The sequence below is a fragment of the Chitinophagales bacterium genome, assembly GCA_020636495.1.
Lineage (GTDB): Bacteria > Bacteroidota > Bacteroidia > Chitinophagales > Chitinophagaceae > UBA5543.
The window spans coordinates 922,743-980,413 of the sequence record JACJXQ010000008.1 but is presented as its reverse complement, the minus strand read 5'-3'; the positions used below and the strand labels follow the sequence as shown (position 1 = coordinate 980,413).

General features: G+C 44.3%; 45 protein-coding genes (2 of these 45 cut by a window edge). 15 read left to right on the top strand and 30 right to left on the bottom strand.

From position 1 onward, the window contains the following. Both H6550_04280 and rsmA read right to left on the bottom strand, forming a co-directional pair. A protein-coding gene (locus H6550_04280) for a hydroxyacid dehydrogenase (GenBank protein MCB9045342.1) crosses the window boundary here: on the bottom strand, nt 1-28 show its beginning. 908 nt of this gene lie to the left of the window's left edge; the window shows 28 of its 936 coding nt (coding positions 1-28); the start codon lies at nt 26-28; the stop codon falls past the left edge of the window. Further along, nucleotides 25-789 (bottom strand): ribosomal RNA small subunit methyltransferase A, encoded by a 765-nt coding sequence (rsmA, locus tag H6550_04275; GenBank protein ID MCB9045341.1) that lies wholly within the window; start codon nt 787-789, stop codon nt 25-27. Before rsmA ends, H6550_04280 begins: the two co-directional genes overlap by 4 nt. 124 nt (nt 790-913) lie before the next feature. On the opposite strand from rsmA, the gene H6550_04270 reads away from it, so the two are divergent. Further along, on the top strand, nt 914-2,344 hold the full coding sequence (locus tag H6550_04270) for a leucyl aminopeptidase (GenBank protein MCB9045340.1): 1,431 nt from the start codon (nt 914-916) through the stop codon (nt 2,342-2,344). A 24-nt stretch (nt 2,345-2,368) separates the two neighbouring features. Further along, nucleotides 2,369-3,451, top strand: coding sequence for a 4-hydroxythreonine-4-phosphate dehydrogenase PdxA (gene pdxA / locus H6550_04265; GenBank protein ID MCB9045339.1), 1,083 nt, complete (start codon nt 2,369-2,371; stop codon nt 3,449-3,451). 466 nt (nt 3,452-3,917) lie between these two features. Here pdxA and H6550_04260 read toward each other — a convergent pair whose 3' ends face one another. Next, nucleotides 3,918-9,452, bottom strand: coding sequence for a hypothetical protein (locus H6550_04260; protein ID MCB9045338.1), 5,535 nt, complete (start codon nt 9,450-9,452; stop codon nt 3,918-3,920). Nucleotides 9,453-9,802: 350 nt separating this feature from the next. Here H6550_04260 and H6550_04255 point away from each other — a divergent pair, with 350 nt between their 5' ends. The 3 genes from H6550_04255 to H6550_04245 are packed head-to-tail and all read left to right on the top strand — an operon-like array spanning nt 9,803 to nt 11,735. After that, nucleotides 9,803-10,678: a DUF1835 domain-containing protein gene (locus tag H6550_04255; GenBank protein ID MCB9045337.1), complete on the top strand. Its 876-nt coding sequence runs from the start codon at nt 9,803-9,805 to the stop codon at nt 10,676-10,678. Then, on the top strand, nt 10,675-11,040 hold the full coding sequence (locus tag H6550_04250; GenBank protein ID MCB9045336.1) for a hypothetical protein: 366 nt from the start codon (nt 10,675-10,677) through the stop codon (nt 11,038-11,040). Before H6550_04255 ends, H6550_04250 begins: the two co-directional genes overlap by 4 nt. A gap of 29 nt (nt 11,041-11,069) precedes the next feature. After that, complete coding sequence (locus H6550_04245) at nt 11,070-11,735, top strand: hypothetical protein (protein ID MCB9045335.1); 666 nt, start codon at nt 11,070-11,072, stop codon at nt 11,733-11,735. Here H6550_04245 and H6550_04240 read toward each other — a convergent pair whose 3' ends face one another. Both H6550_04240 and H6550_04235 read right to left on the bottom strand, forming a co-directional pair. After that, nucleotides 11,736-13,031, bottom strand: a complete 1,296-nt coding sequence (locus H6550_04240) for a TolC family protein (GenBank protein MCB9045334.1) — start codon at nt 13,029-13,031, stop codon at nt 11,736-11,738. Nucleotides 13,032-13,034: 3 nt separating this feature from the next. Continuing rightward, nucleotides 13,035-16,133: an efflux RND transporter permease subunit gene (locus H6550_04235; protein ID MCB9045333.1), complete on the bottom strand. Its 3,099-nt coding sequence runs from the start codon at nt 16,131-16,133 to the stop codon at nt 13,035-13,037. A gap of 205 nt (nt 16,134-16,338) precedes the next feature. Between H6550_04235 and H6550_04230 the strand changes: the two genes are divergently transcribed. The 3 genes from H6550_04230 (at nt 16,339) to H6550_04220 (ending at nt 18,586) form a co-directional block, all read left to right on the top strand. Further along, nucleotides 16,339-16,941, top strand: coding sequence for a superoxide dismutase (locus tag H6550_04230; GenBank protein MCB9045332.1), 603 nt, complete (start codon nt 16,339-16,341; stop codon nt 16,939-16,941). A gap of 110 nt (nt 16,942-17,051) precedes the next feature. Next, on the top strand, nt 17,052-17,777 hold the full coding sequence (locus H6550_04225; GenBank protein MCB9045331.1) for a hypothetical protein: 726 nt from the start codon (nt 17,052-17,054) through the stop codon (nt 17,775-17,777). A gap of 116 nt (nt 17,778-17,893) precedes the next feature. Continuing rightward, nucleotides 17,894-18,586: a hypothetical protein gene (locus H6550_04220; GenBank protein MCB9045330.1), complete on the top strand. Its 693-nt coding sequence runs from the start codon at nt 17,894-17,896 to the stop codon at nt 18,584-18,586. A 7-nt stretch (nt 18,587-18,593) separates the two neighbouring features. On the opposite strand, the gene H6550_04215 is transcribed toward H6550_04220, so the two are convergent. The 4 genes from H6550_04215 to H6550_04200 form a co-directional block, all read right to left on the bottom strand. Beyond that, complete coding sequence (locus H6550_04215; protein MCB9045329.1) at nt 18,594-19,193, bottom strand: hypothetical protein; 600 nt, start codon at nt 19,191-19,193, stop codon at nt 18,594-18,596. A 73-nt stretch (nt 19,194-19,266) separates the two neighbouring features. Continuing rightward, complete coding sequence (locus H6550_04210) at nt 19,267-19,845, bottom strand: hypothetical protein (protein ID MCB9045328.1); 579 nt, start codon at nt 19,843-19,845, stop codon at nt 19,267-19,269. A gap of 59 nt (nt 19,846-19,904) precedes the next feature. Beyond that, a complete protein-coding gene (locus H6550_04205; GenBank protein MCB9045327.1) occupies nt 19,905-21,845 on the bottom strand; it encodes a tetratricopeptide repeat protein in 1,941 nt (646 codons plus the stop codon). A 37-nt stretch (nt 21,846-21,882) separates the two neighbouring features. Next, on the bottom strand, nt 21,883-23,166 hold the full coding sequence (locus H6550_04200) for a tyrosine--tRNA ligase (GenBank protein ID MCB9045326.1): 1,284 nt from the start codon (nt 23,164-23,166) through the stop codon (nt 21,883-21,885). Between the two features lie 250 nt (nt 23,167-23,416). Here H6550_04200 and H6550_04195 point away from each other — a divergent pair, with 250 nt between their 5' ends. Beyond that, nucleotides 23,417-24,295 carry an outer membrane beta-barrel protein gene (locus H6550_04195; protein ID MCB9045325.1) on the top strand — a complete coding sequence of 293 codons (879 nt, stop codon included), beginning with the start codon at nt 23,417-23,419 and terminating at the stop codon, nt 24,293-24,295. A gap of 76 nt (nt 24,296-24,371) precedes the next feature. On the opposite strand, the gene H6550_04190 is transcribed toward H6550_04195, so the two are convergent. Continuing rightward, a complete protein-coding gene (locus H6550_04190) occupies nt 24,372-25,763 on the bottom strand; it encodes a histidine--tRNA ligase (protein MCB9045324.1) in 1,392 nt (463 codons plus the stop codon). A 7-nt stretch (nt 25,764-25,770) separates the two neighbouring features. Continuing rightward, nucleotides 25,771-26,214 (bottom strand): low molecular weight phosphotyrosine protein phosphatase, encoded by a 444-nt coding sequence (locus tag H6550_04185; protein MCB9045323.1) that lies wholly within the window; start codon nt 26,212-26,214, stop codon nt 25,771-25,773. 239 nt (nt 26,215-26,453) lie between these two features. On the opposite strand from H6550_04185, the gene H6550_04180 reads away from it, so the two are divergent. The 4 genes from H6550_04180 to H6550_04165 all read left to right on the top strand — a co-directional run bounded on the left by H6550_04180 (nt 26,454) and on the right by H6550_04165 (nt 32,185). Continuing rightward, entirely contained in the window at nt 26,454-28,535 is a 2,082-nt protein-coding gene (locus H6550_04180) for a choice-of-anchor D domain-containing protein (GenBank protein MCB9045322.1), read from the top strand. 98 nt (nt 28,536-28,633) lie between these two features. Further along, on the top strand, nt 28,634-30,559 hold the full coding sequence (locus H6550_04175) for a cytochrome C peroxidase (protein MCB9045321.1): 1,926 nt from the start codon (nt 28,634-28,636) through the stop codon (nt 30,557-30,559). A gap of 16 nt (nt 30,560-30,575) precedes the next feature. Further along, nucleotides 30,576-30,995, top strand: a complete 420-nt coding sequence (locus H6550_04170) for a hypothetical protein (protein ID MCB9045320.1) — start codon at nt 30,576-30,578, stop codon at nt 30,993-30,995. A gap of 50 nt (nt 30,996-31,045) precedes the next feature. Further along, nucleotides 31,046-32,185 carry a glycosyltransferase family 4 protein gene (locus H6550_04165; protein ID MCB9045319.1) on the top strand — a complete coding sequence of 380 codons (1,140 nt, stop codon included), beginning with the start codon at nt 31,046-31,048 and terminating at the stop codon, nt 32,183-32,185. Here H6550_04165 and H6550_04160 read toward each other — a convergent pair. From H6550_04160 to H6550_04145, 4 genes are all read right to left on the bottom strand, one after another. Further along, nucleotides 32,169-32,831, bottom strand: a complete 663-nt coding sequence (locus H6550_04160; GenBank protein ID MCB9045318.1) for a DUF4159 domain-containing protein — start codon at nt 32,829-32,831, stop codon at nt 32,169-32,171. The genes H6550_04165 and H6550_04160 overlap by 17 nt on opposite strands. Then, nucleotides 32,824-33,540: a 16S rRNA (uracil(1498)-N(3))-methyltransferase gene (locus H6550_04155; GenBank protein MCB9045317.1), complete on the bottom strand. Its 717-nt coding sequence runs from the start codon at nt 33,538-33,540 to the stop codon at nt 32,824-32,826. Before H6550_04155 ends, H6550_04160 begins: the two co-directional genes overlap by 8 nt. 29 nt (nt 33,541-33,569) lie before the next feature. Continuing rightward, nucleotides 33,570-34,157, bottom strand: a complete 588-nt coding sequence (locus tag H6550_04150) for a sigma-70 family RNA polymerase sigma factor (protein MCB9045316.1) — start codon at nt 34,155-34,157, stop codon at nt 33,570-33,572. 397 nt (nt 34,158-34,554) lie between these two features. Continuing rightward, the gene (locus H6550_04145; protein MCB9045315.1) at nt 34,555-35,634 is read right to left on the bottom strand and encodes a hypothetical protein; all 1,080 of its coding nucleotides are present in this window, start codon (nt 35,632-35,634) and stop codon (nt 34,555-34,557) included. Between the two features lie 757 nt (nt 35,635-36,391). Here H6550_04145 and H6550_04140 point away from each other — a divergent pair. Further along, nucleotides 36,392-36,733 (top strand): hypothetical protein, encoded by a 342-nt coding sequence (locus tag H6550_04140; protein MCB9045314.1) that lies wholly within the window; start codon nt 36,392-36,394, stop codon nt 36,731-36,733. Nucleotides 36,734-36,871: 138 nt separating this feature from the next. Then, nucleotides 36,872-38,302 carry a hypothetical protein gene (locus H6550_04135; protein MCB9045313.1) on the top strand — a complete coding sequence of 477 codons (1,431 nt, stop codon included), beginning with the start codon at nt 36,872-36,874 and terminating at the stop codon, nt 38,300-38,302. 254 nt (nt 38,303-38,556) lie between these two features. On the opposite strand, the gene H6550_04130 is transcribed toward H6550_04135, so the two are convergent. The 15 genes from H6550_04130 to rsmH form a co-directional block, all read right to left on the bottom strand. After that, nucleotides 38,557-39,420, bottom strand: coding sequence for a GNAT family N-acetyltransferase (locus H6550_04130; protein ID MCB9045312.1), 864 nt, complete (start codon nt 39,418-39,420; stop codon nt 38,557-38,559). 164 nt (nt 39,421-39,584) lie between these two features. After that, nucleotides 39,585-41,729 (bottom strand): T9SS type A sorting domain-containing protein, encoded by a 2,145-nt coding sequence (locus H6550_04125; protein ID MCB9045311.1) that lies wholly within the window; start codon nt 41,727-41,729, stop codon nt 39,585-39,587. A gap of 192 nt (nt 41,730-41,921) precedes the next feature. Then, a complete protein-coding gene (locus tag H6550_04120) occupies nt 41,922-42,248 on the bottom strand; it encodes a hypothetical protein (protein MCB9045310.1) in 327 nt (108 codons plus the stop codon). A gap of 133 nt (nt 42,249-42,381) precedes the next feature. Then, a complete protein-coding gene (ftsZ, locus tag H6550_04115) occupies nt 42,382-44,073 on the bottom strand; it encodes a cell division protein FtsZ (protein MCB9045309.1) in 1,692 nt (563 codons plus the stop codon). 76 nt (nt 44,074-44,149) lie between these two features. Continuing rightward, a complete protein-coding gene (gene ftsA / locus H6550_04110) occupies nt 44,150-45,523 on the bottom strand; it encodes a cell division protein FtsA (GenBank protein ID MCB9045308.1) in 1,374 nt (457 codons plus the stop codon). A 27-nt stretch (nt 45,524-45,550) separates the two neighbouring features. Continuing rightward, nucleotides 45,551-46,645, bottom strand: a complete 1,095-nt coding sequence (locus H6550_04105) for a hypothetical protein (GenBank protein MCB9045307.1) — start codon at nt 46,643-46,645, stop codon at nt 45,551-45,553. Beyond that, complete coding sequence (locus tag H6550_04100; protein MCB9045306.1) at nt 46,642-48,000, bottom strand: UDP-N-acetylmuramate--L-alanine ligase; 1,359 nt, start codon at nt 47,998-48,000, stop codon at nt 46,642-46,644. Before H6550_04100 ends, H6550_04105 begins: the two co-directional genes overlap by 4 nt. Before the next feature lie 2 nt (nt 48,001-48,002). Then, nucleotides 48,003-49,106 (bottom strand): undecaprenyldiphospho-muramoylpentapeptide beta-N-acetylglucosaminyltransferase, encoded by a 1,104-nt coding sequence (gene murG / locus H6550_04095; GenBank protein ID MCB9045305.1) that lies wholly within the window; start codon nt 49,104-49,106, stop codon nt 48,003-48,005. Between the two features lie 3 nt (nt 49,107-49,109). Then, nucleotides 49,110-50,321 carry an FtsW/RodA/SpoVE family cell cycle protein gene (locus H6550_04090; protein ID MCB9045304.1) on the bottom strand — a complete coding sequence of 404 codons (1,212 nt, stop codon included), beginning with the start codon at nt 50,319-50,321 and terminating at the stop codon, nt 49,110-49,112. Between the two features lie 22 nt (nt 50,322-50,343). After that, on the bottom strand, nt 50,344-51,702 hold the full coding sequence (gene murD / locus H6550_04085) for a UDP-N-acetylmuramoyl-L-alanine--D-glutamate ligase (GenBank protein MCB9045303.1): 1,359 nt from the start codon (nt 51,700-51,702) through the stop codon (nt 50,344-50,346). Beyond that, nucleotides 51,702-52,973: a phospho-N-acetylmuramoyl-pentapeptide-transferase gene (locus H6550_04080; GenBank protein ID MCB9045302.1), complete on the bottom strand. Its 1,272-nt coding sequence runs from the start codon at nt 52,971-52,973 to the stop codon at nt 51,702-51,704. Before H6550_04080 ends, murD begins: the two co-directional genes overlap by 1 nt. 21 nt (nt 52,974-52,994) lie before the next feature. Further along, nucleotides 52,995-54,461, bottom strand: a complete 1,467-nt coding sequence (locus H6550_04075) for a UDP-N-acetylmuramoyl-L-alanyl-D-glutamate--2,6-diaminopimelate ligase (GenBank protein ID MCB9045301.1) — start codon at nt 54,459-54,461, stop codon at nt 52,995-52,997. Further along, entirely contained in the window at nt 54,458-56,554 is a 2,097-nt protein-coding gene (locus H6550_04070; GenBank protein ID MCB9045300.1) for a transpeptidase family protein, read from the bottom strand. Before H6550_04070 ends, H6550_04075 begins: the two co-directional genes overlap by 4 nt. Then, complete coding sequence (locus H6550_04065; GenBank protein ID MCB9045299.1) at nt 56,555-56,941, bottom strand: hypothetical protein; 387 nt, start codon at nt 56,939-56,941, stop codon at nt 56,555-56,557. Continuing rightward, a protein-coding gene (rsmH, locus tag H6550_04060; protein MCB9045298.1) for a 16S rRNA (cytosine(1402)-N(4))-methyltransferase RsmH crosses the window boundary here: on the bottom strand, nt 56,942-57,671 show its 3' portion. 182 nt of this gene lie beyond the right edge of the window; the window shows 730 of its 912 coding nt (coding positions 183-912); its start codon lies off the right edge, out of view; its stop codon occupies nt 56,942-56,944.

Genomic DNA, 57,671 nt, shown 5'->3' with positions numbered 1-57,671 from the left:
GTGCTGCTATTAATACCTTTCCTCTCATGCATAATATGCTTTATATAGCCTTACGAAATCGGCAACTGATAATTGTTCAGCCCTTTTATCCATGATCGGGTCTTTCAGTGCTTCAGCACTTAACAGCGGTTTTAGTGCGTTGCGTAGCGTTTTACGTCTTTGTCCGAAAGCTGTTTTCACAAGCGTGATGAACTTTCGTTTGTTATCTATGCTATATGGATTATTAATATTTGTACACTTAAGTACCCCGCTCATTACTTTGGGAGGTGGCGTAAAGCATTTCTGGTGTACATCAAACAGGTATTCTACCTTGAAAAAGGCCTGCATCAATACACTTAAAATACCATATACTTTAGATCCTGGACCTGAGCTGACCCGCTGAGCCACCTCTTTCTGGAACATACCTATCACTTCGTCTACCAGTGGCTCCCACTCCAGTATCTTAAATAATATGGGCGATGATATATTATACGGGAAATTGCCTATAACGGTAAAATGCCCTTCATAGGGCACATCTGCTTTGAGTATATCCTGCTGTACGATCTTGCCTTGTAGGTCAGGGTATGTGGCCTGCAAATACTTCACCTTCTCCTCATCTACCTCAATAGCTTTATAGCTAATGTCTTGTTTCTGAATGATATATTTGGTTATAGCCCCACCACCGGGACCAATTTCCAATACCTGCATTCCTTTTTTTTCAGGCAACTGCTCCACTATTTTCATACAGATATTTTCATCCTGCAGAAAATGCTGCCCCAGGCTTTTCTTTAATGTATATGGTTGCTTCAATACGATATATTAATTAGCAATATATTTTTGACCCCTGCAATTTAGCAGGGCAAAGTTAGGTTTAAACTTGGCAACCTATTACCTTGTGAGCTAACTTTGCACAACATTTATTATTAATTCCGAGATGAAGTTCAGCATTTTACAGAAAGAGCCTAAGAAGCACCAGTTGTATATACTGGATACTATTAACGAACTGAAACAAGTAACAGTTCTGGATAAAGAAGAGGCAGAGTATGCCAAAAAAGCGCATAAGAATAAGGAAAGCCTTATACGCATCAACCAATACAACAGGTTTGTATTCATATATATATTAGAAGAACAACCAACAGAATCGCAGGTTTCGGAAGCTATACGTAATACAGGCGCTACACTGCAAACCATAGCTGTAAAACACAGTATGGATGAGTTGTGTATCATCAGCTTGTCAAAAGTGCGCAACGCAGCTTATGCGCTTGCAGAAGGCCTGGCACTGGCCAACTACCAATTCCTGAAATATAAGAGCAGCGCTACCGTAAACAGCCTGCAAACCATCACTTTTACCCAAAAATCAATAACAGTAAAAGAGGTGCAGCAACTGACTATAACGACAGAAGCTGTAATCCGTGCAAGAAACCTGGTGAATGAGCCACTGAATTACCTTTCGGCTGTACAACTGGCGAAAGAAATAGCCGCGCTGGGCAAGGAAGCCGGGTTTACTGTCACTACCTTACAGAAAGCCGCAATAGTAAAAGAGAAAATGGGAGGCATACTGGCCGTGAATATGGGTAGTAAGAACCCTCCTACGTTCACTGTAATGGAGTATAAACCCAAAAAGGCGCTGAACAAAAAGCCAATAGTGCTGGTGGGTAAGGGTGTAGTATATGATACAGGTGGAGTCTCTCTGAAACCCACTGCCAACAGCATGGACAGGATGAAAAGCGATATGAGTGGCTCTGCTGTGGTTACAGGCTCCATGTACGGCATAGCCAAAATGCAATTACCATTGCACGTGATAGCCCTTGTACCTGCAACCGACAACCGTCCCGGAGAGGACGCCTATGTGCCGGGAGATGTAATAACCATGTATAGTGGCACTACTGTTGAGGTATTGAATACTGATGCAGAAGGCCGCCTGCTGCTGGCAGACGCACTGCACTGGGCCAAACGCTATAGCCCTGAGTTAGTGCTGGATTTCGCTACACTGACGGGTGCCGCCTCGGTAGCTGTAGGCCCGCATGGCATAGTATGCATGGGTACAGCCGGCGAAGATGTGAAGAAGTCATTTCACGAAAGTGGTTACCGCCAATATGAGCGATTGGTAGAATACCCCTTATGGGACGAATATGGCAAAAAACTCAAGTCGGACATCGCTGATATGAAGAACATTGGCGATGGTAATGGCGGCGCTATATCTGCCGGTAAGTTCCTGGAGCATTTTACAGACTACCCATGGATGCACTTTGATATAGCGGGTGTATCATTCAATACTGCCAAAACAGGCTACCTGCCCGCAGGTGGTACAGGCTACGGTATACGCATGCTGCTGGACTTTTTACAGCATTACGGCAAGAACTAATTATTTAACCCAAAGGGCAAACAAATGCAGACCAACTCAGAAAAACCAATTATAGGTGTAACCATAGGCGACCTGAACGGTATAGGCCCCGAACTGATCATAAAGACCTTTTCGGACAACCGTATTATGGACCTCTGCACACCAGTCATTTTTTCATCCAACAAGGTGATCAACTACTATCGCAGGGCGGTAGAGGATCAGCATTTCAACTTTCACAGCACCAAAGACCTGAACAACCTGAACCTAAAACAGGTGAATGTGTTTAACTGCTGGGAAGAAGAGGTGCCCATACAACCCGGTGCGCTGACAGAGCAGGCCGGTAAATACGCAGTACGCTCGCTGATGGTGGCTACACAATGCCTGAAAGATGGCCAGTTGGATGCCCTGGTGACCGCACCTATACACAAAAGCAATACACAGATACCGGACTTTCCGCATACGGGGCACACGCCTTTTCTGAAAGAGAAATTCGGAGTGAAGGATGTGCTGATGCTGCTGTATCATAACAACCTGAGGGTAGCACTGGCTACAGAGCACATCCCGATATCCAAGGTAGCAGGGCAGATAACCAAAGATAACCTGACCTCAAAGCTCAACCTGCTGAAGGATACGCTGGTAAAGGACTTCGGTATCATGAAACCGAAGATAGCAGTGCTGGGACTGAATCCTCACGCCGGCGATAACGGCACTATTGGCGAAGAAGACAAGAACATCATCGCGCCACTGGTGGAAAGTATGCAGCAACAGGGCAACCTGGTGTACGGGCCATTTGCGGCAGATGCCTTCTTTGCACGCGGCAGCTATACCGAATTTGACGCCGTACTGGCCATGTATCACGACCAGGGGCTGGTAGGCTTCAAAACACTGGCACAGGGACAAGGTGTAAACTATACAGCCGGACTGCCTGTGGTGCGCACTTCGCCGGACCATGGTACCGCTTTTGACATAGCCGGTAAGAGTATAGCCGACGAGTCATCTTTCAGGGCGGCTGTATTCCAGGCTATAGACATATTGCGCCAGAGAGAAGAATATGCTACCAACACCGCCAACCCACTGGTAAGGACAGTAGAGACAAAGAGCGGCCGCAGGGAAGACAAAGTAGTATAACTACATTCACATATCATTCGCTGAATGCCGGTATGCCAGGGTGTACCGGCACTTTTTTTTCTGAACCAGGATTTACAAGATTCCCGGGATAAGCAGAATTTGTTGCGTCCTCCTAGCAATCGGGATGTTCAATTTTTCATTATCAGCCACAAGCTTTCACAAATCAATTGTTAAGTATTGTTAAGTGATCAGCGTGTTTTTTGCCTGAATGAGTACCCTGGTATTGTTGTTTTTTGTTGTAAAAAAGGCAACTTCATTCTCAATGCTCTGTAACCAGCTGATTATCAACAGTAATCAATTTCGAGAATGTTGTGACCAGAACCTCTTTTTCAAAGAACTTGACTTACATACAGGGAAGTACGTGACAATACAAATATACGTAAAATTGCTATAATAATTTTTATATTAACAAAACACAAGAGGGCCGCTGATCAGCGGCCCTCTTTATATTCTTTACTTGTTTGTATTACTTGTTGGATATGAACTTGAGCAGGTGTACCCTGCCTTCGGCAGTGATACGTACCATATGCAGGCCGTTGCTCGCCCTGTCTCCCAGTTCTATCCTTGTGTTCAGTTCGTGGTTACGTACCGGAACATCTTCCTTATAAATAAGTGCACCTACCGCATTGATCACTTCAACATACACATGCTCATCTGTCCTTCCCTGAGACAAGGTGCCTTTCAGTATAAATGTACCATTGTTCGGGTTCGGAGCAATAACCACATCTTCAAACAGCTCTGCCTGTTTTACCTCAGGTACACCCACGCCTACCGACAATACTACGATGTTACTCAGTGCAGTATCCGGTGTACGGCAACTGTCGGTTGTTGTAATGAACAGCGAGATAGTATCTCCATCCTGCGGGTCGAGGTCTGTATATACGATACCTGTAGCACCCGGAATGTCTACACCATTTTTGCGCCATTGGTAAGTAGCGTTAGGCGTATTTACAGAGCTGGTGAACCAAACGATATCACTGTTGGTTAATACCGTACCCGGATTGGCAGCAATACCTGCTGTTGGCGGCGCTGTCGGGTTAACTGTCATTGTTATGCTGTTGGTAGATGCTATCGATGGAGCATTGATACAATTATCGCTGCTGACAAACCTTGTGGTTATCACGTCCTGGTGGCCTACTGTATTCATCGTAAATATGTTACCTGTAACACCTGTCTGGTCAACACCATTCAGGCTCCACTGGTACACAGGCGAGTTGCCTACATTAACACCTGCAACCGAGAAAATAGCAGATTGATTATCACATATCGTATCGTTTGGCGATACAGAAATGCTGGCTGATGGCGTAACAATATTCATGGTCAGCGTGTTACTGATGGCGCTGTCAGGAGCAGGACAAACTGCCGTGATATCCATTCTGCAGCTGATCTTATCGCCAGATGCCAGTGAATTGGTTATGTATGAGATGCTATTTGCACCTGATATATCCGCACCATTCAGGCGCCATTGATATGATTGTGAAGTACCGCTGTTGAACGGCGTTGCTGTGAAGGTCACCTCGCCATTCACGCAGGCTGTTACACCCGTATTGGCGAGAACTACCACACCCGGAGTAGTCAGCGGGTTCACCGTCATGGCAATAGCATTACTTGTATCCATCGATTTTGTAACACACATAAGGCTGCTGGTCAATACGCAGGTAACGACATCGCCGTTGGCCAGGCTGTTGCTGCTATAACCGTTTGCGTTAATACCTACGTTGCTGCCATTGAGCTTCCACTGGTAAGTTGGCGCAGTACCCTCATTGGTTGGTGTCGCCAGGAATGAAACCAATGTTCCGGCGCAGACCGTATCATCCGGCGACACTGCGATCGTAACATCAGGTGTCACAATGGCATTAACTGTCATCGTTACAACATTGCTGGTATCATCAGGTTTAGTCAGGCACATCTCACTGCTGGTCATGATCACCCGTACGGCGTCGTTATTGGCCAGTGTACTGCTGGAGAACGTAGTACTGTTGGTACCTACGTTGCTACCATTGATCTGCCACTGGTAGGTTGGTGTTGTACCACCATCTGTTGGTGTGGCGGTAAAGGTCACATTCGTACCTGTACATATTGTATCGTTCGGGCTTTCAACAATGGTCACTACCGGTGTCAGGTACGGTTTAACCGTCATGGTAATACCATTGCTGGTATCTGCTGCTTTGGCCAGGCAAGTCTCGTTGCTGGTCATTACCACTGTTACCACATCGTTGTTGGCCAGTGAAGTAGTAGCAAATGTAGCACTATTGGTACCGGCATTTGTTCCGTTCACTTTCCACTGGTATGTTGGCGTAGTACCACCATTAACCGGTGTTGCTGTGAATGTAGTATTGGTACCTACACAAATAGTATCATCCGGGCTTACCGTGATGGTTACGTCAGCAACCAGGTTAGGATTAACCGTCATTGTTATTTCGTTGCTTGTATCTGCCGCTTTGCTCAGGCACATTTCGCTGCTGGTCATGATCACCCTTACCACGTCATTGTTAGCCAATGTAGTACTTGAGAACGAAGCGTTGTTGGTACCAACGTTACTACCGTTCACCTGCCACTGGTACGTAGGTGTTGTACCCTCATTTACTGGGGTAGCTATGAATGTTACATTCGTACCATCACAGATGGTATCATTCGGCAGTACTATAATAGTTACATCAGGTGTCAGTATTGGTTTCACATTCATAGTGATACCTGCACTGGTGTCTTTTGATTTGGTAACACATAGTTCGCTGCTGGTCATGATCACATCTACCACATCATTATTAGCCAGTGTAGTAGTAGAGAATGTAGCACTGTTAGCACCTGCATTTGTTCCGTTCACCCTCCATTGATATGATGGTGTCGTACCACCGTTGACCGGCGTAGCAGTGAAGGTAGTATTTGTACCTACGCATATAGTATCGTTTGGCGCTACTGTTGTTGTTACATCAGGTGTAACAATAGGCCTAACGTTCATTGTGATCACATTACTTGTGTCCTTGCTCTTGGTAACGCAGGTATCTCCTGTTGTCACGATACACCTGATCATATCACCATCTGCAAGTGATCCATTCATGTAGGTATTACTATTAGTGCCTACATCTGAACCATTTACCTGCCATTGGTAAGATGGAGTGTTGCTTGCATTTGTAGCAACCGCAGTGAAGGTTACACTGGTACCCTGGCAAATAGTATCGTTCGGGCTGGCTGTTATGGTCACATCAGGGGTAACTTTCGATTTTACGCCTATAGTAATTACATTACTTGTATCGGTCGGCTTGGTAAGGCACATGCTACTGCTGGTCATATAGCACCTTACCTTGTCACCATTGGCCAAAGTAGTAGAACTGTAGGTCAGGTTATTCAGGCCTACATTAGCACCATTTACCTGCCATTGATAAGTTGGCGTCAGACCACCATTTGCAGATGTAGCGGTGAAAGTTACATTCGTACCATCGCAAATTGTATCGGTGGGGAAGTGTGTGATCACTATCGCCGGAGTTAAATTCGGCATTACAGTCATGGTCACCGGATCGCTGGTATCCTTTGGTTTTGTCAGGCAGACACCATTGCTGGTCATGATACACCTGATAACATCCCCTGTACTGAAGGTAGTGCTTGAATATGTATTGCCTGTACCCGCATTCACACCATTAAGCTGCCACTGGTAGGTTGGCGAAGTACCACCGTTAACCGGATTAGCAGTAAACGTGGTCATGGTACCTGCGCAGATAGTATCATTCGGAGCAACACCCAGTGTTACATCAGGTGTAATGTTCGGGAACACTGTCATCTTGATACTGTTGCTGGCAGCAAGTGATGTGGTAACGCATGGTTCGCTGCTCGTCATTACACAAACAACCACATCGTTATTATTTAAACCACCTACATTAAATGTCGGACTGTTAGAACCTACATTAGTGCCGTTCACCTTCCATTGATAAGAAGGAGTAGTACCACCATTAACCGGAGTTGCTGTAAATGTTACAGGTGTACCGGCGCATATTGTATCCTTAGGACTAACCGTAATTGACACCGAAGGTGTCAGGTTAGCCTTTACGGTCATATTAATTGTGTTACTGGTATCTTTCGATTTAGAGATGCAAGCTTCGCTTGTAGTCAAAATACACCATACAGCATCGCCATTGGCAAGTGTACTGGTATTATATGAATTGCTGTTGGTACCCACATTGGCACCGTTCTTTTTCCACTGGTAAGATGGTGTTAAACCACCATTAGCCGTAGTAGCACTGAATGTTGTGCTGGCGCCTGCGCAAATAGTATCGTCAGGGCTGACAGATATAGTTATTACCGGTGTCAGTATAGGGTTCACCGTCATAGTTATAGCATTACTTGTTGCGGTAGCAGAAGTAACACACACTATACTACTGGTAAGTACACAGGTAACAACGTCTCCGTTGGCAAGTGTATTAGTAATAAAAGTAGCACTGTTGCTACCAACATTAGATCCGTTCACTTTCCACTGGTAAGCAGGAGTACCGCCACCATTTGTGCTGTTGGCAGTGAAAGTAACCTGTGTTCCCGCACATATAGTATCATTAGGTGTAAGTGTGATAGCTACTACAGGAGTAAGCTTGGCTGTTACCGTCATGGCAATACTGTTGCTGTTGGCAGGACCGTTCACGACACAAGCAGAACTGCTGGTCAGCACACAAGACACTACATCGCCGTTAGACAATGATGAAGTAGTGAATGTACTACTGTTGGCACCCGCATTTGCACCATTTACTTTCCACTGGTAAGATGGAGTTGTTCCGCCGTTAACAGGTGTAGCTGTAAAGGTTACGGTATCGCCTCCGCAAACAGATGAGCCTTTGTTTGAGGCAATGCTTACTGATGCGGTGGCACCGGTAGTCGCCATAGTCAGGCCTGCACTGTTTACAGTATCAGGGCTGACACAGGTAGCATTACTTGTCATCTTAACGCTCACTATATCACCATTATTAATAGTATTAGTAGTATATGTAGCACCAACAGCCATGATGGTACCATTTACCTTCCACTGGTAAACAGGTGTTGTACCACCGTTTACAGGTGTCGGGGTGAATGTAACAGTATCGTTTACACAGATACTTGTACCCTTATTGGAAGCAATAGTAACAGATGGTGTCAGCACCGGGTTCACCGTCATGGCAATTGAATTACTGTTTGCCGTTGTTGTGCTGATACATTGCGCATTACTTGTTAAAACGCAAGTGATGACATCTCCATTTGAAAGTGACGATGTAGAATAGATATTACTGTTGACACCAACATTAGCGCCATTTTTCTTCCACTGGAATGATGGTGAGGATCCACCATTGACCGGTGTTGCTGTAAAGTTAACCGACTGTCCTGCGCATATACTGGTGCCGCTGCCCGAAGCAATGGTAACCGATGGTGCAACAATAGGATTAACCGTTATGGTCATAGTATCACTATTGACAACTACCGGGCTGGCACATGCTTTATTTGAGGTCATCTCGCAATACACAACGTCGTTATTGGACAGCGTATTGGTATTAAAGTATTTACTGTTGATACCTGCGTTGGCACCATTTACTTTCCATTGATAGGTTGGACCTCCACCACCATTGGTATTGGTTGCGGTAAAATGCATAGTATCTCCGGCACAGATAGTTGTGAGGCCAGTAGATGTAGATAAAGATAATGTTGGCGTAACCACAGGGCTCACCACCATAAGAATTTTGTTACTCGTAACTGTGGTGGGGCTGGCACCGGGGTCGTTGCTGGTCAACACACAATACACCGTGTCATCATTTGCTAATGTTGTTGTAGAAAATGTACTGCTGTTGGTACCAACATTCACGCCATTTATCTTCCATTGGTAGGTAGGGGTAGTACCTCCATTAGTGATGTTGGAAGAAAAAATAACGTTTGCACCAGCACAGACGCTTATTCCCAAATTGGAATTGATGCTGATGGATGGCACCACTGCGCTTGCAGCCATCGGGATAGTAAATAGCGCAACAACCAGGTAGAATAAAAATTTCCTCATAAAGCTTTATTATTGACAATATAATTTTCCCGTCTTAAGTCCGGATATATAGATATACACATAGCTATACATATAGATATATGGTCAGGTATTTCTACCTTATTCACATCCGAATATTTAAAACTGATTATAAAAATAGTCTTTTAACATTCCTTTTACAAGCATAATTATTAATAAATGAATATGCATTAATAATTTTCAATATGCAATGTAGCTTTATAAAGACGAAACTGACGAATACTTAGTTAGACATATCAAAAAAATAGTTTTATACGACTCTTATATCAACTGTGGATACAAAATTTCTGCAAATCAAAATCCAGAACATTCTATCAACTATTTTTACGGCTATGATATACCATATTGTAGTAGGTGACATGGCAGCACCACCTTTGCTGGAGGCTATCAGTACAGAAGAATCTATGCAAGGCGAAGTAATAGTTCTGAAAGACATCCTGCATGTTGGCCCAATAAAAAAAGCCCCGGGACAGTCATTCAGCCAGCTACGCTCAGCATTCTGGAAAGACGTAGTAAATGATGAAAAGCAGGAAACAGAAGTACAAGACCTGGAACACCTGCTGGAAGTGACCACACAACTGAATAATAATCCCGAAGACGTAGTATGGTTATGGATGGCTCCATGGCCGGCGGATGTCTGTGCTTACTATTGGATGCTGAACTATATGGGCAAACACCTGGATCGGTTCTATGTGCTTAACCTGGCAGGCCTGCCTTTCCTGGATGCTGAGGGAAAAGTATACTACCCAAAGAACATGAGCGAGATATTACCCAAAGAATTGATAAAAGCCCGCAGGCTGGCCAGGCAGGTAACACCAGCAGAACTGGAAATAGACGGTGAAGAATGGCTGAACATGACCGCTGAGAATGCAGGCATGAGGCTGCTGGAGGGTGGTAAGAAGCTCTATACGCGCGATGAATCGTTTTATGACGAAAAATTACTGAGCTTCTGCTCGCAGCAATTCCAGAAGGCGCACCGTATTGTGAACCAGACCATCAGCAAACTAAGCGTACCTACCGGCAACCTGTACCTGGGCTGGCGGCTGCGTAAACTTATAGAGAATAGTACACTTGAAGTAATGGGCGATACGAATAAGACACTACGCGATTTCAGTGTAAAATTGCCAGGTGGCAGCAGCGAAGCGATTGCAGCAGAAGACGAAAGCACCGATAGCGATGCTGAAACCATCCAAAAAGAAACAGCATGATCAAGGTGACAGCCATTGTGCCCGCGGGTACAGACGAAAGGGGCTATACTGCCGAATTTGTTCAGCAACGAACGGGCACGCACCTGATCGTTTTCCGCAAAGCGGGTACAATCAGCGGCAGGCACTATCACAAGGGGCTATCATCTACTAAAGACCCGGAGATTCTCATCCTGCTGAACGGCACCTGTACCTTCAACTGGAAACATATAGATGATGCAGGAGTACAAACTGCGCAACACACAGGACCTATGCAGTTTGAGATACCACCATATATATGGCACGAGCTGATACCCGATACCGACTGCACTTTCATGGAACTGAATTCAATAGCAGAGCATGCGGCAGATACTTTCCGCCTGTAAAACATCAGGCAAACATTATTTTTGCATCTATGACATTTGATATACCACTGGCTGAACAAAGAGTGAAACCACACCAGGTAACAGCACTGCACCTGCTGTCAGGTTTTGCCATGCTGGCCTTTGGCGCTATATTGCTGATGCTGAATAACATAGTTATTCCTGAACCTGATGCTGCAATACCTGTTCCGGAAAAAAGTTTTGACATGACGGACATTACAGCGTCATTTGTGATACTCTCCAGCCTGGTCATAATCATCTCAGCACTGTTTCGCAACAAATGGCTGTTAAGAGCGATTAACAACAAAGCATTCAGGATAATAGAGCTGGTGTTATCCGCCGGTATTGCCACATACCTGCTATCTGCACAATTTTACACCCTCGCTTCTATCTTCGGCCTGCTATTTGCAACAATAATCTTCGCCATCTCGCAGGAGAACAGCAAAAGTGGAAATACTCCTCACGTTATCATCAACGATGAAGGTATTAAACCTCCATTTGCACTGAAAAGACGTTTCATTAATTGGGGAGAAGTAGAAAAAGTACTGTTGCGCCATGGCAACCTGACCATCAACTGCACAGACAACAGGTTGTACCAATGGACGACACAACAGCACGATACCGATACGGAAATAGTTGAAGCCTTTTGCGATGCACAAATAGCTGCAGCAAGAAAAAAAGGGAATAACAACTGGTAATTATTTTACCAAAGCACCTTCCAGTTCCAGCACTTTGGTTTCGTTCACTTTCAGGTTGTAAGCTGCTGTATAGTAGCGTACCAATGATTGAACATAGCTATTTTCCGCTTCGCGAGTTTCCAGCGTATTGGCTATACCTACCTTGAAACGCTCTTTTTGTATATACAGGTTCTCTTTGGCGTACTCAAGATTTTGCTTTTCCAGCTTATATGCGCTGACCGCTACTTTATAATTATTCCATGCTATGCGGTATGCCTTTCCCAGCTCAACCGTTTGTTTATCATATAACAATTGGTATTGCATAGACTGTAGAGAGGCTATACGAGCTTCCCTGCGAATGTTGCCTCCCCTGAATAAAGGCAGGCTTAACGTCAGTCCCCCGTTGGGGCCAAAGCTCTGGTTGAAGGTTGTAAAGCCTGACTGGCTCTGCGTATTATTATAACCATAGCCACCATTCAAAGCCAGTATAGGCATAAATGCTGTTTTCGCCATTTTGGCATTCAGTAGTGAAGCCTGTGCGTTATACTTTGCTATGCTCAACGATGGGTTCAACTGCTCAAGCAACTCCTTATTTTCAGGCAATAATTCGGTATCCAGGTCCAACTCATCCTGCACACGATAAGGGCGGTCAGCATCTTCACCCATCAATGCATTCAGCGATGCGAGTGATGCCCCAAGCGAAGCCTCCTGCTGTAAAGAATCTGATTGTCGACTGTTATAGTCTACCCTTGCCTGCAAGTAATCAACTTTAGCAGAAGAACCATTCTCAAACTTCAGCCTGGACAACTCCATTCTTGTTTTAGCCAACAAAAGCCCGGTATCTATCGCCACTCCCTGCTGCTGTTGCAGTACTGCTAAAGCATACGACTGTATCACTTGCGAAACAACCGATTGTACCTGCTCTTTCAATTGCGCCTCTCCTGCTTTTTCCAGTACATTCAATTGTTTCTTTTTCAGGAACATCTTACCACCATCAAACAATGTCCAGTTAAGATTAACAGAGCCGGTGTAATTGATAGATGCGGCATTATTTACCTGCTGGGTACGGCCGTCAATAAAGTTGATCTTTACATTCTGCGAACTGACATTTACGCCGCCAGTGGCATTGATATTAGGAGACATGCCTGCATTACCCATTGTATTATTCACCTCTGCCTGCATACCATCAGCTCGTGCCACCTGGATATCAAAGTTATTCTTCAGGGCTTGTTGAATAGCCATATCCAATGAAAGCAGCTCCTGTGCGTATGCGCAGGATTGCAGACAACATAACAATATGAATAAACGTTTCAACATACCCTATTCGTCCAGTTTTAATATTGCTGTTGAGGCCGGTGTTTTTCTCCTGGAAAGGAAAGTGTACATAACCGGCACGATAAACAATGACAGCAACAAAGAAAATAATATTCCGCCTACGATAACAATGCCCAATGGTATGCGGCTGGTTGATGCAGCGCCTAATGACAATGCCAGCGGTAATGCACCAAACATCATCGCAAAGCTCGTCATGAGTATCGGGCGCAGACGCATACCAGCTGCTTCAATAGCTGCTTTTGTTCTTGTGGCTCCCTGGTCTCTCAACCTGTTGGCATATTCTACTATCAGTATGCCATTCTTTGTCACCAATCCTATCAGCATGATCATGCCTATCTCAGAGAATATATTCAGTGTATGACCGAATAACCATAATGACAACAGCGCACCCGCTATGGCCAATGGCACAGTAAGCATAATAATAAAAGGATCTATAAAACTTTCAAACTGCGCAGACAGTACCAGGTAAATGAGTATCAATGCCAGGATAAATGCGAATGATGTATTGGATGAACTCTCTGCAAAGTCTTTGGAAGAACCTCCCAAAGAAGTGGTAAAGCTGTCATCTATCAGGCCTTCATCTTTCAGTTTGGCGTATATCTCATCCATAGCCTCCAATCCATCACCAATGGTATAGCCCGGTGCCAACCCTGCCGATATGGTAGCGGATTTGTAACGGTTGTAGTGATACATCTGCGCAGGGCTGGTAGTTTCTTCCAGTTGCACAAGATTATCTATTGAGACCATTTCTCCTGTATTGGTTCTTACATAGAACTGTTTGAGGTCGAGTGGTGCCTCCCTGCTCTCTCTGAGCACCTGTCCCAGTAGCTGGTATTGCTTACCATTCTTGGTAAAATATCCAAGTCTTTTATTACTCAAGGCAAATTGAAGGGTCTGTGCCACCTCCTCGATAGATATGCCCATGCGAGATGCTTTTTCCCTATCGATAGAAACCGTCAGTTCAGGCTTATTGAATTTCAGATCTGCATCCACACCTTGCAGTATGGGGTTGTTATTGGCTTCTTCAAGGAAGCGTGGTAATGCTTTGGAAAGTTTATCGAAATTGATGTTTTGTAAAATGTATACAATTGGATAATTACTGCCACCGCGTTGTACTGAAATGGTCTGCTCCTGCAAAGCGAACGCCTTACCATAATTAAATTTCCCAAGGCTACTATTGACCATTTGCACAATATCATTCTGGCTGCGTTCGCGTTCCGACGCATCAATCAATGGTACAAAACTGAAACCTGTATTCACAGCACCTGAACCTGTAAAGCCAGGTGCTGTAACGGAAAGTATCACACGTTTCTCAGGCACACTGTCTATTAGCATGTCCACTATATTATTCATATAGTTTTCCATAGCATCATATGATGTACCTTCGGGAGCAGATACGGCAAGACGGAAACGGTTCTTATCTTCCATAGGTGCCAGCTCAGTTTGTAGTGTGCGACCTATAAGTATGATGAGTGCGAAAGTAGCGACTATACCTGTGGTTGCTATCCATTTATGTTTCATGATCCACCTCAGCGCCATACTATAGCCATTTTCCATACCTGCAAAAAATGGTTCAGTCCTGATATAGAATTTTGATGGCTTGTGTACTTCTTTGGTCAGGAATACATTCAGAACAGGAGTAAGTGTCAGCGAAACGAATGCTGATATCAATACCGCACCCGCTACTACTACACCGAACTCTTTGAACAAGCTCCCGGTAAAACCCTGTAAGAATATGATAGGTATGAATACAATAGCCAGTGTGATGGAAGTAGCGATAATGGCAAAATATATCTCCTCGCTTCCCTCCTTCGCGGCACGGTGTTTCTCCATGCCCTTCTCCAGTTTTTTATAGATATTCTCGGTCACTACTATACCATCATCCACCACAAGACCGGTAGCCAGCACAACTGCCAGAAGGGTAAGTATATTAATGGTGAACCCCATCAGGTACATAATGAAGAAGGCACCTATCAGACTAACGGGTATATCCAGTAAGGGGCGTAATGCAATACGCCAATCGCGGAAGAACAGGTAGATGATAATAATAACAAGCGCGATGGCTACAAACAATGTCTCCTCAACCTCGCTGATAGATTTTTTAATGTACTGTGTATTGTCCAGGGCTACATTCAGCGTAAAATCTTCAGGTACATCTTTTTTTATTTCCTCGTAGCGCTTGTAAAATTCATCAGCAATGGCCACATAATTAGAACCCGGCTGCGGCGTAATGGCCAGGGCTATCATGGGCACGTTACTTTCTTTCAATATGGTCTCTTCATTTTCAGGCCCCAATGCCGCCTCTCCAATTTCACGGAAACGAACGTCTGTTCCGTTAACGTTTTTGATAATGAGGTTATTAAAATCCTCTTCGGTGTACAGCCTTCCAAAGGTGCGTACCGACAATTCTGTTTGTTGACCACTAAGCTTACCGGAAGGCAATTCAATATTCTGTTTATTCAATGCAACCTGTACATCAGAGAAAGTGATCCCGTAGCCTGCCATTTTAAGCGGGTCCAGCCACATACGCATAGCATAGCGTTTTTCGCCCCAGATACGTATGTAGCTTACACCGGGTATGGTCTGCAAACGTTCTACCAACACGTTCTCAGCATATTCGGTCAACTCCAGTTGGTTTTTGGTATGACTCTCAACGGTCATAGATATGATAGGCCCCGCGCTGGCATCGGACTTTGAAACCACGGGAGGCGCATCAATATCCTGCGGCAGATTGCGCACAGCCTGCGACACCTTATCCCGTACATCATTCGCGGCAGCTTCCAGATCTATCCTAAGGTCGAACTCTACAGATATGCTACTGTTACCCAAGGCACTGGTAGACGATATACTCTTAATACCAGCAATACCATTGATAGATTTCTCCAATGGTTCTGTTATCTGCGACTCAACAATATCAGGGTTGGCACCCGCATATGAGGTACGCACATTAATAATGGGTGGATCAATAGATGGGTAATCCCTCACTCCAAGGAAATCGAAGCCTATGACACCGAAGATCACGATGATGATATTCAGTACAAGAGCCATTACCGGGCGCTTTAACGATATGGAGGGTAAACTCATGAATTGCTAAAAAGTAGTCAAAGATAAGGATGTAGACGTTTCAGAAAATTATATTAATCTATCTGAACATAAAGAGAGCAAATGTGTTAAATAAACCAAACATTACCTTTAACTATCCTGATATAAGGTATCCGGATTTTTTATTCCATTGATGATAGGTTAACTTTGCATCATCTTAATTATTCATAATTTAAATTATCATACTATGGCACACAATCTTCCTGAATTGAAATATTCATTCGACGCACTGGAACCACATATTGATGCTATGACCATGGAAATACACCATGACAGGCACCATAACGCATATGTTACCAACCTTAATAAAGCTATTGAAGGTACAGACGCAGCCAACCTGTCGTTAGAAGACCTGATGGCTAACATATCAAAATACCCGATGGGCGTGCGCAACAATGGCGGCGGCCACTACAACCATACATTATTCTGGGAAATATTAGGCCCGGACGGTGGCGCTCCGTCAGGCAAACTGGCAGACGCTATTAACAGTGCATTCGGGTCGCTGGACGCACTGAAAGAGCAAATGAACAACGCCGGCGCTACCCGCTTTGGGAGTGGCTGGGCATGGCTTATTGTACAGGATGGCAAGTTAGCTGTATGCTCAACACCTAACCAGGATAACCCGCTTATGGATATAGCAGACGTAAAGGGAACTCCGGTATTAGGTATTGACGTATGGGAGCATGCCTACTACCTGAAATACCAGAACAAACGCCCTGACTACCTGGGTGCTATCTGGAACGTGATCAACTGGGATGCTGTAGCAGCCCGCTATGAGGCAGCGTTGTAACGGTATACCGATAATAATATTGCACAGCCTGCGGTAAATATTCCGCAGGCTTTTTTATGCAATATTTTTAACAAGGCGTACGTTCATATCCGGATCAAAAACCAAACGATATGAAAAACGTAATAGCATTCTTATTAATCGGCAGTATAAGTATATGCGCTACCGCACAGGAAACGACAGAAATAACTTCCAGGAGGCAACCCGGAAAGAATGAAATAGGTATCTTTCTTACACCGATATCCACCTATGGTAATAACAGCAATTATTGGGGCAACAGCGAATACAGCGGCAATGCCGGCTTGCAATATAAGCGCTGGGTGAAACCCAATATAGCCTATCGCATCATAGGCGCTTTGGGGAATTACAACCAGAACAACTTTTTCGAGAACAGCGAGAAACGTGGCGACACCCTGTATTTCAGGCAGGCTAACACCAATATACCTTTGTATTTTATAGGTGGCGGCCTTGAAGTGCAACGACAGTTTTACAAGAAGGTAACGCTGTATGCCGCAGTAGAAGTAAGAGCCGGTTACGGTACAGGGGAATATGAAGAATTTCTGACCAAAATGCTGGAATCGCAACAAATGAGTTTTAACCCTAACTCCTATTTTGGTGTAACCAGAGTGGCTAATAGCAGGGCATCCGCCTTTATCCTTGATGCTACTCCATTTATCGGAGGCAAGATCAACTTCAGGAGAATATGTATCGGTACTGAAGCATCAGTAGTAAAGGTCGGTATGGAGCAAGTACATTTTGACAACCTTCCGGATTACAGCATATTCAATGTTGCACTGGGCAGCTTCAGGCAACGGTTTTATATTAACTACCGGTTTTAGCCTCGCTTTATTTATGTTAAAGCAATCACAAAAACTACTTGCCCGTACGGGTAGTTTTTGTGATTGAACTATATATTCCGAAATTCATAATGATCATTTCTCAAAACCGGTACCTTATGAAATATATACTCTTCGCGCTTGCCCTGCCATTTGCATTAAGTGCAAATGCACAGAACGAAATGTCAGCGGAACAAACAGTACCTGTGCGTAAAAATGAAATAGGCCTGTTAGGAGACCCCGGCATCAGCGGTTACGATCCTCAATCATACAACTCAATTCAATATAAACGGTGGGTAAAACCCAACCATATGGCCTGGCGTGCGAATGTGGGATATGGTAAGTATTCGCAGTATAATCATGAGATCATCTTCCCCAGCCTGGGAGACACATCGGTAGTGCAACATTCTATCAGCGATATACCACAGGTGTATGCCGGAATAGGCGCAGAAATGCAACGCCATTTTTATAAAAAAGTATACATGTATGCGGCTGTAGATCTGTATGCTACTTATGGCAAAGGCAGTACAAAAGATGTACTTGACCTGGAAGTAACCGACAACAACAATGCGAGCATATTCCGCAATCAGAGCCTGGTAAGAGCATATGACGCCACCCGCTTCTCGATCGGGGTATTACCATTTGTTGGTGTAAAGCTGCAATTCAGCCGGATATCCTTCGGCACAGAACTGACCGGCATCAGGATGCAGTATAGTTCTGTCAACTATTCGGCTAAACCATCTGATGGTGGACTGGTAGATTTTGATATGGGCAATTTTACCCAAAGGGTATTTATCAATTTCAGATTTTAGGCAATAGTTATCGGCCGCCCAGGCCGAATGAAAACCCGAAACCCAATATCACCCCGCCGGGAGCTACCAGGTTCATAGCTGTTGTTCCGTCCGAGGTAAGTACATGGTTAGACGTAACCACATAAGGTGTGCTATTCATTCTTTGCGACCATCCTAACTGGAGATAGAACCGATGGCCACCCCTGCCGAGATTAAAAAAGCGATAGCCTGAGAACATAATATTAGCTACAGGCTGCCAATCCATAGTTACATCAGTTGTGCCAATAGTGGTTGGCATTTCCACTATCATATCCTGTAGTCCTGTATTATATGTAGCACCAAGTCCTAACGCCCAGCCACGATTGCATTCACTAAAATAGAACCTTGCTTCTCCGTAACTTTTATAGCCCCAGGAGCTCAAACCCAAGCCTGCGCCTAATGAAAAATACCCTGTGACCGGCACATCAAAATTAACACCTAATAGGCCGGACTCATTATTGATACCGGTACTTAAGCCTATGTAGAATTTAGAACACGAAGAATTATTACGTCCGCCTCCGTATGTACTTTTTGCAATAGATGTTGCAGTAATAAAACAAAGAGCGAGGGTAAGGATGAGCTTTTGCATAAGATCTATAAGTTTTGGTCAGGAAATAGAATAAATGTTGTTGTAAAGTAAAATATTTTCTGATATAGTTACATCAGAACCCAAAAGAAAAACCAAGGGCAAATATCACGCCACCAGGTTGTAATAATCTCATTACCGTTTCGCCTTCGCTTGTCAGCGTATATTTTGATTCAGCAGTATACAGATTATCATACAAACGATATGAATAACCTGTTTGTAAATAAAAACGGTGACTCCAGTCGTGCCCGATATTGAAGAAATAATAAACACTGGCAAAAGCATTCAATGAAGGTTTGCATACAAATTTTACTTCCGCGTCACCAACCGTTGTGGGCAATACGGTTGAATAGTTCTGTATACCCGTATTATAACTCATACCTGCTCCTACAGCCAGTTTCCTGTTGCACTCTCCCAGGTAACCCCGAGCTTCGGAATACATCTTCCACCCCCATGAACTACGCCCTACACCAAAGCCAAATGAAAGACGTTTAACCAGCGGGATGTCGAAATTCGGGCCTATCAGGCCAGACTGGTTATTAAAACCTGTACTCAGCCCAACATAAAACTTAGGGCAATCCATATTATGATACTGAGCTGATGCGGAAGTACAGATCATTATACAAAGCAGGGCCGGTAGTAGTTTTTTCAACATCTTGTATAGGTTTATGGCGCAAATATAATCAGGTTATGAAACTGTTGCAAAGTATATCATTATTGCAGATCCAGCAACATGGCTTTTGCCTGTTCATTGCCAGGATATTTTTTCAGCAGGTGCTCCAAAGTACGTTCGGCTTTATCGTCTTTATTATTCAAGTGATACCACACAGCTATGTTGATGAGTGCCTGCTTATTATCAGGTTCATATTGCACTGCTTTCAGTAAATGGTCATAAGCCATGGCATTATTTCCCTGTTGCAGAAACAGGTAGCCCAGGTTAGTATGTGCTGATGCGTATTGTGGATTTTCGCCGAGTATGAATTCAAATGTTCTTTGTGCATCTGCAGCATTATCAAGTGCCAGCAGGCAACTGCCGTATTTATTCTGAAAATCCAGGGCATAAGGCCAAATTTCTATAGCACGTTGATACCAATGTATTGCTTGTTCAGCTCTACCAGATAAGTAGTACGACTCACCAATACGGTATGCTGCCCATGCATCGGATAGTTGTTCCGGTTGTAGTTTCGCAGCTAGTTCAATAACTTTCGCATATTCTTCCAGTACGAAATATGCACGTATGTAATCCCTGTTCTGTTTTTCCTTTTCTTCTGTTGCCTTGTCTTTGTCCAGGTATTTTATAGCAGAATCTATCAAGCCTTTATTGGGATTATACCGCTCGTAAAACTCCATGAATCCCCGTGCCTTTGTAATGGCATCTACATGGTCATTGTTATAGCACTCCAATCCAAGAAAAGCCGTAATGTCGCTTTTTTCTTTTTCGGCAACAGGGCGCTTGCGTATGTAATGATCGGTAACGGCTACGTGCGGTATATCTATACTGCCATTCTTAGGCATATGACAAGTAATACAGTTATTGTTCTGTATCATTCGCACCTCCATACTTTCTGTACATTTATCATTTTTACCATGGCAATTATTACACGCATTAATGTATTGCTCGTCAGGTGTAAACTTCACACTCACATGTGGGTTGTGGCAAGTGATACAACTCATCTTCCCTGAGTTGACATAACAGTTGCTTTTCTTCATCCGCTCCACATGCGATGCCATGATCATCTTGTCCTGTCCGCCTTTATACTCGGGCATAAATACATTCATTACTTCAGACAAACGCATACCGGGGCGATGATCAAAAAAAGTTTTGCCATCATTCAGCACAGCTATACCCTGCAAATGGCAACGCTGGCATACATTATTCTGTAATTCTGTTGACAATCTGCGTGGATTTACTATCGTATAATCCGGCCCTTTTGAAGTATCCACTATATTACCAGACTCTTTCTGCTGTACGTGCAGACTGCCCGGTCCGTGACAACGTTCGCAATCGATGCCGTTCTTGATAGTTAGATATTTATTCTGACTATTGGGCACAAAATCAGGCAGGCCGTTATGGCAACTCATACACTCTAATTGTATCATCCTGCTGAAACGACTGTTGGCACCTTTTTCAAATCCAGGCGCCAGGTCCCACTGTCCTTTTTGAGTGTAGTAAGTTATTGGGGCCTGGTAGGCATATCCATTTACGGTAAAAATGTGCGAGTTGGTATGCTGGCCTGAGCCTACGATGTAATCTATTCTTTGCACCAGTTTATGCACAGTATCTTTCCCCTCCAACCTGTACTCCATGATGTACATACTATCGTTCTGCCAAAAAGGTTTATAGTAAAAGTCAAGGTTCTTATCATATACCAACGCATGTTCAGGAGCAAAGTCGGCAGATGATTTTTGCCTGGTTGCATGGTCCCAGCTTTTACCCATACCTGTTTCCTTAAAGGTCTGGTACACCGCTTCGTGACAGGTACGGCATTTATCCATACCAACGTAATGTACGGTAGTATCATACACGTTCTTCCAGACAGAGCTGTATAGTTCATTGTCTGGTCTACCCTTTTCAGGCGAACAAAAAAAGGCAGGCAGTGTTACCACTGCTACTGCCAGTATGATCAAAATGCTCTTAATATTACGGGACGACATTCCCTTCAAATTTAAGACAAACCTGCTGAAATTTGCCTTAGCTGAATATTGCTAATGTATAGTTTGATTTTCCCTTCTGCACCAACATGTATTTATCGTTCAGCAGATGTTCTGCTGTCAGCATCATTCCAACATCTTCTATTTTCTCCTTATTAATGCTCACTCCGCCGTTTTGTATCATCTTTTTAGCCTCTCCCTTAGATGCGAACAGGCCATTATCAGCCAGGAAGGTAAGAATATCAGTTGTTCCCAAAGCTGCCTTTTGCGCCTCTATTTTCGGCACTACTTCCATAGCCTCCAGTAGTTCTTTTTCGTTGAACGACTTCAAGGTCTCAACAGCCTTATCGCCTTTTGAGAAGAAAATATTCGTTGCCTCAAATGCACGGTCAAAAGCCTCACGGCTGTGTACCAGTACTGTCATTTCTTCTGCCAGTGCTTTTTGCAGCTTACGCATATGTGGCGCTTCCCTGTGCTCTGCTATCAGGGCTATTATTTCTTCAACAGGCTTGAAAGAGAACACTAATGATAGCTTTTCTGCCTCATCATCCGGCATGTTTATCCAGAACTGGTAGAAGGTGTATGGCGATGTACGTTCAGGATCCAGCCATACATTACCCCCTTCCGATTTACCGAACTTGCTACCATCGCTCTTTGTAATGAGTGGCCCGGTAAAGGCGAATGCTTCCTTACCCCCCTTACGACGTATCAACTCTGTACCTGTTACTATATTACCCCATTGATCAGCACCACCCATCTGCAACTTCACGCCCATGTGCTCATTCATATAGTAGAAGTCGTAGCCTTGTATCAACTGGTAAGAGAATTCAGTGAACGACAAACCCGTTTCCAGCCTCTTTTGTACAGAATCCTTCGACATCATGTAGCTCACGGTAATATGTTTACCCACATCGCGGATAAAATCAAGGAAATTAAAATCCTTGAACCAGTCATAATTATTCACCATCACTGCTGCATTGGGCTTGGCCGGGTCAAAATCCAGGAATTTTTCCAGTTGTTTCCTGATACCCGCACAGTTTTTATCCAATGTTTCCTTGTCCAGCAGGTTCCTTTCTGCAGATTTGCCCGAAGGATCGCCCACCATACCTGTGGCACCACCTACCAGCGCATATGGCTTGTGGCCTGCTTTCTGCAACCTCATCAGCAGTATAATAGGCATCATACTACCCACATGCAGGCTATCTGCAGTCGGGTCGAACCCCACATATCCGGCGGTCATTTCCTTATTAAGTTGCTCTTGCGTGCCGGGAATAATATCCTGCAGCTGGTTTCTCTCTTTAAGATCGGCTATCAGATCAGTCATTGTATTAAATTATTATAAGGCTCGCAAAAATAACATATTGCATCATACATGCCCTGCCTGAACGGGAAATAATGTATTTGCGCTGAAAACAGCTCTTATCATCATAAAACATGATATATAAAGGTCATACAAAGTAAAACAAATGTATATATAATTAATTGAAATAGGATTAGAGTTTTAACGTTGTATTTTGTTTTTGAAAAATTGTTTTTATCTTTCGGATTATCTAGTAATTAAAACTAAGACCGTCTTGAAACGTATTATACTCAGCTTAGCTTTGTTATTGCCGTTGTCGTCTTTTGCACAGCAGCATCATGAGTTCGGATTATCTGCGGGGATAAGCAGTTATTACGGTGATCTGCAACCCGATCTTTTCCCGGATAACAGCACCCACGCTATGGGAGGTATCATGTATAAATATTTCATGAATCCTCATGTAGGCTTACGTTTTGGCGTAGCTTATACCAAAATCGCCGCAGCCGACAGCTTGTCTGGCATCCCGGCAAGGGTAGAGCGTAACCTAAGTTTTGAATCTAACCTGCTGGAGTTTCACGGAGGTCTTGAATTCAACCTGCTACCGATAGAAAAGGATCGTGTAAAGTTCACTCCATATGCCTTTATGGGTATAGCTGTGTTCAGGTTCAACCCTTATACACGTGGCTCACAGGGCGAACAGATATACCTGCGCCCGTTAGGTACAGAAGGACAGAACATTCCACTGTATCCTGATCGCAAAGAGTACAAATTGGTTAACGTTTCATTCCCGATAGGCGGTGGTTTGAAATTCTTCCTGGGTAAAACTTTCATGATCACTCCGGAAATCGGCTTCCGCTACACTAATACTGACTATCTGGATGATGTAAGTAAGTCCTATGTAAATATGAATACGCTGAAAGAATATCGTGGCCAGCAAGCTGTTGACTATTCTTTCCGTACAGACGAACTGCCGGGTTGGGACAAAGAGAAATTCTATCCAGACTACAGGTATCAGCGTGGCGACAGTAAATCTAACGACCTGTACTGGTTCGGTAACCTGACAGTAACAGTTTATCTGAATGCGATCGGTAACCTGCACGATTACTGGCAAGCCAACTGCCCTGCTTTCCTGAAAAGCGGCAGAACCAAATAAGACATTAAACACACACACTATAAAAAAAAGACAACCGATCAGGTTGTCTTTTTTCGTTTCTGCAATATTTATTTTATTAGTTACTGAGTCTTTCTAAAGTTTCTGCTATACTCAATAACTGCTGTTCACCGCTCACAAAATCTTTCAGGCTTACTTTACTTGCAATACGTTCATCATCTCCGGGAATGATCACATATTTCATACCTCTTTTATTAGCATACTTCATTTGTTTATCAAACTTGGCAGCATCAGGATAAAGTTCAGCAGATATGCCTGCATCTCTTAATTGTTTCAAAACAGATAACGCATATGATTCATTCTCACCACCAAAATTCACCAACATCACTTTACTACCTGCAGCCAGTTCTTCCGGAAAAAGGTTCAGCTCTTCCAGTACATCATATATCCTGTCTATTCCAAATGATACACCTACCCCCGACATATTCTTCAGTCCGAACAGCCCGGTCAGGTCGTCATACCTGCCGCCACCACCAATGCTGCCCATCTTCACGGCATCAGTGGTCACCTCCATGATGACACCGGTGTAGTAGTTAAGTCCACGGGCCAGGCTTATATCTACAACCAGTTCAGACGACCATGCATCATCTTTTAGTTGCTGATGATAGGCTAGTGTGTTGCGCAACTCTTCTATACCTGCAAGGGCAGATGAACTTGAGGCCATACCAGTCTCCAGAGCCTTCAGTTTCTCAACATTATTTCCGTTTACATTTATTACCTCGGCTATTTTGTCGATGCCATTTTCATTTACTCCTCTTTCCACCAGTTCTTTGGTCACACCCTCCCAGCCTATTTTATCCAGCTTGTCTAACGCTATGGTGATGTCCATCATCTTTTCAGGAGCACCACACAACTCTGCCAACCCCGCCAGCAACTTTCTGCTGTTAATCTTAACGGCAACACCCGGAAGTTTCATCTGGTGAAATGCTTCCCTGTATATGCAAAGCAACTCGGCCTCGTTAATTAAAGAAGTACTGCCCACAACATCACAATCGCATTGCCAGAACTCACGGTATCTGCCTTTCTGAGGTCTGTCTGCTCGCCACACGGGTTGCATCTGGTAACGGCGAAAAGGGAAGGCAATATCATTCTGTCTCATTACCACAAAACGGGCAAAAGGTATGGTCAGGTCATAACGCAAAGCACGTTCTGTTATTACCGGCGTTGAATATGGCTTAGACAACAGCTTCTGCCACTCTTCATTCAGTTTTTGCTTGTCAGCATCCTTCTTCTCGTGCAAACCATTATTGAGTATCTTAAATATCAACCTGTCACCTTCCTCTCCATACTTACCTGTCAGGGTCACCAGGTTTTCCATGGCAGGAGTCTCCAATGGCTGGTAACCATATTTTTCGAATATGGTCTTGAGCGTATTTAATATATACTGGCGTTTTCGCACCTCTTCAGGTGAAAAATCCCTTGTCCCTTGCGGAATAGATGGTTTTGACATAACTACTTTACTTATACTTTTCTACTATGGCTTCACATGCGCGGTCTATCAGGTCATATACTAACGTATATCCTTCAGCTCCACCGTAATACGGGTCAGGTACAGACTCATTCTCACCCGGATCAAGCTCATTCAGCAAAAGATCTACTTTCGACATATCTGCCGTTGATCCACCAGCCTCCCGTATCTCCTCATACACATCCTGTGCCAACGCATATATTTTATCATAGCGCTCAAAGTCCTTAATATTGAACTGTCTTGCACGCTGTGTACTGATGTCTATGCCATTTCTGTAACATATTTCCTGCGAGTACCTATGTGGTGCCGAACCTATATGATATGATTCAGTGCCTGCCGAATCTACATGCCAATTCAACCCGGACTCCTCAATTTTATGCTGCATCAGCCCCTCAGCAATGGGTGATCGGCAAATATTACCTAAACAGACCATCAGTATTCTCATAGTAAACTATCCAGCCTGCAAAATTATCTTTTTTAGCCCCCATTTTCAAATAAGGGGTATAGAGAAACACAATAATAAAATAAATCAGACCCTCCAATAGACATAACAATTTGATTAGGGAAAATTAACCTGGGTAACAATTAGGTAAAATTTCGGTAACCCCGCTAATACAATAGCTTAACACTACCACTGGAATTTTGCACCATAAAACCATCAATACAATTTTTATGAAAAAGTTTTTACTAACAAGCAGTTGTGTGGCCGTGGCAGCATTGGCCAACGCACAAACTACTGGGCCAAGTTCATCGGAGACCCCATACCTGGTACCTGTAGCAAATGGCGTTAAGATCACATCTATCCTGACGGTAGGTGATGAAGTTAATGGTTACAAGATGGCAGGTACGCCTGACGGTATGGGAGCCTTCGACAATGGTGACGGTACTTTCACATTATTGATGAACCACGAGTTCGGTAATACCGCAGGTACCGTACGTGCACACGGTAGTACTGGTTCTTTCGTTTCTAAATGGATCATCAAAAAAGATGTAAACGATCTGAAAGTACTAAACGGTAGTGACCTGATGCAAAGGGTTAAACTGTGGGAGTCTAACAAGTACAACACTTACTATTCTTCTAACCCTTCTACAAATGCAGCATTCGCTCGTTTTTGTTCTGCTGACCTGGCTGCTGTTTCCGCCTATTACAATAGCAAAACCGGCAAAGGGACTATGGATCGCATCTTTACAGATGGTGAAGAGAGTGGCACTGAAGGCCGTCCAATGGGTCACATTGTTACAGGCTCCGAAGCAGGCACTTCTTACGAATTGACTTACCTGGCTAAAATGGCCTATGAGAACGTTGTAGCTTGTCCTTACGAGCAAGACAAAACAATCGTTGGTTTAACTGATGATGGAACAGGCGGCCAGGTATACTTTTATATCGGAGAAAAAAAATCTTCAGGCAACACAATCGAAAAAGCCGGGTTGACAGGTGGTAAAGTATATGGTGTAGCAGTATCGGGATATGCATCTGAAAGCAATGGTAACCTTCCTGTAAGTGATACTACATTCACACTGGTAGACATGGGTACCACAGTAGGCATCAATGGTAGTGCATTCAACACAAGCAGCGTTAATGCCGGTGTTACATCATTTCTGCGTCCTGAGGATGGTTGCTGGGATCCACGCAATCCTAACATATTCTACTTTGTAACTACCAACTCATTCAGCAGCCCGAGCCGCTTATGGAAATTGGAATTTTCTGACATTACAGATCCGGCCAAAGGAGGAAAGATCAACGCTGTAATGGACGGAACAGAAGGTCAGAAAATGATGGATAATATCACTATCGACAACTGGGGCCATTTACTGATAGTTGAGGACGTAGGTAATAACGCTCACATAGGCAGGATATTACAATATAGCATAGCAGGAGATTCAATGAATGTATTGGCTGAACATGATAATACAAGATTTTTATCAGGCGGTGCTAACTACTTGACCCAGGATGAAGAATGTTCTGGTATATTTGATGCGCAACACATTTTAGGCTCAGGTTGGTTTCTGGCTGTTGACCAGGCGCACTACAGTAAGGGAGGTGAACTGGTAGAAGGTGGCCAGTTGATCGCTGTTTTCAACCCTGCTTCTGCCAATGCAAACCCTGAGATCAGCATCGAAGGTAACAGTACCAATATACCTGCCGGCGCTAATAATCCTCAGACATCTGACAATACAGACTTCGGAACTACCGCTACAGGTACAACTGTTACAAAAACTTTTGAGCTCAAAAATGCCGGTCCTGCTGACCTGATGATAGACACGATAATGGTTGCAGGCGCCAATGCAAATGAGTTCGCTGCCAGCGGTATCACATTCCCTGCTACCATTGCTGCTAACAGCTCTAAAACACTGACCGTTAAATTTGCTCCTACGGCTGTTGGCCTGCGCAAAGCTGACATCACAGTATCAAGCAACGACTTTGACGAAAGCAAATTCAACTTCGCAGTTCAAGGTGTTGGCCTGAACCCTGCAGATGTTGAAAACACTTCACTGTCTCAGTTTGTAAAACTGTATCCTAACCCAACAAGGGATATGGCTACTGTTGCTATCAACCTGAACGAACCTAAAACAGTTTCTGTAACAGTTGTAAGCATGAATGGCAAGCTGGTTGCAGCACCAATACAACAACAATTGGGAGCCGGTGAGCAAAAAGTAAACGTAAGCACTGCTGACCTGCCAAACGGTAACTACTTCGTAGTGATCTCTGCAGGTGAAGAGATCACAAAAATACAACTGGTAGTTGCACACTAAGCTGATAAATAAGGATAAATAATACCTGGATGGGGTGCACTTAATTGTGCTCCCCATTTCAGGTTATAATAAGTACATGAAAAAGTGTGGAGGACATTATGAATAAAAAAATTACGCTTGTCTTTTTACTGGCCTTAATCACCCTAATATCATTTTCATTCGATCAGAAAACAACACCGGACAGGTATAACAACCTGTACTTTGAGAAACTCCACAAGCTGGAAGAAGCACAGGTAGCTTTATTGAATACGATAGAGCAAAGCAACCTGGAAAACACTGCGGATGTAGAACACATTTTATCCGCTATCAGCAAAGCTCGTTCCCGGTTAAAAGCCCTTGACTTCTGGGCACGCTATATGGAACCTGTTGCCTACAGGCGAATGAACGGCCCCTTACCGGTAGAATGGGAAACTGAGGTTTTTGAAAAGTTTGAACCGCCTTACAAACGAGAAGGTACAGGGCTGACACAAGCTGCTTTGTACCTTGGCGAAGAGCATATCACTAAAGGCCATCTTGTATACCTGGTAAGGTCATCTATAGACGCCGCAAAAACATACCAGGCAGACTCCATTACCCGACTACTCAATACGCCGGACCATTTCTTTTTATGTAACAGGCTCTATATACTCAACCTGGCTGCTATATACACTACAGGCTTTGAATGCCCTGACACTTCACTCATCATACCGGAACTATTATCTATGATGAACGAGGTAAACACCATTTATAATGCGTTTAATGAGAGCAATAGCAAAACATCTTTGCCGCGGGATTATATAGACTTGTATAATAAAGCTATTGACTTTGTACAGGCACAATCTACTGACTATTCCATCTTCGATCATTTTACTTTTATAAAAGACTATATCAACCCGCTATACATAAAGAACCAACAACTACTGAATAACTACAAAGTATTCAGCCGCAGTATGGTAGACTATACACTGAACAAAAAAGTGGTACCTATATTCAGCAAAGACATTTATTCCGGGCAAAGCACAAAAGGTATATACCTGAGAGTAGAAGATGAAGAAGTACTAAAGGAAATAGACCGTATAGGCAAGCTACTCTTCTACGACCCTATCCTGTCTGGCAATAACCAACGCAGTTGTGCATCCTGCCATAAACCAACAGAATTTTTTACTGACACAACAACGGCGACCGCATTACAATTGAACGGTAAAGATGTTCTTCCGAGAAACACACCTTCTCTTATCAATGTACAATATAACCACCTGGCTATGATGGACGGCAAACACATCAGCCTGCAGAACCAAACCAAAGACGTGATGACCAACCCCGTAGAAATGGGTAGTAATTATAACGAGATAGTAGATAGGGTAATGAGCTGTAACGAATACAATAAAGCATTTAAAAAATTCCTGAAATATACTCCAACAGAAACTGAAGTAACACTCGAACATATCTCATCAGCTATTACCTGCTACTATGGTAAGTTTGGCAAGGGCTATGCACCTTTTGACAATGCCATGAACAACAATACTACACTTCATAGCGCAGCAAAGCAGGGCTTCAACTTATTTATGAGCAAGGCACAATGTGCCACTTGTCATTTCGTACCTCAATTCAATGGTGTTAAGCCCCCTTTCATAGGTTCTGAATTTGAAGTGTTGGGTGTGCCGGAAGACACTGCATATTCTGCCCTTAGCAAAGATATAGGCAGGTATGGTGTTCATAAGGCTGATGAAATGAAGAATGCGTTCCGCACTGGTTCTATCAGGAATATACAATACACAAAACCTTATATGCACAATGGCGTTTTCAATACGCTGGAAGAAGTAGTGGAATTTTACAATGCAGGCGGTGGTGCCGGCAGAGGTTTAACAGTAAGCAACCAGACATTATCTGAAGATTCATTAGGCTTATCTGTCAATGAGAAGCAAATGCTGGTGCAGTTTATGTTATCACTCAACGAAAAGGTACCTTTTGAAGAGGCACCCAAAGCATTACCTGTTTCAAAAATAAGATCATTGAACACCCGCAAAGTTGGCGGAGTGTATTAATAAAATAACGTAGAAGATGAAGTCGAAGTTGACATTAGTACTTACAGGTGCCATATTATTATCAGCCTGTTTTACACAAAAACAACAAAAGGTAACGCCGGTATTTCCCGACGCAATGCTGCCCCATGTAAAAGAGAGCTACGCAGAGATGTGGGAAAAAGGCAGGATACTGTATGACATAAATTGTGCAAAATGCCACAACACGGTAGAGAAACGAAAAGTAAAACTACCCGAATTTACTGAAGAAATGCTGGCTTCTTACGAAGTGAGAATAGCAGACCCAAAACACGAAATGAGCGTTTCTGAAGCGAGGGTTAATGCCGAAGAATTAAACTTAATAACCATATTCCTGACTTACAGGCAACATGACTCAGCAGCTCTGAAAAAAGTAATTGAAAGCCGCAAAGACCATACCCACGAGTCTACTGCCTTATAGTTGTAGAAGGCTTTCAGAATGAGTTATTATTAGTATTTTTAGCGGGTTCAATGACTGCACAGGATATTAGTATACTCAGTATTGCCCCATACCCTTTTTTACCGCTGCGCAATGGCGGGCATCAGGCCATTGCCAAATTGCACCACTATTTGGGCTCCGTCTGCAACGACCATGTTGTCAGCACGGACGATAACGGGGACAATACATTTTCGTTTACCATGCATGGTATTTTTCCTGACAGACCGCTAAGGTACTTTCCTGGCTATGGTGTGAACAGTATGCTGGAAATAGCTGAGCAAAACAACAGCAGGTACATCATTTGCGAACACCCGTATATGGCTCTGTCAGCCATGACCTTAGCGCATAAACTGCATATCCCGTGGTTCATTCGTTCACACAATATCGAGTCTGAACGTTTCCGGTCTTTAGGTAAAGTATGGTGGCCAATACTCAGAAAATATGAGCGATACGCTATGCATAAGTCTGATGGCGTATTCTTTATTACGCAAGAAGATGCGACATGGGCAGAACAACATTTTAAACTACCGCAAAGTAAATGTCATGTAATACCTTTCGGTACTGACCTGCAGAGTACTCCCCGGAGTCATAATGGATCAAAAGCTCAAATGGCACTTACTTCAGGGCTGAACAAAGATCTGCCATGGCTGTACTTTCTAGGGGCATTGGACTACAAGCCAAATGAAGACGCTGTCAGCTACATCCTGGACGAGATACATCCACGCTTCATAAAAGCAGGTATCCACTGTGAGATACTGATCGCCGGCAAAGGACTGGATGAAGAACTGTCAAACCGTATCGGGCAAACAGAATATGTACATCACATGGGCTTTGTAGATGACCTTGATATTTTTCTGGAGGCATGCGATATAATGCTGAACCCGGTTATGACTGGTGGCGGCATTAAAACCAAGGCTGTAGAAGCACTAGGTTATAACAAAACTGTTGTCAGCTCAAGCATTGGCGCTGCAGGCCTCATTCCTGATGTTTGCGGGCAAAAACTGCTCATCAGCGAAGATTATGATTGGGATGCCTTTGTTGATAACACGGAAAAGGCTATCAATGATCATTCAGACATTCCGCCCGCTTTTTATGATACTTATTACCATGGCAATATCGCGGCTAACGTAATTTCAATACTGCAATCAACCACTATCAGCCACCACCAGTAAGGGCATACTGCACAATATTGGCGCCCATTTCCAATGCCTGTTTATGTGCATCTGGCGTGTCATTGTGTACCTCGATATCTTCCCATCCATCACCAAGATCGGTTTCAGTAGTATAATATACTACCAACCTGCCATTAAGGAATAACCCATAACCTTTAGGGGATTTATTATCGTGCTCGTGTATTTTGGGAAGTCCTTTATTAAAATTGAACACCTGGTGATATATAGGATGCGAGAAAGGCACTTCTACCAATTCAAGGTTAGGGAATATCTTTTTCAGGGCAGGGCGTACATACTCATCCAGCCCATAGTTGTCATCAATATGCAGGAAACCACCGGCTGATAGATATGCCCTGAGATTACCTGCCTCCTCTTCATTCACAGTCCAACGGCCGTGGCCTGTCATGTGCACAAAAGGGTAATTAAATATATCAGGGCTAGCGGCAGCTACCTGCGCCTCCTGTCCGTCAAAGTTGGTATGCAGGCGTTGATTACAGAATGTTGCAAGATTCTTAAGAGAAGTAGGATTGGCATACCAGTCGCCGCCGCCGCCATACACCAACAGCGCCAGCTTCATGTTCTGCGCACCGGCATGCAGTACCGTCGACAGGAGCAAACTGAATATGAGCAATATCTTTCTAATCATAGTTCATCATATTGAAGAGTGCACAAGCAGTTACGGCAGCGGTTTCTGTACGCAAACGGTTGATACCCATAGACACTCCCGCAAATCCATCCGAAGATAACTCTTTTACTTCCTCATCGGTAAAATCACCCTCCGGCCCTATCAACAATAACGTTTCTTTACCTTTTTCAATAGCCTCTCTCAGCGGGATTCTTTCCATGCCATCCATACAATGCGCTACGATCTTCACCGGCAGGTCCTTCATCTCATCGCAGAGCTCAGTAAGCGGGGTCAATGGCCTGAGGTCGGGGAGCCAGTATTGTTGCGATTGCAGTATGGCTGACACCAATATATTGTTCCATCGATCGAAACGGAATTTTTCGCGAACGCTACGGGAGGCCTGCAGGGGAATGATGGTCGCGACACCGAGTTCTGTCACTTTTTCCAATATCCACTCATTACGGCTGCTGTTTTTGGTAAACGCCACTCCTAAATGAAGCTGAACTGCCGGCCGCTCATAAAAGGTTACCTCGTCAACAGAAACGGTACAACTGCGTTTATTGGCCTGTTCTATCGTACACTCTGCCCGGTATCCCCTTCCGTTGGTGAGTGCCAGCTTGTTGCCGGGCTGCATGCGCAATACCTGCACCACGTGCTTTGCGGTATCGTCCTGTAAAACAAGCCCCGCCTGAACCTTCAGATCTCCCTCATGGAGAAACAATGCTACCATGGCAGGCAAGATAATTAAAAAACACGGCCTTAACGCAGCACGAGTTTTTTCTCTTCTATCATCTTGCGCAGGTTGATGAGCCCATAACGCATTCTGCCGAGGGCGGTGTTGATACTTACCGATGTCATGTCTGATATCTCTTTGAAGCTCATATCGCCGTAGATGCGGAGGATGATCACCTCGCGCTGCTCTTCGGGCAACATTTCTATCAGTTTGCGGATGGAATCGTGCGCCTGGCGTTTTTCTATTGCCGCAGAGGCTATATCGTCGCTGCTACCGAGTATCTCAGAAAGGTCGGTGCCGTCTGACAATGTAATGTTGACCTGCTGACGAACTTTTCGGAAATGATCCATACACAGGTTGTGCGCTACGCGCATGGCCCATGGCAGGAATTTGCCCTGCTCTGAATACCGGCCGGCCCTTATGGTACGGATGATCTTCATAAAGGTATCCTGGAAGATATCTTCGGCGGTGTACTGGTCTTTTACCAGCATAAAAATGCCCGTGTATATCTTATCCTTATACCTGTGGATCAGTGTTTCTAATGCCGCAGCCTGTCCTTCTTTGAAGGATTGCACCAGTTGTGCGTCAGTTTGTTGTTGATGGAGTGTTTGCATATTCTTCTACCTGTTAGGGTACACATCATTACATTTTCGGTAAATGTTATTTAATGTAGAAGTCTATGCTATAGTGCGTCCTTTTGAAGTTATTTAACTAATAATTGGGGATTTTATTGCCCAAATGTGAAAATTGTTTAACACAAATACAGTGCCAAAATAGTAAGTTTTTCGTTTTTACCCCAAAAAACTTATTTATTTCCAGGTACTGTATATGCTTAGACGTCAAATATAGCATAAACGTTTGGTTAATGTTGGCATAATGAGATTAGTGTGACAATTGGTGGTGTTAAGTGATCAATGTCTTTTTCTGTTGTCTTAACGAGTTCTCTAGTTCAGTTGTTAAGTATTGTTAAGTTAACGATGATTTTTATTTTGTCTTAACGAGTTCGCAAGCTCAGTTGTTAAGTGAATGATTTTTATTTTGCCTTAACGAGTTCGCGAGCTCAGTTGTTAAGTGCTGTTCCGGCGCAAGTGGTTCCCGTGCGAGTGAACCCACCCTTGCACCTCCCGCCGTGGCGGGACAGGCACTCCCGAGAGGGGAATCTTCCGACACGTGTTGTTCCGGCGCGGGTGGTTGGCCTGGCAGCAAAGGTGCGGAGGCGTTAAAATCTGGTGGTGTGTTTTCCTGCTCGAGTGGACCCGCCCCTTCACCTCCTGCCGTGGCGGGACAGGCACTCCCAAGAGGGGAATTATTCTTCACGGGTGCGTGTCCCCCTATCCCCCTCCCGCTGAAGCGGGATGTTATTCCGGGGAGATGTGGAATGTGGTTTTCTTTCGCGAGTGCTCCACCCCCGTCCGACGCTTGTCGGACACCCCCGCCAGCGGGGGACAGTTTGTGTGGTGTGTTTTCCTGCGCGAGTGGACCCACCCCTTCACCTCCTGCGGCGGCGGGACAGGTACTCCCAAGAGGGGAATTTTCCTGCGCGGGTGTACGTATTTCCTGTATGGTTTCTTTTTCTTCCTGTTTTTCGGTGGTTTGGGCTATGAGTATGTTGACCTGCTGCTGGAGGGTGGGGGTATTGACGTACTGATTGTGGGTCTTGCGCCAGGTGTGGGGGTTGATGAGGTAGTTGTAAAAATTCTCGAGGCGGGTATCCATGTCTATGGCGCGGAGTACGGCGTAAACGGGCAGGTCGTCCTCAACCACGGTGTAGCCGTATTTTGTTTTTACGTTGCGCCTGCGTTTGGTTTGCCCTGTAATGATCTTTGTGAGGACGGCGCGTTTCTGGTTGATGGTCATGAGGTCTTTTTTCAGTACTTCTCCCTGCTCTTCTTCTATCTGTTTTAATACACGCCGGTGCATGCTGCGCTCTGTTTCTTCTATCCATGCCGATACGTCGGGCCGGGCCATGAGGCGCGATGCGGCTGCATAAACCGATTTTGGGCTTACTTTGGGGTAGGTCATTTTGTAGGCTACGCCGGGGTCGTGTGTCTGCAGGTAGTTGAGGCAGAACTGGAGATGTTTTGTTGTCATGGTAAAGGAAATTAAACCCCTCCGACTCCCCTAAAGGGGAGAGTTGTTATAGGGTTGGTTAACAATTATCCCTGTTTTAGAGAGGGATATAATAATAACAAAATTACGTAAATTATTAAACATTTACAAATTTTAATTGTCAGAATCAGTCCCGATAGCTATCGGGATGCAGGATTTTGGGATTATCGGGATTCGTTTTGTGTGTTGGAGATGTCAATCGGGGGATGGGCGACTGTGAGGACGTAGTCGGGGGTAATTGTCTGAATCAGGATTTGCAGGATTTTGGGATTGACAGGATTCGTTTTCCGCAGTGGATATGTCAATCGGGGGATGGACGGCCGTGAGGTCGTAGTCGGGGGGTAATTGTCTGAATCAGGATTTGCAGGATTTTGGGATTGACAGGATTCGTTTTCCGCAGTGGATATGTCAATCGGGGGATGGACGGCCGTGAGGACGTAGTCGGGGGGTACGACCAACAGCTGTATCAGAGGGGGCGTTGCTAACGCTGTTCCGTTTAGTCCTCGTTTCAAACAAATACCAGGGATGGATATATACGAAAAATAGACGAATGGTGTACCCTCAAAATGATCACAAAAGTATTAACTAATTAATATAAAAATATGCACTTTTTGAGGGTATCTGATGTTATAAGCTTCAATACTTTCGTTTTGCAAGCACTTATAAGTACCGGTTCACTTTCGAAACTTGTACGTGTAATCCGAAAAGCGGAGAAAAAGAGTAGGAAAATTTAAACAACATGAAAAGTCCAAAATTTTTAGCTTTTGCAGCAATGTTTCTAATTACTTGTATTGAGGCAAATGCCAATTCAACATTAGTTAGTACTAATTCTGTACCCGGGCGCAGATACATTAGAATTAATGACGATGCAAGACGTCCTGAAGCAGAAGCAAATAAATGCGTGATAAGAATATATGTAGATAATGCGGTTTTTTTTCATGGTACAATAGGTGGAGATATAGTACTCCCTGATCCGAAAGAAACTGAAGTAACAAATCCTGGTTATGTCGATGCAACGTCGTTAGAAGATTATATGACTACTACATTGGAAAATGACGGTAGTTTACCTATTGCGCCATAATTACTACTATTGACTTGAAACTGGTAAGTTTTACAATTGTAGTCTTACCAGTTTCATTACTTTCATGTTCTTTTACACGAAGACTTTCTTAATTACCAATGCACCGTTACTGTTGTAGTACGACAATTGATCTACATTATGAAAAAAACATTTTCTGTATTAGCACTTATTTTATTCTGTAATAACCTGTTTGCCCAATATATGCTTTTAGACCTCAAACAAAATGATTGTGTGTCTTGTAGGAGTAACCTTTTTTTCTTAAATAAATTATCTAGCGAAATACCTGTATTTGCCATTTTTAGTGAACGTCAAAGGGCTGACTCTTTTGATTTGGAATACAAATTTACTCTAAATGATTTTGGCATAAAATGTATTTTCAATGATAATTTATATCAAAAACTACATAAACAAAATGAGATATCAAATTGGTATATTTTTGATCAAAATGAAAAAATCGTATTAGAAGGCGGACTAAAAACGATTAATGAAACTGAAATAATGGACTTTATTCATAATAACACTTTGTTACTCCCTACCACCAAACATGCTAATTATAATTTTACGGAAAATAAAGTTGTTTTTATCAATATCGACTTAGATAAAATACAGGTTTGGCAAAAAAGCAACCCAAATGAAGTTATTAATATTAGCCCGAGTAATTTTGATTATCAATTTATACAAACAAGCCTAAAAGGTATTGATAGCATTGGGTTTGCAGAGAAGGGAGAATACATAAATAAACATTCAAAAGGGTTCAGACCAGGATTTAAATGGTTTGGTATTAATACCAAAGGTGAGATATATGCTCTCCTGGAATACCTACAAACTCACGTACAAAATGACACTATAACATTTAATATACATAGCTGTATCGTAATGTATGATTCATTAGTTCAAATAAAACAAGTCTATCCCTTTAACCTTGATAGCGTTCAAAATTATGATAACTATAGTGCCAGATTTACCTTAAAAAATGACAACTCATTTATTGCAATTACACATGAAAAATTGAATTGGTTTGACACTCAACTTGAAGCAAACCCAGAAAAAATAATAAAGTTCATTACTGAATTTACTCTTGACACTATAGATCGAACAGCTAAACCTATCAAAATGTATTCTGTTGACTTACCACTTATTTATAGAAAAAAATACTTTGAAAATTTTCTAAGTCCTGAGCTATGCTCCTTCCCATATATTACATTTACATATTCAAATAAAATAATTGATCTAAATACGCTAAAAACAATTAATGTAATTGATACCCTTACTTATAATGCAAATGTTGACCTCATTGGAACTGATTTAGGGAAAGAGAAATATAAAGTTCTATCTCTCAAATATATTCCTAAAACTCGTGAATTACTCGTTGTTTACAGAATCAGAAAAAATATTTATATAAAAGGTTTCAAAGATTTTGAAGAAACAAGACAAGCATGCATAGGCGAAATACTAAATGGCAATACAGTTCACAATTGTTTTATTGATCCGTATTCAGAACAAATCTATTTTAACTTCGAGAATGAAGCTGCTGCTATTGTTTTACCTCTAATGCTATATGGATTTTAAACGAACAATTCAACTCAGTGTTGATACCCAAAAGATATTTACAATTACAATCTAACTATCAGCACCCACAACGGTGAAAACACTCTATTTCTACTACCTAATATTCCACAATAGCGCTTATATAATAAGCGTTAATTATCGCACGTGAGGAGAAGATCACCACGTCATTATTTGACGAGGCAAATACTTCCTCTTGATGACGGTTAGAAGGGTTGCTTCATACTTCACAATGACGGGAGGAAAACTCTCCACATTTACCCTAACTCAAAACTGGTGATGCCGAATATCTTTTCGACAGGCAGTGCGGGTGGCGTGCCGTAGTACATACGGGCGCATTCAAATACGTAGGTGGCGTTGTATTTCTGTACCAGTTGCACGGCGGCGGTATTAGCTACGGGGATGTCTAAATATACCTGTTCGCCGGGCACTTCGTTCAGGCAGGCTTTATACAGCTCTTCGGCAATATTTGCATTGTCGGCAAACAGGGGGCCTATCTTGTAGCCGGTATCAGCTTTGCGCAATACCGCTACGCCCCGGATATTTCCTTCATCCATATATTTGAAGGCTTTACTTTCGGGCATGTTGAGCCACCGGTCCATGAACTGCAGGCGGGGGACGCCGAAACACAATGTATCATAATCCAGCACGGCGGGTATATCATTGCCTGAAACGGGTGTAACGTTATGGTGCACGGCAAACTCCGTACCTGTACGTTCGTAACGCTCGTCGCGGAAGGCAATGGAGAAGCCGCCATCCTCGTAAAATGGCTGTATGGCCAGTACTCCGTCCATACCAATAGCGGCACCGGGCTGCAGGCGGGACAACAGCATATCTCTGCGCTGATACCATAGCTTGCGGCCAATACCCACGGAACGATATTCAGGCTTAACGATGAAGAAGCCCATAAAACCGAACAGCCCGTTGTAAGCAACAACAGAGCCTCCGCCTATGAGTTCGTCATTATGGTAATACCCGACAAATCCTTCAGGGTCTGTAGCCCAGAACACATCAGCGTCGTATGGGCCGGGGTTCCACCCTTCGGCCTTAGCCCAGCTAACAAGGGTATCGAGTCCTTGCCTGTCCAGTTGCTGTATTTGTAATTGGGTTGTGTTGAGCATGATGTAAAGTAAAAGTAAAAATTCAAAAAAAGTGTTTGTTCCCCGCGAGCGTACTCACCCCTACACCTCCCGCCGTGGCGGGACAGGCACTCCCAAGAGGGGAATTATATAAAAAAAGCCCCGTGCATGTGCACAGGGCTTATGATGATCATAACAGAGTGTAATTATTGTACTATTACTTTTTCAACAGAGAAACCATTTGCTTTCAGGAAATAAACACCTGAAGCAAGGTTGGTTGTACTGATGCTATTTGCATTGCTGAATGAAGCTACAGCACGGCCATTCATATCAACAATTGTACCCGTAACGGTAGTGCTGAAGTATAACTGTCCTTTAATAACAGGATTAGGATAAACATTAAGCTTAGGCAGCTTGTTTGCTACATCCTGTACGCTTACAGGCGCAACTTTTACTTCAAAAACAGCAACTGTACCGCTTACTTCGTTGGCCGTGATGAGGTAGTATTTACCGTGGCTGTTGTGCGCAGCATCCAGGAATATCAGCCCTTCAGGGCCATTGTCGCCACCGTATGCATTTGTATCGCGCGTGTTGATATAATCAACGAACACAGGGGCTGCCGGAGTAGTAACATCATACACCATTACACCACCTATACGCTCGCAACCAATGAAAGCATAAGTAGTATCGTGTATGGTACCCATAGTAACACCTTCGGGCTCAGGGCCTTTGTTATCGCTCCTGTCTTTCAGGTCGTTGTTATCGTTACTTGCGTTGAATATCTTACCTACTTTAGGGTCTACAGCGAGAATATGCTCAAACTGGTCGCCGCTCTGGTATACCAATGACCTTGCAGCCGTGTTGAATATTGCGAAACCACGTGTACCGTATGAATACAGCTCGTCGTAGTCACCATCATTATCCGTATCGCCCAGGCTGGTGGTGATGTTCAGACGTCCCATACAGAAGTCTTTTTTCATCAGGCTACCTGCAGGGAATTTAGTAGCATCCAGTTTCAGGCTCTTATCTTTTATTCTCAATTCTTCAGAATATCCGCCATAGTCTCTTGAGTCACCTTCGTTGGCAACTACTATATACGTTTTGCCACCTACTTCGTAGCTACCTAATGCGTCAGGCAGCATCAAACCACGTACCGGCCAGTTGGCTATCAGGGGCTCATCGGTTTTATCAGAAGCATCCAGTGCATTACCGGCAGCACTATGATCAACATAACCCAGTGGCATGATGTCTACAATAGTAGCAGATGGTATGTGTACGATAGCTACTGCGTTGTTTTCCTGCAGTGTTACATAGGCAGTATCCGAAGTACTGTTGAAGGCGATATATTCAGGCTCCATATCCTGTGCAACGGTAGGATTGTTAGCACCGAATATCCTGATCCCTTTCGCTTTCAGGGCAGCTGCACTAGCATTGAATGATGTGAACGTAGCGTGCTTAACCGTAGCGCTGTTCAAACCATTGCTGATATCTATCACTGTAACAGAACCTTCAGGGTCAATAGAATATGCGTCATTAGGTTCGCCTTCGTTAGCCGTTAATACGTATTTACCATCGTGTGTAAAATCAACGTTATCGGGCAGGAAACCTGTTTTGAACTGTTTCAATACAGTTCCGTCTTTATCCATGAACACAACAGAACCGCTGTCCGTTTTAGGGTTACCCTGAACCGCAACGGCTACCATACCATTATATACATCTACCGACTGGATACCACCACCATAAGAAGACATATCAACGGAGTCAACTTTTGTCAGAGCAGCGGGATTGGAAAAGTCCAGTATCTGCAATACACTCTTCAGTGAGTTTACTACGAACAACCTGTTTGAAGCGCTGTCGTATGCTAATATCTCAGCAGAAGAACCTGCCGCAGGCATAGTGTAACGACCCAGGAAATCGAGCGAAATATTCTTCCTGGCAACAGGAGGTGTGTAGTCGTTGTCTTTTATATATACCACAGTAACATCGTCGCCAATGCTACCGTTTACAGCATTTGAAATTTGAAGCGCGAAATACTCAGCCGCTTCGGCCGTCATATCGTTTGCCACAGTTACATTGATATATTGTGTATCCGGATCGGGACTTGTAGCGGCAAAGGTCAGTTTTGTGGTAGTAAGCGTGATGTCGCTGTTATCGGTAGTACCGAAGTTGCTCATCAATGCCACATCAACCGTAGTAGCAGATGCATTCTTGTTTTTAACGATAACACCGATCTTAGCGGTACCTGTTGCTTCATCAAATGTCAGCACTTCGTCCATCATGTCTATGTCCTGCGCCTGTGCAAAACTTACGCATGAAAACAGTGCCGTAAAAAGGAGTACAAATTTTCTCATAACTGTAATTTTTTGCAAAACAACAGAATGATATTCTCGTATGTACCCCGTTTACCTATTCTTCATAATAGGTTATCATTCCGGTAACAGTTCGTTCAGGTATTATTAATATCCAGGTAACAAAAATTAAAAAAGGAGGCGCGAAGCCTCCTTTTCTTAAATCAAAAACACCCACTATACTACTACGTTACTTTACCTGTATACTCTTGTCCTGTTATTATGTTTCTTATTATAGATACTCCTGTTGGCATGCATCTGAGCATGTTGTATCATCCTGCGTTCGTTATGGGTCACCCGTCCGTCTGCCATTGCCATTTGCTTATAGTTTCTTACCCTTGCCTGCTGCATACGCAGTGCGCCGGCTTCTCTTCGTGTCAGTTGTCCTGTACGTACACCATGCTGAATGCGTTTGTGTTGGTAATACTGATGTTTATTTACATTCCTTTTATACGGATGCGCTTCTGCCGGTTGTACCGCGAACATGAATATCGCTGCTAATACTGCTGTTATTGCTTTCATATCTTATTCATTTGGTTCTGTATTATAGACCCAGCATTAAAAGAGATGTTTAAATACCAAGTGTTAAATAAAACAAAAAAGCCCGCGCAGATATTGCGGGGGCTTTAAACACACTGGCTATAACAGAAATGTTTTAGTCAGGCTTTTTACCTTCGAGGAAGGTGTTAATGCTCTGAATATCGGCATTGCCTTCTTTGTCCTTATCATTCACGCCAACGGAGTAACCGCTGTAGAATGTATCAGACGAAGCAACGGTATCGTCTATCCTGATATTTTTACGTACGTATGCAGGCACATTCTCCATATCGTCCGTACTTTCATTTGCTTTTACATCGAAACTCATACGGCGCAAACGCTCTGCCCTTTCTTCCAACGCTCTTTTCTGTTCTTCGAAGATGCGTTTCTCTTCCAGTTCAGCAGCGCTCATTTCACGGCCTGCATACTTAGGCTGTTCAGCTACTACCTGCTGAGGTTCAGGTTTTGCAGGAGTGGGTTCGGGTTGTTCGTTCTTCATGAACAACTGTAGTGTACTTTCCGCTACGGGTTCGTCTGTTTCCGGTTCATTTTCAGATGCATTTTCATCCTTTACTTCACCTGGCATAAGCAACTGCATGGTCTCCTTTGGTTTCTCCTCAACCGGGAAATGCGGTTTCGCATCTATCACAACCGGGTTAGTGTTAGCCGCAGGTATATCAGCTACCAGCTTAGGCGCCATCGGGTCTTCTTTGGGAACTTCCGGTGCGGCAGGCTTTGTCTCAGCCGTTGTGTTGATGGCAGAAGGAGCAGCCTGGGGCTCGCCCAGCTTTACGATTATCTTTTCAGGTTCGTTCTTCCTTTCCGGGATCTCGGAACTGATATCGTGATGCGTGAAACCCGTGGCAATAACGGTAACTGAAATACCATCCTCCAGGTTCGGGTCATGACCCATACCCAGTATTACATCACAGTCTTCGCCCGCCATGTGCTGTACATAAGCCTGTATTGCTTCCGCTTCGTCCATGGTATGTTCAAACTCACCTGCGGCAGATGTTATATTCAGCAGTATCCATTTAGCACCGGTTATGTCGTTGTCGTTCAGCAACGGAGAGCTTAATGCTTCTTCAACAGCACGTTCAGCGCGTTGTTCGCCAGAAGCTACAGCGCTACCTAATATTGCTACACCGCCGTTCTTCATTACCGTACACACATCAGCAAAGTCAACGTTTATCTGGCCGGTTGTATTGATCACGTCTGTGATACACTTAGCAGCAGTCGCCAGTACGTTATCGGCCTGTGCAAACGCTTTTGTGAACGGCAGGTTGCCATACTGCTGACGCAGTTTGTCGTTGGATATGATGAGTATGGTATCCACATGCTCACGCATACGGTCTATACCATCCTGCGCCTGTTTCATACGTTTACGTCCTTCGTAAGAGAAAGGCGTGGTAACGATACCTACGGTCAGTATATCGAGGTCTTTACATACTTTGGCTACTACAGGCGCACCACCTGTACCTGTACCACCACCCATACCGGCAGTGATAAAAGCCATACGTGTGTTCACCTCCAATATCTTGGAGATGTCTTCCATACTCTCTTCGCTTGCCTGCTTACCGATCTCAGGGTTTGCACCTGCGCCCAGACCTTGCGTGAGGTGTGGCCCCAGTTGTATCTTGTTGTGAACAGGGCTTAACGTCAGTGCCTGTGAGTCCGTGTTACAAACAACAAAGTCCACACCCTCGATACCGAGGCTATGCATGTAATTGACGGCATTGCTACCGCCACCACCAACACCGATCACCTTGATGATGGACGATTGGTTTTTGGGGATCTCAAAATGTATCATACGATTTCAGTTTTTGTTGGGTTAGTAATTGTGAAACAGTCCTTTTGTTAGTATATAATTGTGTTAATGAGTTTTATTATTCCATTTCCTGGTCTTCCACCTCTTCAAACAGGCTCATGAATTTTCCTTTCAGCCCGTCGAAAAGTTTTTTCATTTTCTCCGTACGTTTTGCCTGTTTTTCGTCTTTTATTTCTTCTTCCAGTCCTTCTTCTATTTCCATTTCCTGCTCGTCTGTTACCTGTGCAGATATGAAGTTGCCGCCTTCGCCCGCAAAGCGCATTTTACCATTTTCAAAATCATGATAGCCACGCAGTATCAAACCTATACAGGTGGAGTACATGGGGTTCATGAGTTGATCAGCATAGCCACCCGCCAGGTGTTCGTTAGGGTATCCGATACGTGCTCCCAGGCCTGTAGTATATTCAGTCAGCTGAATGATGTGTTTCAATTGCGCACCACCACCTGTAAGGATGATACCACCATACAGGCGCTTATCCAGTCCTATCTGCTTCAGGTGGAACAGTACGTAGTCCAGTATCTCCTGCGTACGTGCCTGTATGATATGTGCCAGGTTCTTAACAGATATCTCCTTGGCAGGCAAACCACGCAAACCGGGGATAGTGATATACGCGTTATCATTAGCTTCGGCAGCCAACGCAGTGCCAAACTGCACCTTCATCTGCTCTGCCTGTGCTCGCAATACGCCCAAACCACTACGTATGTCATTGGTGATATTCACACCGGCGTATGGTATCACGGCGGTGTGTTTTAAGATACCGTCGTAGAACACCGCCATGTCGGTAGTACCACCACCTATATCCACTATGGCAACACCGGCCTCCATATCTTCATCGTTCATCACCGCCGCGGCAGATGCCAAGGGTTGCAGCACCAGGTCGCGCGTGGTGAGGTTTGCTTTGTCAACACAACGTTTGATATTACGTATCGCGTTCTTATCACCGGTGATGACATGGAAGTTGGCACCAATCTTCACGCCATTCATACCAATTGGCTCCAGTACATTCGGCGTACTGTCTATGGTAAACTCCTGCGGAACGATATCTATGATCTGGTCACCGGCAGGAATGTATGTTTTATACTGGTCGCGCACCAGCAGATCGATATCTTCTTTGCTGATGACATCATCCGAATTAGTACGCACCCTGTCACCGCGTGTCTGCAGGCTTTTTATATGCTGGCCCGCAATACCCACATACACCTCGTTGATATCCAGCTCAGGGTTCGACTCCAGGCATTTGACCACCGCCTGCTCAATAGAGCGTATACACTGATCTATGTTCATAACGACACCATGCTGGACACCCGCCGACTCTACACGCCCGAAAGCGAGTATCTCCAGTTTGCCAAACTCATTTTTCCTTCCTGCAATTGCAGCCACTTTAGTGGTTCCTATGTCAAGGCCTACAATGATGGGTTGCTTTTTACTCATACTATGAACATTTATTACTTTTTATTTTTAACCTCCGTTATATATATACTTCGGTTTTTTATCCTCTTGTTGTTTTTCTTTTTCAATAACAGGCTGTTTAGGTTCCGCCTGTTTCTTCACGGGCCCTTCCACAGGTTTGACCTGCTCTGTTTTCTTTGGTTCAGGTTGCTTTGGTGTTTCCACCTGCTGTGCCTGCACCGGCGCTATTGCCAGTGTGTCAGGTTTAGCTGCAGGTGGCGGAGTTGCGGCAACCGTTCTGTTCACCACAGGTGGTTTAGCATTTTCGCCCAGTATACTGTTCACCCAGTTGATGCGATTGATCACCTTATCAACAGGCATCTTCCAGTTGATAGCCGGAGATGCCACCAGTTGCCCTTTAAAGCTCAGGTCCAGCACCTGATATTTATCCCAGCCTACTTCGTTGAGCACTTTGTTATAAAAGGCAAACAGGTTATCAAACTTCAGTTTCATATCCGTAGTGTCACCTATTATCACCTGTTGTTCGCCCAACACTGGTACTATTTCAAAACCAAGGTCATCTCTTACTATCACCTGCGATACCTGTGCATTCCAGAACGTATCCTGCCTGATGAATTTCACCAGCGACATGATCCTGTTCTTCAAAGCATCACCAGCGCTGTCGTTTTTTAACTCAGGCACATTTGTCACCACCATGGTATAATAATTATACTGGGTTGACAATGGCAGTTGCTCCTGTTTACTATCCAGGTAATAACTATTACCTTCTTTTTCAAAGATCCTAACAACGGGCACACGCTGTGTTACCAATGCGTGCAGCTTTTGTTTGTTGTCTATATACACCTGTGCATCTTCTACCCAAGGGTTAGCAGTGATCACACGCTCCATTTGCTGTACGTTCAGCTGCGATAACTTTGTACTTTCCTCTTTTATCTCACCATCGCGCAACAGCATAGCCCTCACCTGCTCCCTGGTCACAAAACCGTGCTCGTCATTCTTTATCTGTATATCAACATCTTTCAGCGTCCTGCTCCTGTACAGTTTGGTCGCACTCATTACCGCCGTGATACACACACCTGTGAACACCAGTGTCAACAGTGCCTGTATTATTTTACGAACCGATATTTTGCGCTTTACGCTCATTTAGCCGTTAATATCTCTTTTACCGGGTTAACCAATTTATCTATATCACCCGCCCCTGCTGTTATCAATAATTCAACCGGGGCAGCTTTTACATATTCCAGCAGACCTTCTTTACTCAACAAGTGTTTGTTCGGGTTACCTATCCTGTCCAGTATCATCTGCGATGTCACACCTTCTATAGGCTCTTCCCTTGCCGGGTATATATCCAGCAGTATCACTTCGTCGGCCATGTTCAGGCTCTCCGCAAAACCATCCGCAAAATCTCTTGTGCGGCTGAACAAGTGCGGCTGAAATACGACCACGCATTTCTTATCATGAAACAGCAGCTTGGCGCTTTTTATCAATGCCGCCAGCTCTTCGGGATGATGTGCATAGTCGTCTATATACACCACGTTATCATTCTTCACTACATATTCAAACCTTCTCTTTACACCCCTGAACCCTGCCAACGCTTCTTTTACTTTACCGGCATCTACTGCTATCAGTTGCGATACAGTTATGGCAGCTACAGCGTTCTCTACATTGTGCATGCCACCCATATTCAGCCTGAAGCCTTCTATCTTTTCTCCCTTATAGTTAATATTAAACTCATACCCACCATCACTCATCATAATGTTATCCGCATATACATCAGCAGCATCGTTCTGCAGACTGTAGGTCATTACATTTGTTGCTTTCAGTTCGCCCATCCTTTTCAGCCCGTGCTTCATCAGCAACGTACCGTTGTGCTTTATGTTTCTCGTATATTCTATATACGCCTCCTCCATATCCTCTACCGTACCATATATATCCAGGTGGTCGGCATCCATAGCTGTTAGCACCGCAATATCCGGGCGTAGTTTCAGGAAGCTCCTGTCGTATTCGTCAGCCTCTATAACTGCGGTAGCAGTATCGCTGCTCCAGTAGTTGGTATTATAGTTGACAGACACACCACCCAGGAACGCATTACAACCCATACCTGCTTCACGCAACAAATAGCTGATCATAGTGGTCATGGTAGTTTTACCATGCGTACCCGCAATGGTGATAGCGAAGTTGTTCTCTGTAATCCATTGCAACACATCGCTGCGTTTGTACACCGGGTAATTATTATCACGGTACCAGTTCAACTCTGTTTGCGTTTTTGGTATAGCCGGTGTATATACTACCAGTTCCGCCTTTTTATCCAGCAGTTCTATATCATCCGTGTAATGAATATCAATGCCTTCAGACTGCAGTTTACGTGTCAGGTCGGTCTCAGTACGGTCGTAACCGCCCACCGCTACTCCTTTTTGCGAGAAGTAACGTGCCAGCGCACTCATACCAATGCCACCTATACCCACGAAATACACCCTATTTATTGTCTCAATATTCATTATCAGTTTTTACCGCTTATTGCCAATACTGTTTTTGCTATCCTGTCGTCCGCATCTTTTATTGCCAGGCCTCGAAGGTTCCTGCTCATCAGTTCCTGCATGGCTTCGTCTTTTAATAATCTTTTCAACTTATCTACCAGTTCTGCTTTCGCATCACTGTTCTTAACCATCATGGCTGCATTATGTTCTACTAACGCCATGGCATTGCTGGTCTGGTGGTCTTCGGCAGCAAAAGGATAAGGCACGAATATTACCGGCTTGGCCACTATGCACAATTCAGCTATGGCTAAAGCACCCGCCCTCGACAACACCACATCAGCCGCCGCGTAGGCATAGTCCATCTCTTTTATAAAGTCGAACACCTTAACCTTAGCTGTAAAGCCCGCTGCACGTGCTTTGGCTTTCTCGTAATAAGGTTTGCCAGTCTGCCATACCAGTTGTACACCTTCATCCAGTATCTCCTCCAGTCTTGCATCTATCGTTTCATTGATAGATAATGCACCAAGGCTACCACCAACAACCAATACTGTTTTCTTAGTGGCATCCAGCCCCAGCCATGCCTGTCCTTCTTCACGTGTTATGGTCGACTGTGCAATTTTTGCACGTACCGGATTGCCCGTGAATTTTATTTTGTCTTTTGGGAAGAAGCGTTCCATATTATCGTAACCAACACATATGGCTTTGGCTTTCTTTCCCAGTATCTTATTGCTCTTGCCAGCAAAAGAATTCTGCTCCTGTATCAGCGTAGGTATACCTTTACCCTGCGCAGCATTCAGCATAGGGAAGCTGGCATAGCCCCCAACGCCTATCACCGCGTCCGGTTGAAATTGTTTCAGTATACTTCTTGCCTGCATATAACTCTTAATTATCTTATATGGCAGCGATATGTTCTTCAACATATTGCCCCTGTCAAAACCCGCAATGTCCAACCCAACTATCTCGAACCCTTCCTGCGGTACTTTTTCCATTTCCATTTTGCCTGTTGCACCTACAAACAGCAGTTGTACACCGGGCACTAACCTTTGCAACGCATGTCCTATAGCCACAGCGGGAAATATATGCCCGCCTGTTCCTCCTCCGGCTATGATCACTTTTATCTGCTCCATCCCTTATCCCATTGCCAGTTTACCATTCACAGATCTTTCACTCTCTGCCACAGCTTTTTCCATCTCCGCTTTCTTTTTGCCTTCTGTTTCATCTACATACCTGCTCACACTCAGTATCACACCTATAGCTATACTTGTGAACCAAACCGAAGAACCACCCATGCTTACCAGAGGCAGCGTTAACCCTGTAACAGGCATCAGGTTCACATTCACCGCCATATTCAGCATAGCCTGGAATACAAGCGTTAAGCTCAACCCCACAGCCAGGAATGCACCGAATGCATATGGACATCGCCTGAATATGAGTATGCTCCTCCACAGGAACAGCAGGTATAAGAACACGATCACCATTCCCCCGATCAACCCGTACTCTTCAATGATCACCGCATAAATGAAATCAGAATAAGAGTGCGGCAAAAAATTCCTTTGCTGGCTGTTGCCCGGTCCCAGGCCTTTTATGCCTCCGTTAGCGATAGCAATTTTGGCGTGCAGCACCTGGTACACATCTTCTTTTTCTACACCGTCTTCAGAACTACCCACAAAATCAGTGATACGTTTTTCCCATGTAGCGGCACGGCCTACACCCGTTATCTTTGACACACCATACAACAACAACCCTCCAATGATACCAGCAAATGCCAGCAACATGATATGCCTTACCCTCACCCTGCCTATGAAGAACATGATGCAACTGGTAACACCTATCATTACAGCAGTAGAGAGGTTTGCCGGAGCGATCAAAGCAGCCGTGATAAGCACAGGAGTCAATACAGGCAAAAAGCCTTTTTTGAAATCTTTGATCACATTCTGCTTCATGCTGAGCATACGCGCCAGGAACAGGAACAATGCCAGCTTGGCCAATGCCGATGTCTGTATCGTGATACCCGTACCGGGCAATGCTATCCAGCGCGAACCTTCGTTGAGCTTAACACCAAAGAACAAGGTGTAGATGAGCAGTGGTATGCTTATTAAATAAAACACTACCGCCAGCCTAGCGAACTTGGTATAGTTCACCCTGTGCACCAGGTATATGATAACAAGTCCAAGGCCGAGTATCAATATCTGCTTGATAAGATAGTAGCTCGAATTGGTATCATGTTTATATGCCAGCGAACCGGTTGCACTGTAAACAGCCAACAGGCTGACGAACGATAGTATAATTACCACCGCCCATATCACCTGGTCTCCTTTGGTCTGTTTCAGCAATTGTTTCATCTCTGTTCTTCTTTATCTTTAATTACAGGTTGCGTACCGCTTCTTTAAACTGTTCGCCCCTGTCTTCATAATTTTTAAACAAGTCGAAGCTGGCGCAGGCAGGAGCCAGCAACACAACATCATCTTTTTCTGCCAATGCGTAAGCAGCGTTTACCGCATCCTTTGCAGAGGTTGTATCTACAATTGTTTCTATTACTCCATCAAACGCTGCATGTATCGGTGCGTTGTCAACACCCATACACACAATGGCTTTCACTTTCTCTTTCACCAGCTCCAGTATCTCACTATAGTCATTGCCTTTATCCTGTCCACCCAGTATCAGCACGGTAGGCTTATTCATGCTTTCCAGTGCATACCATACAGAGTTCACGTTGGTAGCCTTACTGTCATTGATAAACTCAACCCCTCTTATAGTGGCTACATGCTCCAGGCGGTGTTCCAGGCCTTTAAAACTGGAAAAGCTTTCTCTTATCTTTTCCTTACGGATGCCCGCAATGTGGGCGGAGATACCTGCAGCCATGCTGTTGTATTGATTGTGTTTACCTTTTGTTGTGAGATCATGTATAGACATGTTCATCTCTTCCCCGTTAAAACGGATGTGCATTTTGTCGTCGTTGATAAATCCTCCCTCATTCGTGATGTTTTGCTCGCTCATCGTGAAATAAATTGTGTTTGATTGAATAAAATGGGTTGTGATGTATTGCCTGATAGTCGGGTCGTCATAATTAACGACGAAGTAGTCTCCCTCAGTCTGGTTTTCAATAATTCTGAATTTCGCATTTATATAGTTCTGAAAATTGTAGTCATACCTGTCTAAATGGTCGGGTGTGATATTGAGCAGCACGGCAACATCCGGCTTGAACCAGTGGATATCATCCAACTGGAAACTGCTTATCTCCATCACATACCATTTATGCGGCTTAACGGCTATCTGCCTTGCGAAGCTGTATCCGATATTGCCCACCATCGCCACATCATACTCTGCATCCTTCAGCAAGTGATACGTAAGCGATGTAGTAGTTGTTTTACCATTGGTACCTGTAATAGCAATGATCTTGCTATCCGCCTTGTACCTGTAGCCAAACTCTATCTCGCTGCACACTTCAATACCCGCTTCACGCACCTTTTTCATTATCTGTACCTTCTCACTTATGCCGGGACTCTTCACGATACAGTCAGCATTCAGAATTATCTCTTCTGTATGCTGATTTTCTTCATAACGAACGCCCGCCGCATCCAGTTCGCTCTTATACTTATCTTTTACCTTGCCTCCGTCACTGACAAACACATCCCAGCCCTGCTGCTGACCCAGCAGCGCAGCACCGATACCGCTTTCAGCAGCACCCAGAACCACCAGCTTTTTTTGTTTGTCTCCGCTCATTATTGCATTTTCAATGTTACTATACTCAATACCGCCAGCACTATACCTACTATCCAGAACCTTGTTACTATTTTACTTTCGTGATAGCCTAACTTCTGGTAATGGTGGTGAAGCGGCGACATCAGGAATATGCGCCTGCCTTCGCCATACTTTTTCTTGGTATACTTGAAATACGCCACCTGCAGCATTACTGATAAATTCTCCGCCAGGAATATCCCACAAATGATAGGTATCAGTAACTCCTTGCGCATCATGATAGCCAGTGTGGCTATGATACCGCCCAGCGCCAGGCTGCCTGTATCGCCCATGAATACCTGTGCCGGATAGGCATTGTACCATAAGAAGCCCACACATGCACCGATAAATGCAGCAATGAATATGGACAACTCACCGAGGTAAGGTATATGCATGATGTTCAGGTAATCGGCAAACACATAGTTGCCCGACACGTATGCGAACACACCCAAACAGATACCTATGATAGCCGATACCCCTGTTGCCAACCCATCGATACCATCCGTCATGTTAGCTCCGTTAGAAACAGCTACGATGATGAATATCACGAATAGCACATACACGATAGGTGTAACAATACCTATCGCCTTTTCACCAAAGATGCCTGCTATCTTACTGTAGCTCATCTCGTGGCTCTTTATAAATGGTATGGTAGTAGTTACAGCTTTTACGTGTACATATGTGTGTTCCTTCCCTTCCTGATCGACACGGGTAAAAGGTTCTGACACCTGCCTTTCGGCCTGGTTGTATAATACCTGTTGACCGGGAATAACCTCGCGTGTGGTGACTACGTTATCATTGGTATACAAACCAACACCTATTATCAGGCCCAGCCCTATTTGTCCCATTATTTTGAACCTACCGGCAAGACCTTCTTTGTTCTTTTTGAACACCTTGATATAATCATCCAGGAAACCAACCATGCCCAGCCATATGGTAGACAACACTATCAGGATGATGTATATGTTCGTAAGCTTGGCAAATAACAAAGTAGGTATGAGTATAGCCGCGATGATGATGATACCACCCATAGTTGGCGTACCTCTTTTTTGTGCCTCGCCCTGTAAGCCAAGGTCACGTACTGTTTCTCCTATCTGCTTTTTACGCAGGTAGCCTATCAGGCCCTTACCCAAAACCGTGGTAATTACCAGCGAAAGAATAATAGCCATCGCAGCGCGGAATGTGATATAATAGAATATACCCGCGCCAAACAGCCCGTATTGTTCTCTCAAGTATGTAAACAAGTGGTATAACATCCTCTGTGTTTCCTCTGTTGTTTATTTATTTAATAATTCAAATGCCGCTTTCAGTTCTTCCCTGTCGTCAAAATGATGACGTACACCGCTTATCTCCTGGTATGTTTCGTGTCCTTTGCCTGCCACCAGCACTATATCTTCTTCGCCGGCAAGTGTACACGCTGTTTTTATCGCCTCTCTCCTGTCCGTTATCCTCAATACTTTTTTCATATTGGCCAAGGACAGCCCTTCTACCATATCATCCAGTATATCTTCTGCTTTTTCCGTCCTTGGATTATCAGCCGTCAGTATCGCTTTGCTGCTGTGCTCACAAGCTACGCGAGCCATCAGCGGTCGCTTAGCTTTATCCCTGTCGCCACCGCAACCCACTACCGTTATCACCTGCCTGCCTTTTACATTCAGGTTGTTGATGGTAGCCAGCACGTTGATCAAAGCATCAGGCGTATGCGCATAGTCTACTATGCCTAATACTTTTTCATTTATTGACATGATTGTTTCGAACCGCCCTTGTGCACCAGCAAGGTTGCTCAGTTGCGCCAGTACGGTCATCTTATCTTCGCCCAACTGTACCGCCGCTCCATATGCCGCCATCAGGTTGTACGCATTAAATATGCCTATCATCCTGAAGTGCGTTTCTACACCATTGATGTCCATCACCAGGCCGGTAAGATTATTCTCCAGCACTCTGCCTTTAATTGTAGCAGGCGTACGCAGGCTGTAAGTACATTTTTCAGCTTTGGTGTTCTGTAGCATTACCAGCCCACGTTTATCATCGGCATTAGTCAGGGCAAATGCCTTTTTCGGCAGGTTGTCAAAGAACATCTTTTTCACCCTGATGTATTCATCAAAGGTTTTATGATAATCCAGGTGGTCGTGCGTGATATTGGTAAATATGCCGCCTGCAAACTGTATACCCGCTATTCTTTGCTGGTGTATAGCGTGTGAGCTTACTTCCATAAACACGTGCGTACACCCTGCGGCATACATATCTGCCAGTAAGCCATGAACCGCCACGGGATCGGGTGTTGTATGTGTAGCCGGGATCACTTTGTCATGAATATGATTTTGCACTGTTGATATCAATCCACACTTATAGCCCAGTGCTTCATGCAACTGGTAGAGTAATGTAGCCACAGTAGTTTTACCATTGGTACCCGTTACGCCTACCACTTTCATGTGCGAAGAAGGACTGCCGTAGAAGGCATCGGCCATGACGCCGACTACAGCAGTTGTGTCTCTCGTCTCTATGTATGTAATACCTTCTTTCTTATCTCCATTTATTTCTTCAGCTACGATAGCTGTTGCACCTAAGCTGATCGCTTTGTCAATAAACAAGTGCCCGTCGGTCTGCGTTCCCCTTACAGCTAAAAATACAAAACCCGGCTCCGTTTTACGTGAGTCGATGCAAATGCCTTTTACCTCAACAGAAGTATCTCCTGTTGACTGCAGTACCTGCACATGGATCAATATGTCTTTCAGTTGCCTCATGAACGTAATTCCAGCACTATCTCCTGCCCGCGCTGAGCAATAGTACCGGGCGCAACAGACTGCGCCCGGACCTTTCCCTTTCCTTTAATATGTATTAACAAGCCTTCCTTCTCTAATAAATAAACTGCGTCTTTCAAACCCATACCACTTACATCCGGCACATAACCTTTGTATACAGGTTGCTCCTGAACTACCAATTGTTTACTGCTGTCTACTGATACCTGTTCTATATAACCATCCTCCCGCACAGGCGCATACTTACCCACTGCACCCAGCAGAGTGTGATAGCTGCTACCTGTAGCCTTTTGTGCTATTAACACTTTTGCTTTTGACCTATCCAGGCTGTCAGACGGCATATCCCACCCTTTGCCCGCGGCAAATACGCGGTCTGCTATCATCCTGAATACTGGAGCAGCTATGGTGCCGCCGTAATAAGTATGGGCACGCTTCTTGGTACGCATTACTACGGCGATGGTGTATCGGGGCTCGTTTGCGGGAAAATACCCGACAAAAGAACCCTGATAAACGCCATCGCTGTATTTAATTTCTTTGTCAGCTACCTGCGCTGTACCCGTCTTTCCTGCAATGGAATAGAACGGGCTCTGAATACTTTTTGCAGTTCCGGTCAGCGCTACTTCCTCAACACAAGCACGCAGTTGTGCAACCGTTGCAGAGTCGCCAATGGCCTGCTCCAGTACTTCAGGCTTTCTTTTAAATATTGTTTTACCGTATTCCTTCACCTCACTCACCAGGTACGGGCGCATCATCTTACCATTGTTCGCAACAGCATTGTATAACATGCATGTATGCAGCGGTGTTATCTGCACTTCGTACCCGGTAGCCATCCACGGCAAAGTGGTCTGGCTCCACGACTTACTTTCCGGTGTTTTTACAACAGGCCTGCGTTCACCTGCCAGGTCTATACCTGTCTTTTCATGCAGGTGCAGCTTTTTTACCTGTGCCACAAATTTTTCCGGCTCTTTATAGTAATACTGGTTGGCCAGTTTGGCATGTGCTGTATTTGATGAATGCGCAAATGCATCTTTAATGGTCAGTTTACCCAAACCAAAATGCGAGTCTTTCATCGTCAGGTTACCGAAACGTATCCGCCCGCCTTCAGCATCTACTATATTATCTATCGTCACATACTTATCATTCAGCAACGCTGTCAATGTCACCAGCTTGAAAACAGAACCCGGCTCGGTAGGTATCATGGCATAATTAAAGTCCTCAAAGTATTTACCGTCGTCCTGGCAACCGAGGTTCACCAGCGCACGTATCTTGCCGGTAGCTACCTCCATTACCACGCAAGTGCCGTATTGTAAGTCATACTTCTCGCACAGGTCTTTCACGGCAAACTCTGCTATACCCTGAATATCCAGGTCGAGCGTTGTGATGATATCCTTACCATTCTTTGGCTCTATCACACTTCCCTCTATGGGCATCCATACATTACCCGTCATTTTTTGCTCTACCCTGCTGCCTGAGTAACCACGCAAAACACTGTCGTAAGTAGCTTCTAACCCTACGGTTTGCGCGTTCTCCCTCCACAAACCAATTGTACGGTAGGCCAGCATACCATATGGATTGATGCGGTTGGTCTTAGGCTCTACAATAAAACCGCCCCTGTTCTTGCCCCTATTGAAGATGTTGAAAGCACGCATCTCCTGGTATTCGTTGTACTGTACATTTTTGCACAGCGACCAGTATTTGTGGTGTTCCTTATCACGATATGCTGCCTTAAGCTCTCTTTCATAAGCGGAAGAGCTCCTATCTTTCAGCAGCGTTGATAATTGACGGGATAATGTGTCAACGTTTTGGTAAAACAACGTCGAATCAATAACAGAAAAATCTACAAACACGTCGAATAAAGGGATGGTTGAACACAGCAGGTCGTGCCCTTCTGTATATATATTGCCCCTGTCTGCAGGCAACACGGTACTACGCGTGTGGATATTCTCCGCAAGCGCACGCAGTTTCGGCCCCTCTTTCACCTGCAGCATCACCACTTTGATAAGTATAGCCAAACCAAACAAGCACATGCCTGTGAAAGCAACGTACACCCTGAACCGTATGTCCTTTTTAATGTTCAATTAGTGAGTTTGTGTAATGGTTGTTGTGTCTCTTTTTATTTTAAATGCCGGCATCAGCATTGGTTTCAGATCAATTTTCGATGCATTCCTTATTACCTCCGTCTCCATCTGCGCATACATCATCTGCGATTTTGCGTCCATATACTCCCAGCGCAATTCCTTCAGGGTATCATTCAGTTTATTCAGCTCACGCTGCGTGTCTACTGCACGCTTATTCGCGCCGATGTACAGCACACATAGTAAAGCCACAAATGCCAGGAAGGGAACATTATTTACAATAGCCTTGTAAGACAACTTTTCCACCAACGCTTTCCAATCGTTGCGAACACGCTGCACAGGAGTTGAGGCATCCTGCACTTCGTTAGTATTTTTTGTCTCTTTGCTCATTTACAATCTCTCAGCTATACGTAAACGTGCACTGCGCGCACGTGGATTTTCTCTTGTTTCTTCTTCCGAAGCCTCTATGGGTTTGTTGTTCAGCGGCTTCAACTTCGGTTCCGTCACGGCCCTGCCAAACACATCCGTTTCCACCTCACCCCAAACTCCTCTTTTCATAAACTGTTTTACCATTCTGTCTTCCAACGAATGGAAAGTGATGATGCTCAATCTCCCTCCCTGTTTCAGGCACTGTACCGATTGTTCCAGCAGGTCTTTCAATGCACCCAGTTCGTCGTTCACTTCTATTCTCAATGCCTGGAACACCTGCGCCAGGTATTTATTAGGATTGCCTTTCATTACCTGCTCCAACAGCGCTTTTAAAGAGGCAATGCTATTCAACGCGACCTTATTGCGGTTGTCAACAATATGCTTTGCCAGCTGCCTCGAGTTCCTCACCTCACCATATTGCTCAAATATTCTCAACAGATCGGCCTCGCTGTAAGTCTTCAGCAACTCTTCTGCCGTCAGCTCGCCACGGCTATCCATCCTCATATCCAGTGGCCCGTCGAACCTTGTCGAGAACCCCCGCTCACCTGTATCAAACTGGTAAGAGCTTACCCCAAGGTCAGCCAGTATACCGTCTACCTCAGGGTAGCCGTGCAGTTTCAGGAAACGTTTCATATACCTGAAGTTCTCGTGCACATCTATCAGCCGCTCATCTGCCGGTTTGTTCTTCCAG

Excerpts from the sequence above, each read along its gene's own strand:
- H6550_04270 (MCB9045340.1), top strand. The coding sequence starts at position 914 with ATGAAGTTCAGCATTTTACAGAAAGAGCCTAAGAAGCACCAGTTGTAT.
- pdxA (MCB9045339.1), top strand. The coding sequence starts at position 2,369 with ATGCAGACCAACTCAGAAAAACCAATTATAGGTGTAACCATAGGCGAC.
- H6550_04260 (MCB9045338.1), bottom strand. The coding sequence starts at position 9,452 with ATGAGGAAATTTTTATTCTACCTGGTTGTTGCGCTATTTACTATCCCG.
- H6550_04255 (MCB9045337.1), top strand. The coding sequence starts at position 9,803 with ATGATATACCATATTGTAGTAGGTGACATGGCAGCACCACCTTTGCTG.
- H6550_04250 (MCB9045336.1), top strand. The coding sequence starts at position 10,675 with ATGATCAAGGTGACAGCCATTGTGCCCGCGGGTACAGACGAAAGGGGC.
- H6550_04245 (MCB9045335.1), top strand. The coding sequence starts at position 11,070 with ATGACATTTGATATACCACTGGCTGAACAAAGAGTGAAACCACACCAG.
- H6550_04240 (MCB9045334.1), bottom strand. The coding sequence starts at position 13,031 with ATGTTGAAACGTTTATTCATATTGTTATGTTGTCTGCAATCCTGCGCA.
- H6550_04235 (MCB9045333.1), bottom strand. The coding sequence starts at position 16,133 with ATGAGTTTACCCTCCATATCGTTAAAGCGCCCGGTAATGGCTCTTGTA.
- H6550_04230 (MCB9045332.1), top strand. The coding sequence starts at position 16,339 with ATGGCACACAATCTTCCTGAATTGAAATATTCATTCGACGCACTGGAA.
- H6550_04225 (MCB9045331.1), top strand. The coding sequence starts at position 17,052 with ATGAAAAACGTAATAGCATTCTTATTAATCGGCAGTATAAGTATATGC.
- H6550_04220 (MCB9045330.1), top strand. The coding sequence starts at position 17,894 with ATGAAATATATACTCTTCGCGCTTGCCCTGCCATTTGCATTAAGTGCA.
- H6550_04215 (MCB9045329.1), bottom strand. The coding sequence starts at position 19,193 with ATGCAAAAGCTCATCCTTACCCTCGCTCTTTGTTTTATTACTGCAACA.
- H6550_04210 (MCB9045328.1), bottom strand. The coding sequence starts at position 19,845 with ATGTTGAAAAAACTACTACCGGCCCTGCTTTGTATAATGATCTGTACT.
- H6550_04205 (MCB9045327.1), bottom strand. The coding sequence starts at position 21,845 with ATGTCGTCCCGTAATATTAAGAGCATTTTGATCATACTGGCAGTAGCA.
- H6550_04200 (MCB9045326.1), bottom strand. The coding sequence starts at position 23,166 with ATGACTGATCTGATAGCCGATCTTAAAGAGAGAAACCAGCTGCAGGAT.
- H6550_04190 (MCB9045324.1), bottom strand. The coding sequence starts at position 25,763 with ATGTCAAAACCATCTATTCCGCAAGGGACAAGGGATTTTTCACCTGAA.
- H6550_04185 (MCB9045323.1), bottom strand. The coding sequence starts at position 26,214 with ATGGTCTGTTTAGGTAATATTTGCCGATCACCCATTGCTGAGGGGCTG.
- H6550_04180 (MCB9045322.1), top strand. The coding sequence starts at position 26,454 with ATGAAAAAGTTTTTACTAACAAGCAGTTGTGTGGCCGTGGCAGCATTG.
- H6550_04175 (MCB9045321.1), top strand. The coding sequence starts at position 28,634 with ATGAATAAAAAAATTACGCTTGTCTTTTTACTGGCCTTAATCACCCTA.
- H6550_04170 (MCB9045320.1), top strand. The coding sequence starts at position 30,576 with ATGAAGTCGAAGTTGACATTAGTACTTACAGGTGCCATATTATTATCA.
- H6550_04165 (MCB9045319.1), top strand. The coding sequence starts at position 31,046 with ATGACTGCACAGGATATTAGTATACTCAGTATTGCCCCATACCCTTTT.
- H6550_04160 (MCB9045318.1), bottom strand. The coding sequence starts at position 32,831 with ATGATTAGAAAGATATTGCTCATATTCAGTTTGCTCCTGTCGACGGTA.
- H6550_04155 (MCB9045317.1), bottom strand. The coding sequence starts at position 33,540 with ATGGTAGCATTGTTTCTCCATGAGGGAGATCTGAAGGTTCAGGCGGGG.
- H6550_04150 (MCB9045316.1), bottom strand. The coding sequence starts at position 34,157 with ATGCAAACACTCCATCAACAACAAACTGACGCACAACTGGTGCAATCC.
- H6550_04145 (MCB9045315.1), bottom strand. The coding sequence starts at position 35,634 with ATGACAACAAAACATCTCCAGTTCTGCCTCAACTACCTGCAGACACAC.
- H6550_04140 (MCB9045314.1), top strand. The coding sequence starts at position 36,392 with ATGAAAAGTCCAAAATTTTTAGCTTTTGCAGCAATGTTTCTAATTACT.
- H6550_04135 (MCB9045313.1), top strand. The coding sequence starts at position 36,872 with ATGAAAAAAACATTTTCTGTATTAGCACTTATTTTATTCTGTAATAAC.
- H6550_04130 (MCB9045312.1), bottom strand. The coding sequence starts at position 39,420 with ATGCTCAACACAACCCAATTACAAATACAGCAACTGGACAGGCAAGGA.
- H6550_04125 (MCB9045311.1), bottom strand. The coding sequence starts at position 41,729 with ATGAGAAAATTTGTACTCCTTTTTACGGCACTGTTTTCATGCGTAAGT.
- H6550_04120 (MCB9045310.1), bottom strand. The coding sequence starts at position 42,248 with ATGAAAGCAATAACAGCAGTATTAGCAGCGATATTCATGTTCGCGGTA.
- ftsZ (MCB9045309.1), bottom strand. The coding sequence starts at position 44,073 with ATGATACATTTTGAGATCCCCAAAAACCAATCGTCCATCATCAAGGTG.
- ftsA (MCB9045308.1), bottom strand. The coding sequence starts at position 45,523 with ATGAGTAAAAAGCAACCCATCATTGTAGGCCTTGACATAGGAACCACT.
- H6550_04105 (MCB9045307.1), bottom strand. The coding sequence starts at position 46,645 with ATGAGCGTAAAGCGCAAAATATCGGTTCGTAAAATAATACAGGCACTG.
- H6550_04100 (MCB9045306.1), bottom strand. The coding sequence starts at position 48,000 with ATGAATATTGAGACAATAAATAGGGTGTATTTCGTGGGTATAGGTGGC.
- murG (MCB9045305.1), bottom strand. The coding sequence starts at position 49,106 with ATGGAGCAGATAAAAGTGATCATAGCCGGAGGAGGAACAGGCGGGCAT.
- H6550_04090 (MCB9045304.1), bottom strand. The coding sequence starts at position 50,321 with ATGAAACAATTGCTGAAACAGACCAAAGGAGACCAGGTGATATGGGCG.
- murD (MCB9045303.1), bottom strand. The coding sequence starts at position 51,702 with ATGAGCGGAGACAAACAAAAAAAGCTGGTGGTTCTGGGTGCTGCTGAA.
- H6550_04080 (MCB9045302.1), bottom strand. The coding sequence starts at position 52,973 with ATGTTATACCACTTGTTTACATACTTGAGAGAACAATACGGGCTGTTT.
- H6550_04075 (MCB9045301.1), bottom strand. The coding sequence starts at position 54,461 with ATGAGGCAACTGAAAGACATATTGATCCATGTGCAGGTACTGCAGTCA.
- H6550_04065 (MCB9045299.1), bottom strand. The coding sequence starts at position 56,941 with ATGAGCAAAGAGACAAAAAATACTAACGAAGTGCAGGATGCCTCAACT.